Source organism: Collinsella sp. CLA-JM-H32, assembly GCF_040098165.1.
Taxonomy (GTDB): Bacteria; Actinomycetota; Coriobacteriia; order Coriobacteriales; family Coriobacteriaceae; genus Collinsella.
Genome location: NZ_JBBNMZ010000001.1, coordinates 230498 through 277951, shown reverse-complemented (window position 1 = coordinate 277951; position 47454 = coordinate 230498). Strand labels below are relative to the sequence as shown.

Sequence of the window (47454 nt, the reverse complement as noted above, 5' to 3'; positions counted from 1 at the left end):
CTTGCGAAAAACAAATCCAAGTTAGACCATTTCAAATGGTTCGATGTCTGCCCGGATGCGACACATCTGGTGTGTCCATCCTCGCAGTATCCGGTTCTCAAGGTGCACGCCCCGCGGCTGATCCGGTCCGACCGGGCCGCGCGGCAAGGAGATATATTGCCAGACCGGAGGGCCCCCGCGGGCGGGAATCGCGCACTCCATATTTTGTTCACAAATGAATAGAACCCTCAGTTGCTTCGCTGAGGCCGTATTCGAAGCAGCAGCTTCTGATATTGGCGATGACCAGCTGTTTTATGAGTATTGAGACATCGGTCATCTCTGGAGCGCTACTTTACTCCAAAGGCATCAGCTATTTGTTTCCCATCGGTAAAAGGCGGGTTTTGTTCGCCAAGCGTTCTTATATATAGATAGATACGGGTTCGAACCCATGAAAGGGCGACAAAAAAAGACAGCCAACCGAAGTTGACCGCTTTTCTGCAGCCCTCGTTGTCTATCCTCGCATCTCTCAGGTCTTCCGGAAATTCACAAGCAGTCTTAGGGTCAATTTGTTTCTGCTTTCAGAGACTTGTTTGAGAGTTTTTAAAGACAGTTCAAAACAATAAGCGAGACACCATAAAGCAGAGCAAGATGTGCCGGATAGAAAATGTAGAAGAAATATTTCAGCTTCAGCCCTCGCTTGCCATTATAAAGATTGATAAGCAACAACGAAATTATCGCGGCAGCAACATCAGGATTAAAAATATTAGCTGTAGTGAACTCAAATCCGCCGCCAATTATATGGCATGACGAAAGGAGCACTGCACATACTGCAGCAAAGAACATCTTAGCTTTGCTGTCGTGGAATAAATAGAATGCAGCCACAAGCAGAATGCCATACGCACCGCCATCCAGCTTAGTGTATTCAGCTGCCAGTGCTGTCAAAACAATCAGAGCAATTTCTGCAATGTGCCTCTTCCATTTTGAAAGACTTTGTATCTTTTCCAGAATAATCAAAAAGACCAAGGAAAGCAGGAGCTCATACATAACATTCTGTTGCCGAAGGTCAAATAGCTGCCCGGTTTGAACGAAATCGTATATGGGCTCCGCAATGATTGCGAAGACAAGCATATTTCGCAGGTACTTCTTTATGTCATGAGTATGCAAAAATCCCTCAACTATCAAAAAGCAAAATAAGGGAAATGCAATTCTGCCAAGAACATGAAGCACATCCGAAGCCTCGCTTAGAATCGCCCACTGCTCGTCTGATATCTGATTGTACGATGCGTGAGTCATGATTCCATTGGTCAGGACGATCCTGCTTACATGATCGAGAACCATCGAAATGGCCGCTATTATCTTTAATGTGCTGCCGCTAATTCCGTATCTATCTGTTTTCATTTTGTTTTCCTTTCGTTGGGTGGGCCGTCAGGGGTTCAGCCTGCTCCGCAGGCGGCCGCTGCGGCGCTTCGCGCCTTGCGCGCTGCGCTGGCAAACGCTCACGCGTTTACTCAGCTCCGCGCCCCGACGGGTTCGAACCCATGCCTTGGCAACAAAAAAGCGACCAACCGGAGTCGATCGCTTTCTATTCTATGGTGGGCCGTCAGGGGTTCGAACCCTGGACCTTGGGATTAAAAGTCCCCTGCTCTGCCAGCTGAGCTAACGGCCCGCGGGTGGCATTGTACCACGGTCTAGGACTATTCCCAACTCCATTGGCCGTTCTGGAAAATCACAACTTCACGTCCATCAGGCGTAATGCCCGTAATATCGATGTCGTCCGTGCCGATCATAAAATCGACGTGCGTGCTCGAGACGTTAACACCATGCTCCAGGAGCTCCTCTTTGGACATGTCGTACCCACCCTCGATGCATTCGGGGAAACCGACACCTAGCGCGAGATGGCAGCTAGCGTTCTCGTCATAGAGCGTATCGTAGAACAGAACACCACTTTCGCGGATCGGCGTGTTCTTGGAAATGAGCGCGACCTCTCCCAGGTGAGCAGCGCCCTCGTCAGTATCGATGATACTTGCGAGCGTTGCCTTGCCCACGCGGGCGTCGTAGCCCACCACGCGGCCGCCCTCGAACTTAATCCAAAAATCGTCGACTTTATTGCCGTGGTGGATGAGCGGCATGGCCGAGTACACGATACCGTCGGCGCGCATGCGATCGGGCGAAGTGAAGACTTCCTCGGTGGGAATGTTGGGGAAGAAGGGGTGCCCATCGGGCGTCTTGCCCTTGCCGCCGGCCCACTCGTGACCCTTCGTCATGCCAATCGTCAGATCGGTTCCATTTGCCGCGGTGTAATGCAGGCGGTCGAAACGATTGTCGTTCAGGAAACGCAGGTTCTTTTCGAATGCGGCGTCATGGAGTTCCCAGTCGCTCTCTGGGTCCTGGCCATCGGCGCGAGCGGTGTGCAGAATCGCATTCCACAGCTTATAGATTGCAACCTCATCGGCGTCTCCCGGGAACACCTCGCGCGCCCAAGCCACGACCGGAGCGCCGGCGATGCACCACGGATTGATGTTGTAATCCAGTCCACGGCGGAAAACTTTGCACTGCGTGTTCTTTGCCTTAGAAGCTGCAGCGGGCTTAGCGGGATCGATGCCCTTAAGGGCGGCGGGGTCCGCACCCTCGATAAAGATAAAGCAGGCACCGTCCTGGGCCAGGGAATCCAGCTGCAGGCGCTTCCACTCGGGCGTCTGCTCAAAATAGCTTTTCTCGACATGCTCGTACGTGAGCCTCGTCACGGCATCATCGGCCCAGATGACCGTCACGTGGCCGGCGCCGGCAGCATAGGCTTCCGCGACCACCACGCGCGCAAACGGCACGCACTCAACCGGAGACTGAACGACGACTTCCTGGCCGGGCTTAACGTTTACGCCCTTGCGGACGACCAGGCGCGCATAGTTTTTAATCTTGGGCTCCAGGGACTTCATACCCTCCAGGGCCTCTTCGACCGTCAGGGCAGCTCGAATCATGTGCCACTCCATCTATCTATAGAACAGTAAAAAGGCGCGCCGCAAAAACGACGCGCCTTATATCTTAGCGATAAGTATGTATGCAAACGCTACTTCTTCTTGGAGTCCTTCTTGTCCTCCTCGGCAGCTGCGCGCTCGATAAGAGCGTTGAGCTTGTTCTCGGACATGCCCTCGGCCTGCGCGCGGTACATGTTGCGCAAGGGACGAATACGAGCGAAGTCGTAGATAAAGTCACCCAGGATGATGACATAGGACAAAACGATGCCGACCATCTGGACAGGGCTGGACACCATGCCAGCGGGAGCGAAGTACAGCGAGGCCCAAATTGCCACGACGAGTACCATGCCAATGGCGAGCACAATCCACCAGATGCGACGGCGCTTGGTGTAGTCCTCGTCCTGCTTGAGGAGGATATTCGACACCGTATAGATGCGGTCCTCCTTGGCGCGCTGCTTAGCCTTGCGGGCGCGCTTCTCCTCTTTAGAGAGGCCCTCGAGGTTCTCGCCCTTCTCGAGCTCTTTGCGGCGTGCCTTAGACGAAGCCGGCACGACGCGAACGGAGCTCGCTGCTTGGCGGGCGGGCTTAGCAGATGCGGCAGACTTGCGCGCAACCCCGGTAACTTCGTGGGATTGCGTGCGCTTGTTCGTGGCGCTACGGGTACTCACTTATGCGTTCTCCTTCATGCTTGTGAACTGGGAGCCCGTGATGATCTGGAAGGCCTCGCGATAGCGCTCGGACGTGCCATCGATGACCTCGGCGGGCAGGTGCGGGGTCTCCCCCGTCATATCCCAGTTGGCCTTGAGCCAATTGCGGACGAATTGCTTGTCGTAGCTAGGCTGGATCTTGCCCTCCTCGTAGCTGGCAGCAGGCCAGAAACGGCTGGAGTCGGGCGTGAGGCACTCGTCGATCAGCGTGACCTTGCCATCGATGACACCAAACTCAAACTTGGTGTCGGCAATGATGATGCCACGGGTCGCGGCGTACTCGGCAGCGGCCTTGTAGATCTTGAGGGAAAGGTCACGAATCTGCGTGGCGATGTCCTCGCCCACGATCTCGCAGCAACGCTCGAACGAGATGTTCTCGTCGTGGTCACCGATCTCGGCCTTCGTGGACGGCGTGAACAACGGCTCGGGAAGCTTGGAAGCCTCGGTCAGGCCCTCAGGCAGCTGGATGCCGCAGACGGTGCCGTTCTCGTCGTAGGTCTTCTTGCCCGAACCGGTCAGATAGCCGCGGACGATACACTCGATAGGAATCGTCTGGGCCTTCTTAACCAGCATGGCGCGGCCAGCGAGGTAGTCACGATACTCAGCAAACTCCTCGGGGAAATCCGCCGGGTCGATGGAAACGAGATGGTTGGGGACGATGTCGGCAAACTTATCGAACCAGAATGCCGAGATGCGATTGAGCACCTCTCCCTTAAACGGAATCTCGTCGGGAAGAATGAAGTCGAACGCAGAAATGCGGTCGGTGGCGACCATCAGCAGGTTTTCACCGGCATCGTAAATATCACGAACCTTGCCACGGGAATCCGGACGACGCTCCATCGTTGTCACGTGAGTCACTCCTTACCTAAATACGACAGAAATGCGGGTTCTTTCCCGCATGTTTTCGCAAACTCGGAGCGGCAGGGACGCGGCCCCTCCTTCACCGAATAGCGAAAAGCTAGTGCTCCATTGTAGTAGATGCCGCGTCCGCCGTGTGCTCGCGGGGCAGATGAATTGTAAAAGTCGTACCCTTTCCAAGCTCCGACTCCACGGATATGTAGCCATGGTGACGCTCGACGATCTGCTTGGTCACGGCGAGGCCGACGCCCAGGCCGCCAGCTTCGCGGGCGCGGCTGGCATCGGCGCGCCAAAACCGCCCGAAAATGCGCGACAGATCGTCCTTGGCAATACCGATGCCGGTATCAGAAACGGCAATGCTGACGTGCCTGCGGTCACTGAGCACCGACACCACGACCCAACCGCCCTCGGGGGTGTAGCGCATGGCGTTGCTCATGAGGTTGATAACACATTGCGTGATCATGTCGGGATCGGCCTCGACGACATCGTCGTGCCCTTGGGTTTCATCTGCAAAGCGAAGACGAAGGTCACGGTCGGCAAACAGACGCTCCTGGCCGTTCACAATCGATCGCACGAACGGAACCATGTCCACCGGTTCTAGATTGAGCGGAGCCGTGCTGTTTTCCATACGCGATAGGTCGAGCATCTGCTGCACCAGACGAGCCAGGCGACGCGTCTCGGAAGCAACGGTCTCCAAATGCTCATCGTCGGTGGGATACACGCCATCCTGCATGGCCTCGACCGTTGCGAGCATGGCCATAAGCGGCGTGCGAAGCTCGTGTGCAACGTCTGAGGTCAGGCGCTTCTCGTGTTTCATATCCTTCTCGAGCGAGGTGGCCATCTCATCGAAGGTCTCACCCAGCTGATCGATCTCGTCATCACCGCGCAGCCCCGTGCGAGCCGACAGGTCGCCGTCACGGATTTGCTTTGCGGTACTGGTGATGCGATGAATCGGTTTGGTGAGCATGCGCGACACGAGCGATCCGATAACGACCGAAATGCAGATTGCAACAACCGCGGCGAGGGCCATGGCGTTAAAGGTCTTCTCCCTAAACGCAGAGTCCGCCTTGGTGAGCAGAGCGTCGGAGCCGATGGCCCACAGCTTTACCTGTCCGACATGCTCGCCGGAAGACGTTACAATCTCGACGTTAGCAACGCTATCGGAGTCGGTTGGAGCAGACGAGACCGGGCTATGCGATGCCCTCTTGCCGCTCGTGTCGTCGGTCGTAGCCTGGTTTTCGCGTACATCGGCGGTGGCGCTTGCCGAGGGCCAGGAATCGTCATAAACGATCACGCCCTTTTTATTGACGACCTGCATGCCCAGATCGTCGGAAACCAAACTCGACGTTGCGACCGTGCGCAGTTCTCCCGCGGTCCAAGAGCCGTTTTCCTCATATGAGGTCGCCAACTTCTCGGCAGCGGAATTTGCGATTTCGACGATATTGGAGCGTGTGTAATCCGAAAAGACCGTGCCCCACACAACAGAGACAACGCCCACCAGCACCAATACCGTCATGAGCGATGTCAGAGCAAAAGCAAGTGCCATGCGCGAGGGATAGCTCATCGTTGGCCGTGAATCGGAACGAGGCGTGTTCCAACTAGCCTTGGAACCCGCCTCGCTCTCCTGCTTGTGCTTTTGTCCGATTTCAAAGCGCGCAGGTGTCATATGTGATTTCCCTATTTCTCGTCCGACTTATCGGTCTTGGCCGGAGCCTCGAAGCGATAGCCGACACCATGGACGGTGTAGAGCCACTTGGGCTTCTTGGGATCATCGCCCAGCTTGGCGCGAAGATTCTTCACGTGGCTATCGATGGTGCGCTCATAGCCCTCAAAGTCATACCCGAGCACTTTCTCGACCAGCTCCATGCGGTTATACACACGGCCGGGATGGCGGGCAAGCGTGGTGAGCAGCTTGAACTCGGAAGCCGTCAGGTCGACTTCCTTGCCCTCGACCAAAATCTTGTGGCCCGAGATGTCAATGACCAGATCGCCGAAGTCGAGTACCTCGACGGCGGGCTCGTCGGCCTGATGGGCACGGCGGAACAGAGCGCGAACGCGGGCGACGAGCTCGCGCGGTGAGAACGGCTTAATCAGATAGTCGTCGGCGCCAAGCTCAAGACCGATAATACGGTCCTCGATCTCGCCCTTAGCCGTCAGCATGATGATGGGGACATCCGAGGTATCGCGAATGGTGCGGCAAACGCGCTCGCCGGGAATCTTGGGGAGCATAAGGTCAAGCACGACCAGGTCGAACTGATGCTTCTCGAACTCCTCGATCGCGGACTGGCCGTCGCCGACGCCCACAACCCAGTAGCCTTCGCGCTCGAGATAGGCAGCGACGGCGTCACGGATTGCCTTCTCATCCTCGACCAGCAGAATCTTTTTTGCATCTGAAGCCATAACACGGCCCCCCTGTCTCAATTAGCTAAGAACAAGCCCATTTTAACGCACCTGAGCCCGCCGGATGCCGCTATGACGCGGCAGCTCGGCGGGCGGTACTCACAATTACAACGCGTTTATTCCCCTGTTGGCGCCTTTTTAACCCCTCTAAGCTTAAAGAGAGAATAGGCGTGCAGTGACCGTCTCTGGTATACCCTGGCTGTTGCGCACCGTGGCGTACGTAAGGAATGAGTCCGATTTTCCCGCCGTAGCTGGATAATCGCCATACTCCAAAGCGCGGTCGGGCGACAGCAGCGAGCCATAGGTCTTGGCAGAGGTGTCGATCAGGAAATGCGATGCCTGTACCTTAACAAGGTATTTATTCTTCTTGCCAGCCGCACATGCGAGCGGCTCACGGGACAGGAAGAGATACGGCCCTCCCTCATTACCGATATACGTGCCCATGTTGCCCAGGCTGCCCACGCCACTATAGGCCGCCTCGATAGAAAACACGAAGGTATCGCCCATATATACGGCCTCGAAAGGCGAGACTGACGAGGGAAGGACTAGCTGGGCACGTTTGGTGTTGTTGCCGTCGGTCAAATCGATTGCCGTTATGCCGTAGTAGACGCCCTCGTCGTTGCGGACACGCGGCGAGATGGTCAAAATGCCGTCGCTCGCGCGCGGGGCCGATGCAAAGCGACCCGTCGATTTCCAAATTGTCTCGGCCTTGGATTCATCAAGCGAGCGACGATAGCAAAACGAATCGCTACTCGTTTTATTGCCACCTGCCGAGGGCATTTTATACCAGATGACTGATGACCCGAACGCCGTAAACAGCGGCGGATCATAGTCCTTGCCACCTCGATCGAGCTCAACCACGTCGCCAGAGAGCGAAGCGCCCGACAGATTTTGACCGTAGAGCTTCCACGATGAATTGGCAAAGTTCATCTCAACCCACGCGAATACGCTGTCGCCGGCACGGACATCGTAGAATGCATATCCCGTGCCCTCGATAGGATCCTCGATTAATGTGGTAAGCGAGCCATCGCCCAGGTTGAGCACACCGAGTGTGTTGGCGTGCAGTGCCGATGCGGGCGCCATCATTGCCGCGGCGTAATCGCCGTCGCAGTAGTACAGCAGCGTACCCAGAGGCAGCGTCCACGACGCCGCCGGCTCAAGATCGATGTCGACTGCCTCGTACTCATCCGTAATCGAGATGATTTTGGAATCGTCCTTGATAACCTGCGGCTCGCCGGCGGCATCATCGCTGGTACCCGTTTTTTTCGAGCATCCGGCAAGCACCGTGGCAGCGCCCGCGGCAGCCCCACCGAGTACAAAGCCGCGACGCGATATTCCGTTCTTGATGTGATCGGCGATACCCATTAGGCGATCTCGGCGCGAGCGGCCTCGATAGCGCGCGTAAGCTGGTCGGCGCAGGAGGTCTTTTTCATACCGCAGGTATTACCGGCGAGAACCTCGATTACGCGATCGGCGGGAGCGCCCTCGACCAGCTTGGAGATAGCCTTGAGATTGCCGTCGCAGCCGCCGGTAAACTCAACGCCCATCACCTTGTTGCCGTCATCGGAAAGGTCAAGGTGAATATTGCGAGCACACACGCCCTGAGGCTTGTAATCAAACGAAATCATGCGATCCCCTCTCAGAATGTTATTCGAGACGACTATTATCCCCGTCTTTCCCTAAATGCAACGAGGCGCTTTGCCGGCAACACACATTACCAGCAAAGCGCCCTAAAAAGCTAACGTTATGCCCGAACCTACTCGAAGCTCAGCTGCTCCAGACGATCAAAGACCGTGTCGATACGGGTGAGGAAGTCCCACGGATCAAAGATCTCGTCGAGCTTCTCCTGGCTGACGGTGCAGCGCGGGTCGGCCTCGAGACGCTCCTTAAAGGTGGGGCCGGAGACACAATCCTGTACCTCGTGCCAGGTTGCCATAGCGTTCTCCTGCACAATGGCGTACGCGTCCTCGCGGGTGATGCCCGTGTCGACGAGGGCGAGCAGTACCTTGGAAGAGAAGATGAGGCCGCGGGTCTTATTGAGGTTGGCCATCATGCGGGCGGGATACAGCTGCAGGCCGTCGATAACGCGGATGAGGCACTGGAACATGTGGTCGAGGGCGATGAAGCTATCGGCCTGGGCGACGCGCTCGGCAGAGGAGTGCGAAATGTCACGCTCGTGCCACAGGGCGACGTTATCGAAGGCGACCTGGGCGTTGGACTTCACGACGCGCGACAGACCGCAGACCTTCTCCATGGTGATGGGATTGCGCTTGTGCGGCATGGCGGAGCTACCCTTTTGGCCCTTACGGAACGGCTCCTCGGCCTCGAGCGTATCAGTCTTCTGCAGATTGCGGACCTCGGTAGCGATGCGCTCGCAGGTGGCTGCGGTGGTGGCGAGAACGCCGGCGAGATAGGCGTGATGGTCACGGCTGATAACCTGCGTGGACAGAGGATCGTGGACCAGGCCCAGGTGCTCGCAGACGTACTCCTCGACGAACGGCTCGATGGAGCTGTACGTGCCGACAGCGCCCGAGATAGCACCGAAGGCAACATTCTTGCGGGCGTCCTCAAGACGATCCAGATCGCGCTTGAGCTCCCAGGCCCAAGAGCCAAACTTCATGCCGAAGGTCATCGGCTCGGCGTGGATGCCATGAGTGCGGCCGGCACAGAGCGTGTTGCGCTCCTCAAAGGCGCGACGCTTGCAAATCTCGCCGAGCTTCTTGACGTCCTCGATGATTATGTCGCAGGCCTGGGTGAGCTGGTAGCACAGGGCCGTGTCGCCCAGATCGGAGCTGGTCATGCCATAGTGAACCCAGCGGCTGGGCTTGGGGTCGCCCTCGGGAACATCGGCATCGATGTATTCCTTCATGTTGGTCAGGAAGGCAATGACGTCGTGGCGCGTGACTTCCTCGATCTCATCGACCTTCGCCTTCTCAAAGTTGGCATGGTCGCGGATCCACTGGGCCTCGTCTTTGGAAATACCGATCTTGCCGAGCTCCGCCTGGGCCTCGCAGGCCAGAACCTCGATCTCCTGCCAAATGGCGTACTTGTTCTCGAGGGAGAAGATGTGTCCCATCTCCGGGCGGGTATAGCGATCGATCATAGCGGCTCCTTTTTGGTTATTGGCACGTTGGTCGTAACCCAACCATTGTACCGTGCGCAGATGTAAGTATGGGCAGCAGGCATTAACCTAACATTTTGGAATTGGAGCGGGCATGGGGACGTCCGCGCATTTGCTTCGCAAATCCGCACCGGCTGCGGCGACACGCCCGGACCTACACCCATGCGCGGGCAAAATGGGTTGAATCTGACGCCCCCGGCTGTCTCCCGTGCTCGATGGAGTGGGCAACGGGACGTCTGCGTATTTGCTTCGCAAATCCGCACCGGCTCCAGGCGCCTGTCGGCGCCTTCGCCTGCTCGCTACAAACGCTTCGCGTTTGCTTTACGCTCGCACCCTGTCGGGTTCGAGTCCTGGCGCTTTATTGAAAAAAGCACGGCACCGTAATGGTGCCGTGCTTGTGCTTCTAGCTGGAGCGGGCAACGGGACTCGAACCCGCGAGTGTCAGCTTGGGAAGCTGATGCCTTACCACTTGGCGATGCCCGCATATGTGGGGGATAGTATAACGCGGTTGTCTTGTTCGATACAAGGGTGGCGATGCTTGTTTTAGCTATGGAGATTCGTTTGAAAATCGCGTCAATTGTGGAGATGAGGACCTTTGACCTCCTGTTCTCCCTATCTTCTACCTGCACTTTTGCTTGATTGTTATATTTGAGCTCAATTTGTCAGGAATTGGGCAAGCTTTTGGTCAGCCTTTGGTACTTACCCGCATGAACCTCGGGGGTAGCCTCATCCTACGCGTCGCAACCTCCCCATGCGGCGCACGAGGGATAAGGAGCAGCCATGTCCAACGCACCCACGCACTCTGTCCACAGCGCAATCGCAACAGGTCCGCTGCTCCTGCTCCTCTTCCTGCTTTTCGGCTGCCTGGCACCGGGAGCCGCATTTGCCGTCGATGGCTACGACCAGCTCGGCTTCCGCACTATTAGTGATGATTGTGGGCCCTTCTTCATCGGCAAGTATGAAGCTCAAGACGCCTCGATTGCCTACTGCATGAACCAGGAGCGCCCCGGCCCCACCAAGCCGGGCGGCCCATGGCTCAACTTTGATCAAGGCTGGGTGTGGCTCGACGACGAGTTCGCGGCAATCGTTTGTCACGGATATCCTACCGCCACGTCGTTTGGCGGTTACCATCTTTCACCCGATCGCGCCCGCGCCGCAACCCAGCTTGCCGTATGGATGCTCAACGGCACTACCCATGTCGACGGTACCTACTCCTACACGACCGCTCAGGGCAAAACCAAGAGTGGGCACTTTACCGCTGACAATGAAGTCGTGGCGGCGGCGCGGTGGCTCCACGACAGCGCAAAATCAGGAAGCATCAAAGCCGCACCGCACCGCGCGCGGCGCTATCTAGGAACCGTATCGGGCGGCAGCAGACGTCAAGACATGCTCTATGTACTGCCGGCGGTCTCTGTTTCCTTCCAAAAGCAGTCTGCAAACGCTGCCATTACCAGCGGAAACAATACTTATCAGTTTGACGGGGCAACATTCGATATTTTTGAGAGCGCCAGCGGCGCGCGTGTCGGCACCATCCAGATGGACAGCAACGGTCGGGCGCAAGCAACTCTTCTGCCCAACACTGCATACTACCTAGTTGAAACGAAGGCGCCGGCCGGCTATGTCCCCCGTCGTAATCGCATCGCCTTTACCACGGGGAATGACGGTGGACAGGTCGCCATTGATGAACAGCCCGGCATCATCAACCTGCATATCGTAAAACTCGATGCCGCGACGAATGCCGGCCCCCAGGTGGGTTCTTCACTCGCAGGAGCAGAGTTCACGTGTGTGTCACAATCAACCCCTGGATGGGCGCAAATCCTCACGACCGACGAAAGCGGTCGGGCCACCCTCGCCGATGTCCCCTTAGGAACCTTTACCATCTACGAATCAAAAGCCCCCGAGGGCTACCTGCCATCCAACGACAGCTGGACCTATACCGTCGGAGCCGACCAGCTCGGCGATTCAGGCGTGGTCGAGATCGAATCTCGCATTTCCGATATCCCCATTGCGTTTGACCTTGAGATTTCCAAATTCAAGGATTACGGCAATAGCGACCAATCCGGCCTGGAGCAGCCGGCGGGTGGTATTGTCTTTGAGGTTGTCAGCAACAGCTCTCAGCAGGTTGTTGGCACACTGACCACAAACATCTATGGCTTTGCCTCCACCAAAGACCAGCCCGAAGCATGGTTCGGCACAGGTAAGCGACCCGCCGGTGTCCACGGAGCCGTCCCATACGACCGTGCCGGCTACACGGTTCGCGAGGTTCCGGAAACCGTCCCCGAGGGTTTTAAACGTGCAGGGGAATGGACCGTCGGGGCCAATCAGATTTCCAACGGCGCCGAGCTTCAATATATCGTGGACAACCACGCTCTGTCGACGCATCTCCAGATTGTAAAACGCGATGCCCAAACAGGCGCTTCCGTTCCACTAGCCGGATTCACCTTCCAACTCCTCGACAGCAATCACGAATCTGTCTCACAAACTTGCTGGTATCCAACACATAACGTAATGGACACCTTTACGACTGACGCGACCGGGACCGTCACACTGCCCGAATCGCTCGTGCCGGGCACCTATTATGTACGCGAAACCTCGGCCAAAGAGCCCTATCTTGTCGGCGAGGAGATCGAGGTAAACATACCCGCCGACATGAACCTAACGCCCGTTGCAATCGCCTCGTATTATGACCACGCCGCGACCGGAAACATCAGGATCGTTAAAACCGATGCCGTAGACGGCAGCAGCCTCGCGGGCGCCGTCTTTGAGATCCGTGCCTCGGGTGATATCGTGCGCCCCGACGGTAGCATTGCCGCGCTCGACGGTGAGACTGTCGCTACCGTCACGACGGATGAAACTGGAGAAGCACGCGCGGACGACCTCCCGCTGGGATCTGGCACCGCACGCTACGAGGTTGTCGAGACTCAAGCGCCGGCAGGCTTCTTACTTGATCGGACATCCCATATTGTCGACCTTACTTATGCCGACCAGAAAACACCCGTTGTAGAAGCACGGCTTAACGTATCCGACGATTACACCAAGGTTGATATCTCCAAGGTCGATGCAAGCGGTGAGCAGGAAGTGGAAGGCGCACAGCTCACCTTATATGGTCCCGATAAAACCGAAATAGACTCCTGGACCTCATCCGACAAGCCGCACCGCGTCGAACATCTTGCACCCGGCACCTACTCGTTGCGCGAAATGATGTCTCCGCGGACCTATGACCTTGCCGAGGAGATAACGTTTGAAATATAAGATACGGGAGAAGTCCAATCCGTCGCGATGAAGGATGCGCCCATCGAGATCAAGGGGCAGGTCGACAAGCGTCAGGAAGTTGTCCAACCTATCGAAAAGGGCCTGTTGGCTAACGGCGATGGTAAAAACCGCGCCAGGACGCAAACCAATAGTGATGGGCTTTTCTCCTATATCATCGATGCTCGAAACGATTCCGCTACTTGGGTTGATGAGTTTACGATTACCGATGATCTTGAGTGCGCCAAAGACGGCACGGCGAGATTCATCTCAATCGAAACCCCCGTCGCCATCGGCGACCTCAACGGTCTGTGCAACGTGTGGTATCGCACGACGCCGTTGGACTCGACAGACGTCGATGAACCGGCGAACGCGACACTTGACGATGGGCACGAAAATCCTTGGCTTGAGTCCGACGAAGTAAAAGAGCCTTGGTGAGGACTGTCGCCTCGTCGATTACGACGGCTGGCGCCTCTGGAAGGCGGATGTCTCGACCACGGAATCCACCACACTCGAGGCGGAAGAGCTCGACCTTGCATCCAATACCGTCGTAACGGGCATTCGAATTGAATACGGTGCGGTAGCCGCCGACTTTACGACTCGAAGCGATGCGGATTCTTGGACCCGCGATGATCTCAAAGATGAGCACGACGACCTTGACGATGCCAAAGCAATCCTTGACACAGACGCTCGGGGCGCAGTCGTGCACATGCAGGCAACGTCGGCTTATACGCCCCAAACCGCACTCACCAACAGCGCGCGCGTCGATCTTTGCCGCAACGGTGGCGGCGATAAACTTGAGTCACATGACGAGGACAGCGTCATTCAACGCTGTACCCTACCGCAGGACCTACCGGCAACAGGATCAGTTCCCATCGCCGCTTGCATCACCGCGCTCCTGACCTCGGGTGCCGCAGCCCTATGGTTCGCTCGCCTTAGGTCGATCCCAAAGAAGCGCTAGCGCGATGAAAAAGCGGGCGAGCCAGTCCCCTGGCTCGCCCGCTTTCAATCATTTAAATCGCCGCATCTACTCTGCAGACGAAGATCCACCATCAACGATTGCCTGCTCGGACTCAGGAATCCCATCGGCACCCGTACTCTGTTCTTGCTCCACCTCTTCGCTGATTGCGGAGGCGGGGGTCGAGCCCTTTGCACCCACGATGTAGGCAGCCCCAAATCCTAACGCAATGGCAATCAAGGTCAAAATCACGTAGACAGGCCAATGGCGCTTAATATACGAAAACACGTTGACTCCTTAGAGCTCCGTCTACGAACGGCGGATAACCTCGGTCACGACCTCGGATACCGTAGCAATGTTCGTCGGGTTGACATTGTGGGGCAGGTCGTCCTCGGTACGAGCGCAAGCCAGACGCGTGCCGTCCACGCCGGCGATGGTAAGGGCTCGGCGGCTCGCCTCGAGCGCAGCATAGGCATCGGTCTTGGCATAGGGCATCTCGAGCGCGCCACAATCGACATGGAACGACTTGCAGGCCTTGCTGACCAGGTTCATGATGCGGCGATCGCCCTTGAGCAGTTGTTGTTCGCCCTCGACCGTCACCACCGAAAGCCTACCGGCGCCGACGGATTCAAGATTGATAAAGAATACGCCGCGGAGCTTATCGCGATGCGAAGCCAAGAAGGCCTTCATGCCAGCGCCATCACAATCCGAGGCGCCCGTTGCCACAAACCAGATATCGTGACCGAGCAGCTCATCATCGCCCATAGAGGCGACAGCCGAGAGCATATCTTCGGAAGAAGCGCCATCGGAAGACGTAGCGCCACCCTTCCAGCCATCGTTATCGTCCTCGAAGTTATCCCACGAACCGATACCGCGACCGGACTTCTTGGCATCGTAATCGTCTTCGACGCCCAGCCAGTCACTCATGCTGTCCTGCTCGTTTTTCTTTTTACGGTCGAACAGACCACCCAGGCCGCGCTTACGAGACTTGGGTGCCGCCGGGGCGGGAGCCGAAATGGTCTCGATCGGCTGTGCGCCCGACGCAACGGGCATAGGAGGCGCAACGGGTGCCGATGTGGGTTCGGGGCCCTGGGCAGTAGCAAAGGGATCGTTGACCTGTGCGGAGGGGTCGGGAAGGTCGAACAGCGACGTGCGAGACGCAACGTTTGCCTGCTTCATAGACGGCAGCGACGGATCGGGGACCGAAGCCAGCGGAGACGAGGAAGGTGCAGGCGACGGTGCCGACGCCGGATCGGGAACATTCATCTGCGGGCGCGGCGATGCCTGGGAGGAAATCTGGGCCATAAGGGAATCGACCGTTTCGTCCTGGGTGGGAGCGACATTGGCAACCGTGGCACCGGAACCACTCGGGGTCGGCATGGTGAAAATCTGCGTGGAATAAGGCCTCGACTCATCCGTCTCGGGAGTCTCGGAAACCGCAGGCACTTCCTCCTGCTCGACCTCGGTCGAATCATCTTGCTCGGCTGCCGCGTATTGCTCTTCGTCAGAGTTGGCCTCGACGGGCTCGTCCTCGGCGGCATCTTGGATTTCGGCAGCATCAACAGGCTCGTCATCGCCTGCCGCGTCGCCCTGCTCATCGGAAACAGGAAGGGGCTCGGCAATCGCGGTGCCCTGTTTTTCAAACGTTATCGTGGAATCGAACTGCGCGGCATCAAACGACATGGTGCTATCGACGTGCTGCTGAGCCTCGAAAGACGTCGTCGCTTCAACAACATCCGCGGACGCCGGTTGCTGGGACTCAAAGGACGTTGTAGCTTCGGCGGCTTCGACGGGCGCGGACTGCATAGCCTCGTTCTGCTCGAACTCTTGCGCCGCGAGCTCACGTGCCGCCTCGGCTGCCTGCTGCTGAGCGATAGCCTCCTGCTCGGCAGCCTCGCGTGCGGCAGCGCGCTTCTCCTCGAAATCGTCGACAAATTTCTTGCCCTTTGCAAACGCACCCTTAAAGAAGTTGGAAGCGCTGGCGCCAATCGACGAGAACGCGGATGCAATGTCGGCATGCGGCGTTGCCGCGGGAATCTCGGCCGAGAAATCAGTATCGCTCTCGTAAGACACGCGCCTCGGCTGTTCAACGTAATCGTCGTCAGACTCGTCCGCAACGTCTTGCGCCGGCGCGGCGGGAGCCAAAATGTCCAGTCCTGCCGCGGGATCGAACGCGGACACTGCCTCGGGCTCGGCAACGGCAGCGGTAACCGCGGCAGACTCATCATCCGCAGTGACAACGGGCGCAGGCTCGGGCTCAAACGTCGGCTCCTCGCCCTCCTCGTAATCGAGCGTGCAGGACTCGGGAAGCATTCCGAGCGCACGGATGGCATCCGAACCAAAGCGGATGTTGCCGGCGGCGTTGCGATAGAGCTCGGGCTCGGCAGGCTCCTCCGCCGGCTCGGCAGCGGGAACCCCGTCATTGAACTCTTCGGCCTGGACAGCCTGATTCTGATCCTCGGGCACGATAGCGCCGATCAGCGTCTCGTCGGCAGACGCACCCTCAAAGCCCTCGATTTGCTCGTCGAAAGCCTCACCCTGTTCGGGCTCGGTCTGAGCGTCGGGAGCAATCGGCTGACCGAACTCGTCCTCGGCGTAGGTAGGCTCTTCATACTCGATGGTGTTACCGTAGTCGTTTTGCTGCTGGGCCGCGGCATACTCCGCCGCCGCGCGCGCCATTTCCTCGGCACGACGCTTCTGCTCCCCAAAATAGGTGTCGAACGGAACATCGTCGGGAAACTCGTTTTCGCCCTGGAAGGGAGCAACGTTGTCCATAACGCCGAGCATAGCGGCGACAGAGGACTTGTTGCACACCGCGCCGGACGTATAGGGAAGAATATGGCGGTTAGAGATGATGTTTGCCGCGTTGGCAAGTGCAACGAGGGAAGCGAGGATCGCGACAATCCACAGCAGAACCTTGAGCGCGCCGGGGAGCGGCAGGATACGCAGGATGGCAACGGCAGCGGGGGCAACCGTGGCAACGGGCAACAGCTTGGCGATGAGCGCACGATACGAAGCATAGGGCTCGCGGGCGAGCAGCTCAGCACGGGGAGAGTCGTAGTGTGCGACAACGACCACCGGGCGGTTGCGCGGAGACGCGAGCGGGCCCGAGGCCTTGTGGTAGGCGATGACATTTTGGCTCACGCCCGTCTTGCCCAGGCGCGAAACCACGGGGTGGCCCGTGCGTTCGAGCACGTAAAGAACGGCGCCGACAATGGCCAGCAAGGTGCCGACCAAGCCGATACCGCCGCCGATGCCCATCAGCAGGGCGCCGGCAAACGCAAGAATACCGGTAACGGCAAATGCCAACCTACTGGGCGCCGGGGCATTGAACTCCTGAACCTCGGGGTCAAAGCCGTGGTTGCGGAAGATCTGAGCGATATCCTCGGCAGCCAAGCGCTCTTCTTCGCTGCATGCCGGCGTAATGCCGGTGTTCTGCAGCAGGTGGTTAATATAGTTCTGGGTGTTCGCCATGTGCGCTCCACATCCATAATCCGACAAATAGGCCCAATGCATGCACATTAGAACCGTATATAGTCGAAAGTATACCCCGAGCGAGCGCAAACGACCGAATTCGGGCCATCTTAACGCCTCGAGCGGACAAGGATATAGCCTAATCTCCATATCGGACTAAAATCATGGCAGCAAACCACCTTCTCATGCGAGGATTCTATGACGGCAAGCGACGCGACCGCGACAATTAAAAAGGGAAGTTCGGAGCCCAGTTTCGATAAAACGGCTCAGCGCATCCTCAATCTTTTCTTTGTGCTCAATAGCTCCCCCGAACCGCTGACGACCGAGCAGATCGTCTTGGATTCCGACCTGGGATATGGCTCGGGCAATATCGACTCGGATAAGCGCAAGTTTCGACGCGATCGTGACAAGCTGCTCGAACGCGGCATCTTAATCAAGGAGGTTCGCCCCACCGGCGCGCAGGAGACCGAGGAAAGCTCGTGGACAATCGACCGCGAGCACACGTTTGCGGCAGGCGGCCTCATTACCGCAGACGACGCCGATATCCTGCTCAACGCCATCGACCAGACACTAGCGGCCGGCTCATCCACTTTTGCCGCACCGCTTGCCGATATTCGCTCCAAGATTGCCTATCTCACCGGCAGGACGACGGTAGACGAGGCGCCGATCAGCCGCTCTCCCACCGTCGATGCGGTTTGGAGCGCCTTTGCCGAGCGATGCGCGCTGCGATTTTTATATCAGAACGGACGCGGCGAGCAGAGAGAACGTACCGTCTACGTCTACGGCATGTTCGAGCGCGAGGGCGCGGCTTACTTCTGCGGCCTCGACAACGTCACCGACGACATCAGGACATTCCGCTGCGACCGTATCGTTCGCGCTTGGCGTCCTTCGAAGGCCTACGTCATCCCCGCGGACTTCAACCTCAGCGACTACCTGTTCTTTGAATTCGATTTTGCCGACCGACCGCCCGTTGCAGCCACGTTCTCATTCGCCCCTCAGACGCAGATCGATATGATCAACGGCCTCACGCGCGGGCGAGGTGAGCTCGCACACACCGATGCGGGATGGACCTGGACCGTTGACGTGCGTGACCTTGAAGCCGCCGCCTCATTTTGCATGGCCCACGCCGTGGACGGCATGAGGCCCGTGGCCCCCAAATCGCTCAAGCAGGCGTGGAACCGCCTCATTGAAAGGACGGTGCACGAGCATGCCCGTGCGTAAACTCACCAGCGAGCAGAGACTCTCGCGCGCCATCGACATCATGGAGGCCCTCTACGCCGCCGGCGAGAGCGGCATGACACGAGCCGAGATTTGCAGCCGCTTTGACATCACAGGGGTGTCGCTCGACGAGATTCTCGAGATCGTCTCGACGCTCGCGGACCGAGAATCGGGCGCGCGCATCATCTGCGAATGCCGCGGCGAGCGTGTGGTCCTCACCGGCGACGCCGGGCGTGTTCTACCGTTGCGCCTGAGTGCCGCCGAGGGCGCTGTGCTCAACCACGAACTTGAATCGTTGGGGATCGAGCCACAGACGGCAGCCCGGATTCGGCATGCTCTTCTACCCGAAGAGCTCGGCTATAACCAGCGCGTCTTTGACACCGTCAACCACGGGTCGCACTGGCAGCAGCTGAGCTGCGCCATTCAGGACGGCGTTCGCTGCCGCATCTCGTATCGCTCGATGGACGATGCACGGCCACGCGAGCGTCTGGTCGACCCCTTGCGCATTACGGCAAACGGCGACCAAACATACTTGATTGCCTGGGACATCGCAGCCGATGAGCAGCGCACCTATCGCATGGATAAAATCGAGGGACTCACCTTGACGGAAGACTCCGTCGTGTCTCACGCACCGGACGTCGCATCCCTCCACGATTCCCTTGCCCGGACGCAGCGTAGCGCAAAGCTCTTGATGCCATTCGATATGGCGGAACATCTGGACTGGGCCGGCATCACCCTAATCGAGCGCAGCGGGGCAGACATGGCAATGGTAACCGTGCATTACGGCTCCGAGCGTTGGCTACTGAGCCAGGTAATCGCAGCGGGCGGAGCCATCCGCATCTTGGATGACCCCGCCCTGTCAAAGCGTCTGTGCGATATGGCAAAAACCCTCGTTTGTCCGCTTTAGCGCCGCCGCTCGTGGCGTGCACGCCACAGTTGCAGATAGTGCCCGATCTGCGCCGATTCGATGCGCTGGTAGGAACTCGTGGGCAGCGACGTTAAGAACTTCTTTCCGTAGCCCTTCGTCACCAGGCGCGGGTCGGCCAGAATCAGCACGCCGCAATCGGTCGACGAGCGGATAAGGCGGCCAGCCGCCTGCTTGACCTCGAGCACCGCCTCGGGCAGCGAATAGCGCGCCCAAGCGCGGTCTTCGCGCAGGTTGCGCTCGCACGAGAGCGGGTCCGTGGGGCTCGAGAACGGCAGCTTGGGAATGATGACGCAGCGCAGTGTCTCGCCGCTGGCGTCGAATCCCTCCCAGAAGGCCTTAAGAGCAAAAAGCGACGAGGTCGGCTCGTTGATAAACCGGTCGCGCAGGCGACGAGGAGATGAGTTGCGCTGCTGGCAGTTGAGCTCCAGACCCGCACGGGCCATCTTGGGCTCAACGCGGGCGTACAGGTCTTCCATGTCGCGCCGATTGGTAAACAGTGTGAGCACCGATCCGCCCATGGCAAGATGGGCGTCGACCAGCACGCGCTCGAGCGCCGTAAGATAGCTTTCACGATCGCGCGGATCGGGTATATCGCCCGCAACGACTACAGCCATGTTCGAATCAAAGTCGTAGCTCGAGTCCAAGTGCAGCGATGAGGATGTCGAAGCACCGATGCGATCGAGGCCGACCGCGTGGTTAAAGTGTTCAAAGCTTTTGGACACCGTCATGGTCGCCGAGGCAAAGATAGCCGTGTGAACCTCGGGCAGCCACTCGGTTGCCAAGGCCTCGCCAATGTCGATGCGCTCTGCGGTCATTGACTCTCCGCCGGCACGCAACCTGCGATTGATCTGCAGCGAATACACGTAGTGTTCATCGGTGCCGTCAATGATGAGTTTGAGGTTCTCGGCCAGCTCGTGCAGGCGGCGCGAGATATCGCCCAGGTCGACAACAACCTCGGGCTTGTCGGCGGCGACAGCCTGCACCAGCGCGTCGACGCTCTTGTCAGCTTGTTCCAATGCATCGATGGCAGCGTAGGCCGACTGTAAGAAATCATGCCAGTCGTCAGATTCGCGCAGCTCGGGGCCAATCCATAGATTGGCATTGTCATAACCCCCACGGGCACGGCGGCCGAGCTCGCGAACGCCATCGAACACGTCGGCGATTGCCATGCTCGCGCGCGCAACCGTCGACGTCGCCTTGGCAGTAAGGCCCAGATAGAGCGTAGAGCCCTCGGAGGTTGCCAAATCACGGGAAACCTGGCTTAGCGCACCGGTGCTCGAGCCACCCAGGCGCTCAAACAGAACGCGTGATTCGTCCGCCGACACCACGCGCGCCCACTGACGGCGCGCCTCGCGCTCGATGGAATGGGCCTCGTCGATTACCCAATGACGAATCGGAGGTAAAATCCTGCCCTCGGCCGCGACATTGCGGAACAGCAGGGAATGGTTGGTGACCACCACGTCGGCATGCGCTGCACGACGGCGAGCGCCGTGGACCAAACATTTATCAGGGAAAAACGGGCAGAGGCGACGAGCACACTCGCGCGAGGCCGTCGTAAAGTCGGGGCGGTTGACGCTGCGCCACCGAATGCCGAGCGAGTCGAGGTCGCCATCGGCTGATTGGCAGACGTACGCCATAATGACCGCGACCGCCGTGAGCGTGTCCGCCGGATCGCGCTTGGTGGTAATCTCGACCTGGCCGCGGCTCATGCGCTCAAGCTTGCGCAGGCACGGATAGTGGTCATAGCCCTTGAGAGCGCAAAATGACAGGCCACCGTCCAGTTGCTCGGCAAGTTTTGGCAGCTCATGGTACATGAGCTGGTCGGCAAGATTGTTCGATTTGGTCGCAATACCAACCGTGATGTTGTTACGGCGTGCTGCCTCGGCAAAAGGCACCAGATAGGCCATCGATTTGCCGACGCCCGTGCCCGCCTCAATTACACGATGAGTGCCCGTGACCAGCGCATCGCAGACCTCGAGCGCCATCGCGATCTGCTCATCACGCGGCTCGTAGGTGGGATACATGCGATTGACCAGGCCACCTGGCGCATAGTCTGCCTCAATCTCCTCACGACTCGGCATCTTGAGTACCGGCAGTTCGTCGGCGTCCACCCGATCGTCGGCGCGATCGGCCTTGAGAACGTCAGCACGAGCGGCGCTGAGAGAGAAGATAGAACCAGGGTTCTGCCCCGCCAAGAATGAGAAGATTGGACGATAGGACCAAGGCACGTCCGGATGCATGTCGGCTAGGCGCGCCATGAGGCCCTGGGGCAAGTCGGTGAGTGCCACGAGCAACACGCGCCATACGCCACACAGGGCGTCGACGTCGGCATTGGCACGGTGTGATACCGAGTCACAGCCAAACAGATCGGCCATAAAAGACAGCTTGTGCGAGGCCAGGCGCGGAAGCGCGATGCGCGACAGCGCCAGCGAATCGATCCAAATATCGCTCACGTTGACGCCGCCTTTGACCGACTCGATAAACGAGCGGTCGAACGTGGCGTTATGTGCGATTACCGGGCAACCACCGACAAAATTGGCGAGAGCGGCGACGGCCTCAACGGCCGACGGGGCATCTGCCACATCGGCATTTGTAATGCTCGTGAGCTCGGTAATCTCGGCGGGAATCAGCTGCTTGGGATGCACGAAGGTATCGAAGCGGTCGACGATCTCGCGGCTCGAAAGACGGGCCGCCGAGATCTCGATCAGCTCATTGTCCTGCACCGAAAGACCCGTGGTCTCGGTATCGAGGACGATCACATCTTCCTCGATAAGGCCGAAGGACTGCGTTTTGGCGCGCTCGGCAAGCGTGGCATAGGAGTCGATGACAAACTGCGGCGTTCCTGACGAAACCGCGTCCTCGATTAGCATGCAATGCCCGCTCGACGAAGGCCCATACGGATCAGACTGTCACAGACCTGCGGGAACGTCATGTCATCTGTGTGGCGAATCTCATCCGGATACAGCGACGTATCGGTCATGCCGGGAATGGTATTGGTCTCGAGGATAACGGGGCCGTCCTCACTCACGATAAAGTCGCTGCGCGAGATACCCAGGCAACCAAGGGCCTTGTGAGCAGCACAGGCAAGCTCCTGGGCACGAGCGTAATTCTCGGGTGAAATCTGCGCCGGAATGCGATGGATGTCCGTAGGGTCGACATACTTCACGTCCAGATCGTAGAACTCGCAGTCCTCGGGCTTACGAATCTCGACAATCGGCAGAGCGCGCACGTCATCTTCGCCGTATACGCCGACGGTAATCTCGGTACCCTCGATGCACTTCTCGACCAGCACTTTGTCGCCGTACTCAAACGCCTTGGCGATTGCCGCGGGCAGCTCGGAGGGCTCATGGACCAGGGAAATGCCATAGCTGGAACCGTTGACGGCCGGCTTCACAAAGCAGCGCTCGCCACAAACCTCGACGATATGATCGATATCGACTTCATCGCCCACCTCGAGCGCAAGGCCGGGGGCAATGGGAATGCCCGCCTTGGCGTACAGGAGCTTAGAGACCTCCTTGTCGGCACCGCAGGCGCTGGCAAGCACGCCCGAAGCCGTGTAGGGGATACCCAGGGTCTCCATGGCGCCTTGCATGGCGCCATCCTCGCCGCCGGCACCGTGCATGGCGATAAACGCCACGTCAAAGCCGCCGGTCGCCATGGTTACCATAAAATCATCGGCAGCCGTGTCGAGCAGCTCCACCGAAGTGTAGCCGGCCTCCTTCAAGGCAACCACGACGTTCTTTCCCGAATTGAGCGAGATCTCGCGCTCAGCGGAATGACCGCCCGCTAAGACCGCTACGTGCATGTTCTCTAGGCTTTTACCCGGCATGGGCAGACTCCTCCTCTATAATTTCTTCAGCTGATACCATATTGTAGCGATACCCTCTACGTTTCCCCAAAATCGAAAGGCTTCCATGAATCCCAGGACTAAATCTCAGGACATTCGCGACTTGAGCCAAAACGATATTCGCGAGCTCGTGGCCGAGCTTGGCCAGCCCGCCTTCCGCGCAAAGCAGCTCATCGAATGGGTCTTTGAGAAGAACGTTTGTTCGTTTGACGATATGACCAACCTTCCCAAGGCTTTCCGCGAGCAGCTTAAAGAGGCTTTTGCCTTTGACACGCCGACTGAACTCACCAAGCAGGTTTCCAAAGATGGCTCTCGCAAGTATCTGCTCGAGTACCACGACGGCGTTTCCGTCGAGACCGTCGGCATGCCCCGTCGTAACAAGCTTTCCGTCTGCGTTTCCACCCAGGCAGGCTGTGGCATGGGCTGTGCCTTTTGCGCTACTGGTCTCAACGGCCTCAAGCGCTCTCTGACCGCTCAAGAGATCGTCGACCAGGTACTTCATGTATCCAACGACTTTGGCGAGCGCGCCACGAGCGTTGTCTTCATGGGCCAGGGCGAGCCGTTTGCCAACTACGACGAGGTTCTCAAGGCGCTGCGAATCCTCAACGACCCCGATGGCATCGGTATCGGCGCTCGTCACCTCACCGTCTCTACCAGCGGCGTTATTCCCGGTATTCGCAAATTTGCCGACATCCCCGAGCAGTTCACGCTTGCCGTTTCCCTGCATTCCGCCATCCAGTCGACGCGCAATAAGCTCATGCCCGGTGTTAAGAAGTACACGCTGCTTCGCCTTCACGAAGCGCTTCAGCTCTACACCGAGAAGACCGGCCGCCGCCCGACCTATGAGTATGCCATGATCGAAGGCGTCAACGATACGAATCCCGAAATGCAGGCGCTCTGCGACTTCTGCGAGGGAACGCTGTGCCACGTTAACCTCATTCAGCTTAACGACATCGAGGGTAGCCCGCTCAAGCCGTCGCCGATTCATAAGGTTGAGGATCTTCAGCGTCGTCTTGAGTCCCGTGGCATCGAGACCACGATTCGCAACTCCCGTGGTAACGATATTGACGCCGCTTGCGGACAGCTGAAGCAGCGCTTCAAAGTTCAGAAGAACGCATAGGGGAGTCGCATCCCAAAACGTTTCATGTGAAACATCGAACGACCCCGGTTACAGAATATGCAACCGGGGTCGTTTCATTTATTGACCTTAATTTTGAATCAGCTGCTACCAGTCCCATTTTTTACGGCCAAAATAAGGGGTCCTTGTCTCATGAATCAGACAAGGACCTCCTCAAAATATGCTGAGTAATTGTTAGGTACCTAATAGTCTACATTTTCCCATTGGTTGCTGACCCAACCTTGATTAATCTTGGGATTCTTCGTTACCTGAGCTATACGCATGGCAACATCTTCCGTCATAACATCCATTTTCTTTTTGGAAGTATCGACGATATCTTGCGCGCCACGAAGCAAACGACCTCGTAGTTCATCGTCTGTCGCGATCTTATAGCCAGCAAAGGCACCAGCCGCGACAGTCGTCACCAATACAATCGCTGTTAAAATCTTATTCCTCATCTTGGCCTCCTTGATCAAACTGAATCATTTCGCCAAGAATACGAGAGAGCTCTTCCTCGTCTTTAAACTCAATCTCAATCTTATTCTTTCCACGCGAGCTCTTCACACGCACGTTGGTATTAAATACCTGACGAAGCACACGGGCAGCCTTTTTAAAGGACTGAGGCGTTGCAGGCCTTGGCGTCTTAGGTGTCTCTCCGGCAGAAAACAACGGAGCAAGATTTTCTGTCGCTCTTACGGAAAGGCCCTCTGTAACAACTTTCTCTGCAAGTCGAATACGCGCGTCCTCATAGGGAACTGCAAGAATCGCACGTGCATGACCAGCAGTAAGTTTGCCCTCAAAAATCATCTGCTGAACTACTTCGGGGAGATCGAGAAGACGCAGCGAGTTTGTAATTGCAGAGCGTGACTTGCTTACTGCCTTCGACAATGCCTCCTGGGTCATCCCGCTGGCATCAATGAGTTGGCGATAGCCCTTAGCCTCTTCGACGGGATTCAGATCAGAACGCTGAAGGTTTTCGATAAGAGCAAGAGCCAGCATCTCTTCATCATTTACCTCTTTAATGATGACTGGCAATTCTTCAAGGCCAGCAAGCTTTGAAGCTTGGTAACGTCGCTCACCAGCAATGATCTCATAGCCGTTTCCATGCTTGCGAACCAAAAGCGGCTGCAAAACGCCGTGCTCTTGGATTGACTCGCTTAACTCGCGAAGTTCAGTTTCGTTAAAATGAATTCGTGGCTGATTAGCGTTGGGAACGATATCCTCAATAGGTAGTTTTGTTTCAGATGCGGCATTTGAAGCCGATGCAGCCGAACCGCCTGTCTCATACTCGGCCTCTGAGACCAAAGCATTGAGTCCACGTCCCAATCCGCCACGTTTCTTTACACTAGGCACGCTTGATCACCTCTTTTGCAAGGTTCATATATGCTTTTGCACCCTTATTTTGAGGTGCATAGGTAATTACCGGTTCTCCAAAAGACGGAGCTTCGGAGATTTTAACCGTACGGGGGATTAGCGTCTTAAACGCCTTATCACCAAAGTACGATTGAACCTCCTCAACAACCTGATTTGATAGTGAAGTACGCGAGTCATACATGGTCATAAGCACACCATAGGTGTCTAAGCCCTTGTTCAGCCGTGATTTGACCATCTTCATTGACTCAAGCAGCTTTGTAACACCCTCGAGTGCGTAATATTCGCACTGGATCGGAATCAAAACGCTGTCTGCTGCGGTCAAAGCGTTGATAGTAAGCAGGCCGAGCGAAGGAGGACAGTCAATGAAAATAAAGTCAAACTCGTCCTGAATCGGCTCAAGCAAATCTTTGAGGCGGGTTTCACGAGCAATTGCGCTTACGAGCTCAATTTCCGCGCCTGCAAGTTGAATTGTAGCCGGAATAACGAATACCTTTTTACAATTTGTATCAAGAACAAGCGATTCTGCTGGCACATCATTCAACAATGCATCATAGATGCAGTGATCAAGGTCTTCTTTTTCAATTCCGAATCCACTGGTGCTGTTTCCCTGCGGATCAAAATCAACAATCAGTGTCTTACGACCCTGCTCACCCAGTGCTGCTGCAAGGTTTACAGCCGTCGTTGACTTACCGACGCCGCCTTTTTGATTGATGATTGCAATGATACGCGTGTCTTTTGCGCTCTTAGAACGCTTAACGTCGCGAAATCCCACGGTCCCTCCTGGTGTGTATTAAAGCTGTCAAACGGAGGATGTTTCACGTGAAACATTCCGAATCGATATCAACCGCCATGTTTCACGTGAAACACTGCAAGTTGTTAGTATCCATTATGTTTCACGTGAAACATCTAGGCAAGCGGATTCTTCTTTGCCACGCCATTTGCACGAGGCAATGAGACAGATGCTGGATGACTCTTCTTAAGAACAATGAACTCCCTGTGACCCAAGCCTTCAGGCAAATCAATTGCGTCATTCAGAAGCAAAGTGAAGCCGCAAATCTTAGCTGCTGACATGCCGGAAGCAAGCTCCTCATCCGAAGGATTGCCCTTGGTTATAACAAATAGCCCTCCATCCTTCAGATACGGAGCCGCATACTCAACAAGAATCGGTAGAGGGGCCAGTGCGCGGGCGGTTACAACAGAGAACTGCTTCTTATGGCTTCGAGCATATTCTTCAAGACGATCATGAACGGCATGAGCATGTTTCAATCCAAGAGCATGGACAAAAGAATTGACAGCATCAACCTTCTTGCTAACAGAGTCAATATAAGTAGCTTTACGATGCGTGGTTATGGTTAACGGAATACCAGGGAAGCCCGCACCTGTTCCCATATCGAGCAAAGCTCCCTCAGGAGCCTTATTGATATAGGGGAGCAAAACAAGTGAGTCAAGGATATGAAGTACCGCAGCATCTTCTACGTTAAGAATACGGGTAAGATTCGTAGTCTTATTTGTTTCCAGAACCAAATCCAAATGCTGAATACATTTCCTCAGTTCAACATCAGTTACGCTCAAGGAATACTCTTTGCAATAGGAAGTTAGACGGCTCAACATCTCGTCAGCCTGCTGATCAGTAAGTACTAACAACGAAAGCTCCTTTCTGACAAAAATCAGTGTATCGAGAACTTTTGACAAAAAAAGGGGACGTGGAAACCACGTCCCCTAAGCATAAGCTCGAGTAGATTATCGAGCAACAATCACCACATGGCGATCAGGGTCAGAACCCTCAGAATGAGTATCGACAGCATCATTGCCACGAAGTGCAATGTGAACCAGTCGGCGCTCATAGGCATTCATGGGCGGAAGCGAAACACTCTTATGAGTGCGGATGGCACGCTCGGCAGCAGACTGAGCCATGGAGGCAACCTTGTCCTGACGGCGGCTCTTGTATCCCTCGACGTCAACTACAACCGGATATCTAAAGCCAAGCTTGCGGCTCACCAGCAAAGAGAACATAACCTGAAGGGCATCAAGAGTGCGACCATGACGGCCAATGAGAACAGCAAGGTCGGGAGCCGTTACATCCAAAATCAGCTCACCCTCGTCGCCCTCATACTCATCGATAGGAGAGTTGGCGGCATCGAAGTGCGAAAGGATGGAACGCAGGATGGAAATCGCAACATCGGCAATGGTGTCGAGCTCCTCATCGGTCAGCTCTTCACCAGCCTTGTAGCGCTGTGCAATCTCGGGATAATCGCCCGCGACCTGCGGGGCAACCTCCTCAAGCATATCCTCGATGATCTCTTCAGACATAACGTACTCCAAAAGTTAGGTACCTAAATAAGATTGATATCCCACTACTTCTTCTTGTGCGGGCGCGGCTTCTTCTCTCGACGAGTGACCTCAACCTGCAGCGGAGCGTTCTTAAGACGCTCCTCCTCATCGGCCTTCGCCTTGTCGATGACCTTCTGCGTCACAAAAATCTGCTGGATAACCTGCCAAGCAGACGAGACGTCGTAGTACAGCAGAACACCAACGGGAAGGCTCCAGCCCATCCAAAGCATCATGACCGTCATGACAACGGCCATCATACGCATGCTCTGAGCCTGCTGGCCGGTCTGGTTGCGCGACATATAGAGCTGCGGAATCAGGGTCAGGACGGCGAACAGGATCAGGCAAACCAGCGCAGGCAGTGCAACCATAAAGCCATCGGCAAAGGAAGCACTCGGCGTGGTGGTCAGGTCGGGCAGGATGTTGAAGAACGAGAACGTGCCGTCGTTAAAGTACTGCGGCAGGTTGCGCAGCAATGTAAACAGGGCGAACAGGATAGGCATCTGAATCAGCAGCGGCAGACAGCCAGCCATGGGGTTGAACTTGTTCTCGCTGTAGAACTTCTGCATCTCCTCGGCCTGACGCTGGGGATCGTCGGCATAGCGCTCCTGGATCTCGAGCATCTTGGGCTGCAGCACCTGCATGCGAGCCGTCGACTTGGTCGACTTGAGCATGAGCGGCGTCAGCAGCAGACGGATGATGACCACCAGGATGATGATGGACAGGCCCCAGTCGACCGCAAAGGTCTGGATGAGCTTGAGCAGCTCGAAAAGGATGTTAACGATCCAATCCCACATGTAAGTTTTCCTCCGATAGCGAGTGCCCGCTAGGGCACAGGGTCATAACCGCCGACGTGCAGGGGATTGCAACGAGCGATGCGCCTCACGGCAAGCCAGCAGCCTCTCAAAACACCGTACTTCTCAATCGCCTGGATGGCGTATTGCGAGCACGTTGGGTAATAAATGCAGGCGTCAGGCAATAAGGGCGAAATAACCTGTTGATATATGCGAATAGGAGCGATGGCAACACGTCGCAAAACGTGATTGCTCATCGCTCCTCCCCGGCAACTCCGGCGCGCTTCATAAGCGAACGCAACGCCTTGTCCATCTCCTGCGGCGAGGAAACCCTCGTCTTGGGAGTTGCAAACAAGATGATGTCATAACCCGCAACGGGAAATCCACAGCTGCGGGCGGCCTCGCGCATCACACGCTTAGATCGGTTGCGCACGACGGCACAACCGAGTCGCTTAGCACCAACGAAGGCGACCCTTCCGGAGTCGCCTTCGCCAACCGATTCACATATGGTCATTCGAATCAGAGGGTGATTGAAACGACGCCCCTGACTGAACACATGCTCGAAATCTTGCCGAGACTTAATAGTCTTCATGCGAGATGTGTGTATCGCTGCTAGACAGTGAGACGCTTGCGGCCCTTGGCGCGACGACGGGCGAGCACGGCACGACCACCCTTAGTGGCCATACGGGCACGGAAGCCATGGGTCTTGGCACGCTTACGCTTATTAGGCTGATACGTACGCTTCATCTTAAGTTCCTCCTGCTGCATTTCGAGTGTCCGCGGGGACGCGGACGCAGATATAGACACGTGAGCTTGAAGATTGTAGGGAAATCAATGTTCAAATGTCAAGAAATCAAAGGTAAAAGGTTGCGCAGTTCACACGGTTCCCCCATAAGCACAACCGAAATTTGCGCCTCATGGCAACCTTTCACGATATTTCATCGAGTTTTCAACAGGTCATGTTGGCAATGTTGAGAACTTTTCACCCGTTTTCCAAAGTTTTCAACAAGTTTTGAAAAGTTGTCGAAAGATGAGAAACGTTGCACGGTGAGCTACTATTTGTTCGAAACCTTTTGAAAGATTGCGAGCGGCATGTCTGACGACTTTTACACCATGGTCGATTCCGGAGACCCGGCACCCGACAACGAGCACATCACCGGCGTGCGCGAAGAGCGTGCGGAAGGCGAGCAGACGACCACGCAGGCGCCAAAAGCCATGTACGCCGCGCGCATCGCCGTCTATGACGACATGCTGTCGACACCGCGGGTGATCGTCATTGATCCGCAAGATGTCCGCACGTATTTGGAAGAGACGACCAACACCGTCTACCAGTGCATGAAAGAACAAGGTGGCCATATCTCGCTCATGGTCATCCGCGAGATTGTCGAAAACTTTATCCACGCACACTTTGCCGAGCCCATCATCTCGATTCTGGACGGCGGAGACACCATCCGCTTTGCTGACCAAGGACCCGGCATCGACGACAAGGAACGTGCTTTCGACTTTGGCGTTACCAGCGCAAACAGCAAGATGAAGCGCTATATCCGTGGAACCGGAGCAGGGTTTCCCATGGTGCAGGAGTATTTGGAAAACGCCGGCGGTGCCGTATCCATCGAGGACAACATGGGCAACGGCACCGTGGTTACGGTAAGCCTGAACCCTAAACGCGTGCAGGAAATCGAGCGTGCCGGCGGACGCGGCGCTGCCGTGCGGCCCGAGACGGAGCAGCCCACATATCCCCTGCCGGGAGCTTTTGCGCAGCAGCCCGTGGCAACGCAGCAGATGCAGCCCCCCGTGGGACAGATGCAGCAGCCCGGAATGCTTCCCACACAAGAACCCCAGGCGGCATCTATGTCGATGCCGCCAAACATGCCAGAGGCCATGCCGCTGGCTGATCAGGATGCAGCAGCAATGCAGCAGGCGACGGGGGCGCCGGGTGGCCAGCAAATGGGCTATCAGCCGTACCAACAGGGATATCCATATCAGCAGATGCCGCCACTGGGGTATGGCCAGCAGTTCCCGCAGCAGTACCAGCAGGGATATCAGCAGCCGTACCAGCAGATGCCGCAGCAGCAGTACAACCCCTGGGCCCAGCAGACGCCTCCGCAGCCTTACCAACAGTGGCCTCAAAGTTTTCAACAGCAAATGCCGCCGACGCAGAGTTCTCAACAACCAGCAGCTCAAATGATGTATCCTAATGCAGTAAATCAGTATGCACAGCCACAACCGGACGTGTTCGTAAGCGATCGCGGCAACGCCGCGCTGGGCTATCTGGCGCAAAATCAAGCGTGCGGCGCAACCGATCTTGCGAGGGCGTTTGGAAACTCGGCCCCCACTTGGTCACGCACGCTCAATGACTTGGCGCAGGCCGGCTTGGTCATCAAGCATGGCCAGAAATACCATCTGACCGAACTCGGCGCCGCTCGCGTGCGAGCTCAGAGCTAAAGAACGGGAGAGACAGTGGACGAGGAAGCAAGCATCATCCTGGGGGATGCCATCGCCTTTTGCCAGCGCGACGGCCAAGATGCACGCCTCATCAACATGCTGGGGCAATCGCGCGCCATAAGCCTGACCGAAGATACGCTCACGATCGAGGCCCCCTCGCGCTTTGCCATCGCGCAGCTCAAAAAGCATCAGCCGACTATTGAGGCCTATCTGGAAGAAATCGCCTTTGCACCGATTGCTCTCGACATCGTGGCACCGCAAGGCGCCGCGACGGAATCCGCTGCCGCCACGGCGCCCGCCACGGCTCCCGCTGCTTCCCCGGCGGTGCCGGCCTCCGCAGGCGATGTGCCGACAATCGAGCACCAGCACAGCGATGTTTCCCGTGAAACAATGGCACCGTTGACGAGCGCGGCGGCGACGTCAACGAACGCACCCGTCACGCACATGCCCATCGCTCACGACGCAGCGGCGGGCGCGGATTCGGGCATTGCAATCAAGAACACGCTCTCGGCCGACGATTTTCGTCGCATGATGAACCAGATGAAGGGCGGAGCGCCGACTAAATCCACGCAAGCTGCGGCCCCCGCTTCACCCATGCCAGCACCGACCGTGCCGGCCGAGCAGAATACGGATGGAGCCCCGCTCGCCGCGAACTCAAAATTTACCTTTGAGAACTTTGTCTACGGCCCCGAGAACAGCCATGCCTATCGCTCGGCACTCAAGTTTGCCGCCCTCGCGGACGAGCGCGGCACATGCACATCCCTGTTCATCTATGGCAAATCGGGGCTGGGCAAGACCCATCTGCTGCTCGCCATCAAAAACGAGCTCGCCGAGAAGTCGCCCGAGATCAAGGTCAAGTATGCCAACTCCCAGGCATATCTGGACGACCTGATGACCGAGTTCGACCGTCAAAAGAAGAGCAACGCCCCCATCATGCAGGCGTACCACGGCGTGGACGTGCTCATCATCGATGACATCCAAAACATCATCGGCAAGCGCGCGAGTGTGGACTACTTTTTCCAGCTCATGGACGAGTTCATCCGCAACAACAAGAAGGTCGTCATCGCGGCAGACCGCGCCCCCAAGGACCTGAGCATGGACGAGCGTCTGACCAGCCGCTTCAACGCCGGAATGCTCTGCCTGGTCGCAGAGCCCAGCTACGAGATGAAATACAAGATCTTGCAGCGCTATTACGAGAACACCATCGTCGCCGCTCCCGAGGCGGGCGACGACTCACTGCTGGCGGCCTATGGGGGCGACGGCGGACACCTGACCGACGAGCACTTTAAACACATGGCCGAGGTCTCGGGCACCAACATCCGCGAACTCGAGAGCTTTTGCGAGCGCTGCGCCGGCGAGGCGGGCGACCGTGAGCGCGAGGGCGGGGAGCTCACCTTTGACGATATCGACGCCATCGCCAGCCAGTACTTCGACACATCGGCCAAAAAGATCAACGTCCAGACGGTTCAGTCCGTCATCGAAGAGCAGTACGGCGTGACGCACGAGGAGCTCATCGGCCCGCGTCGCAACGCCAATATCGCCAAAGCACGCCATATCGCTATCTACCTGGCCATCGAGATGTGCGAGATGACGACCACGGCGGTGGGCGCCGAATTTGGCAACCGCAACCACTCGACCGTCAGCACGAGCTACAAAAAGGTCCAGAAGATGATCCAGGAAGACCGCACCGTCACCGAAGACCTCAAGTCGCTGCGCGATAAAATTACACTGCGCTCGTAGGGAAATAGAGACACCTGTTGAAAACTTGTCGAAACCACGGGCATAAGGTGTCTAAAACCCAACCCGCGGTGATGAAAAGTTTTGCGCAGGTTTTGAACGTGGAAAACCACCCCCGTTGCACACAGGTTGCTGTCGATTCTCTTTCTGGGTCTGACCTGCGTCTTTGGGAGTAATCAACAGTTTCGTCAGTGCTATTACTATTATTAAGATATTTATATCTATAGAAAGGTATTAAAAGATGAAGTTCACCGTCAGCCAGAGCTCGCTTACACAAGCCATCGGCGTCGTAATGAAGGGTGTCGCTTCGGCATCCACCCTTCCCATCCTGTCGGGCGTGCTCGTTAAGGCGCAAGACGGCATCTTGGAATTCCAGACCTCTAACTACACCATCTCGATCCGTCATCGCATCGCGGCGCATGTCGAAGAAGAGGGCGAGATGGTTATCCCCTGTAAGATGCTCTCCAATATCACCAAGACCCTCCCCGATGCCCCGGTCACCTTTGAGCTGTCCGAGCGTCAGGTGCTGATTGGTTGCGAGAAGAGCTCGTTCCGCCTGAACACGCTCGATGCCAATGACTTCCCCGAGTTTCCGGCCTATGCCATCGAGAGCGCCGTGGAACTGCCGACCGATATCTTGTCCGAGATGGTCGGCCGCGTGTGGCGCGTCACCTCGACCGACAAGGCCCGCCCCATCCTGGGTGGCGTGCACATGAAGGTCGAGAACAACACCGTGCGCCTGGTGGCGACCGATTCCTTCCGTTTGGCCGTGTGCGATACGCAGGTCGAGACCTCGACCCTCGAAGGCTCCTTTGAGCTCAACGTTCCGGCTGACGCCTTTAACGACGCACTGAACATCATGGACAGCCAGGCGACCATCATGATCGGGGCTACCGACACCCAAGTCGTCTTCGAGGCCGGCAACACCACCTACGTGTCGCGCCGCATCGAGGGCGTGTACCCCAACTACAAGCAGCTCATCCCCGATTCGTGCGTGACGAGCGTCAAGATCGACGTCGCCGCCTTTAACGCCGCCCTCAAGCGCGTGGCCGTTATCGCGAGCGCCAACCCCGCCGTCAAGTTCGAGATCGATGTCGAGAACGGGCAGATGGGCCTGTCCTCCATCTCCAATGACCAGGACCTTGCGCAGGAGACGATCGATGTCGAGGCCGAGGGCGAGTCGGGTACCATCGCCTTCAACTACCACTACATCTTCGGCTGCCTCAATGCCCTGTCCAAGGAGAAGGAGATCACGCTGGAGCTCAAGAGCTACTCGCAGGCGGGCATCTTCAAGTCCTACGACAAGATCAACTACCTGTACCTGGTCATGCCGGTTCGCATCTAGCGCTGCGCCATGACCATGTTCGCCCGCGATCTTTCCGTCGCGCACTACCGCAGTTTCGAGAGCTATCGTCTTGCCCTGGACGAGGGCGTGACGATACTTGCGGGACCCAACGCGGCGGGAAAGACCAATCTCATAGAGGCGCTGCAGCTGCTGACGAGCGGCGCCTCGTTTAGGCATCCGACCGCAGCCGAGCTCGTCCATGATGGCGTGGGCTCGTGCAAGATCGAGCTGAGGCTCGAGGGCGACGGCCGCGTACTTGATATGGGATTGAGCGCGGAGGACGGTAAACGCTCGTTTAGCCGCAACGGCAAGAGATGCTCTGCCGCCGGTGTGCGCGGGGTTCTGCCGAGCGTGCTGTTTTGCCCCGACCATCTGGACATGGTTAAGCGAGGCGCCAGTGTGCGCCGCGCCGCCCTCGACGACTTTGGCATGCAACTGAGCGCGCGCTATGCCGATCTTGCGAGCACCTATGGTCGCTGCGTGACCCAGCGTAATGCCTTGCTCAAGGAGGCCTGGTGCTGCCGCGAGATGCTCGGCGCGTGGAACGATTCGATTGCCCGCGCGGGCGCGGCTCTGCTCGTGCACCGGTTGGCCCTGCTCGACCGGCTGGCGGGCCATGTGCGTACTGCCTACGGGCAAGTGGCGTCCGGTGAAGCCGCCAACGTGTCCTATGCGTCCACGCTGGGGGATTTGCCCCAGGTCGATGATCGCGAAGAGCTGAAGGGCTGGGCGTACGAGCGCATGCTGGCTGCCCTTGATGAGCACGCCGACGAGGAAATTCGCCGCGGCGTGACGTTGGTGGGACCGCATCGCGACGAGATTGAGTTTGCTGTGGCGGGTCGCTCCGCCCGTTCATTTGCCAGCCAAGGTCAGCAGCGAACGTTGGTTCTGGCCTGGAAGGTGGCGGAGGTGGCCGTGGCTCGCGATGTCCTGGGCACCGCCCCACTGCTGCTTTTGGACGACGTGATGAGCGAACTCGACGGCGAACGCCGCGGTGCTTTCCTGCGGCTGATCGGCGATGATATCCAGACGGTCATAACCACGACCAACCTGGGGTACTTTACCGATGACCTGCTTGATCGAGCCAAGGTGGTGAGCATGGATGAGACGTGCTAATTACGAGCGCGAGAGCGAAACGGTCGCCTTCAGTGGCTTTTTGAACGCAGAGCGCCAGCGCATCCTGGCGGCTGCGACCCCTGAGCGCCGTGCGCAGATGGAGGCCGCCGAGGAGTCGCGCGCGGTCTATCGCGCGTGGAACGCGGTGTGCTCGGGCACGCGCGAGGGGCGGCATGTGACGGGCCTGCGCTACCTGCCCGAGTCCAATGAGCTGCTGGTATATCTCGACTCGCCCTCGTGGACGCAGGAAATGACGTTGTTGCGCGAGATCATCCGCGCGCGCATGGAGCGCGCCGGTGCGCATGTGGATGGCCTGGTGTTCAAAACCACCGCGCCCGGTCACACGCCGCCCGCCGCCAAGGAGCGCCTTCGCCCAGCGGCGACCGAGCGCCCGCCGGCCCCACACGCCGACCTCAGCGATGCCGAGCGCACCGAGATTGAGCGCCAAGTGGCGCCCATCGAAGACCAAAAACTGCGCGAGGCCCTCGAGAACGCCATGAGAGCCAGTGCCGAGTGGGCCAAGGGCGTGCAAAGCAAAAAAGAGCCTTAAATCGCATCTGGTGGCCTTGTAGAGCCAAATACCCTCGTTCCCGAGGGTATTTTTTTACGATAAACTAGTAAGGCTGTACACATTTTCTTGACTGAAGGAGGACGTGTGGCAAACGAAAACGATTACGATGGCGGCGAGATTAAGATTCTCGAAGGTCTCGAGGCCGTTCGTAAGCGCCCGGGCATGTATATCGGCTCGACGAGCGCCAGCGGTCTGCATCACCTGGTGTGGGAGATCGTTGACAACTCCGTCGACGAGGCCATGGCCGGTTTCTGCACCGAGATCCAGGTGACGGTCCACGCCGACAACTCCATCACGGTCGTCGACAACGGGCGCGGTATCCCCGTCGACGAGCACCCTGTTAAAAAGATCCCGACGCTCGAGGTCGTCATGACGATTTTGCACGCCGGCGGTAAGTTCGATAATTCGGCCTATAAGGTCTCGGGCGGCCTGCACGGCGTTGGCATCTCCGTCGTCAACGCACTGTCCAAGCGCGTGGTCGTTCAGGTTCGTCGCGACGGCAACACCTACGAGATGGAGTTCTCGCGCGGCAAGACCGTCAAGAAGATGGAGGTCGTGGGCACCTCGGATTCGACGGGCACCACCGTCACCTTCTGGCCCGACGACGAGATCTTCGAGACCTGCATTTACGATTTCGATACGCTGCACAACCGTCTGCAGGAGACGGCGTTCCTCAATAAGAACCTCAAAATCGTGCTGACTGACGAGCGCGAGTCTACTCCCCACGTGGAGGAGTTTTGCTACGAGGGCGGCATCATCGACTTCGTCAAGTTCCTTAACGAGGGCAAGGACGTCCCCGAGGCCTTTAAGGAGCCTATCTACATCGAGGGCAAATCGGACCCGGACGCACCTGTGGCCAAGATGGGTGAGGTTGAGGTTTCCCTGCAGTGGAATAGCGGCTACGGCGAGAACGTCATGTCGTTTGCCAACGACATCTACACCCCCGAGGGCGGCATGCACCTTGAGGGCTTCCGCACCGCGCTCACCCGCGTGATCAACGACTATGCGCGCAAGCAGAACCTGCTCAAGGAAAAAGACGCCAATCTGACCGGCGACGATGTGCGCGAGGGCCTTTCGGCCGTTATCTCGGTCAAGCTGCCCGATCCGCAGTTTGAGGGCCAGACCAAGGCCAAGCTCGGCAGCTCCTATATGCGCGCGCTGACGCTCAAGATCGTGACCGACGGCCTCGCCGATTACTTGGAGGAGCATCCCAAGCCCGCCCGCGAGATCGTCAAGAAGGCGCAACAGGCCTGCAAGGCGCGCAACGCCGCCCGCAAGGCGCGCGAAGCGACCCGTCGCAAGAGCCTGCTCGAGACGGCGTCCCTGCCCGGTAAGCTCGCTGACTGCTCGGTGCGCGATGCCGAGCTGACCGAGCTCTTCATCGTAGAGGGCGACTCGGCAGGCGGTTCGGCCAAGGATGGCCGTCGCCGAGACATCCAGGCGATTCTGCCCCTGCGCGGCAAGATTTTGAACGTCGAGCGCGTTGGTGACCATCGCGCGTTCTCGAGTGACACCATCCAGTCGCTGATTACCGCGATCGGCTGCGGCGTCACGACGAGTGCCGGCGACGGCGGCGATTTCGATATCACCAAGGCGCGCTACCACAAGATCATCATCATGACCGATGCAGACGTCGACGGCGCGCATATCCGCATCCTGCTGCTGACGTTCTTCTACAAGTACATGCGTCCGCTGATCGATGCCGGCTACGTCTATGTTGCCTGCCCGCCCATCTTTGGCATTAAGGTGCGCAACAAGATCCACTACGTGTATCCCAATGGACGCCAGCCCGAAGACGAGATCCTGCGCGACACCATCCAGAGTCTGGGCCTGAACCCCGACGATAACGACGAGGACGGCAAGGCCAAGGACGGCAAGATCACCAAAAAGCGCAAGGGCTATACCGTCCAGCGCTACAAGGGCCTGGGCGAGATGGACCCCAAGCAGCTTGCCTCGACGACGATGGATCCCAAGACCCGCATCCTGCAGCGTGTGTCGATCGAGGACGCCGTGGTGGCGGACCGAGCCGTGCGCGAGCTGATGGGTTCCGAGGTCGGCTATCGCCGCGAGTACATTGAAAAACATGCGCATGACGCGCGTTTCCTTGATGCTTAAGAGGAGGTAACGTGGCAGACGATATCAACAATAACGAGGGTATGGGCGAGGCCGGCGATGCCGGTATGCCCGATGATCTGAAGCGCCTGCTTGCCCGTGCTGAGCAGGGCGAGGACGGCGATCCGGACGCCTATAACCCCGATGCCGATGATGATGAGGAAGAGGACGACGACGGTGAGCTCGAGGAGAGCTTTGGCGAAGTCGATCGTGGCGCCTCGGCCGGCGAGGACATCAACGGCGGCCAGCTCCAGATTTCGGAGTTCGGTCGCGAGATGAAGCAGTCGTTCATCGAGTATTCGATGTCGGTTATCACAGCGCGTGCCCTGCCGGACGTGCGCGACGGCTTAAAGCCGGTACACCGCCGCATCCTGTACGCGATGAACGAGAGCGGCATCTACCCCAACCGCCCACACAAAAAGTCGGCCTGGACGGTCGGCGAAGTTATCGGTAAGTACCACCCGCACGGTGACTCTGCGGTCTACGAGGCCATGGTCCGCCTGGCGCAGTGGTTCTCCATGCGCACGCCGCTCATCGACGGTCACGGCAACTTCGGCAACATCGATGGCGACGGCGCGGCGGCCATGCGTTACACCGAGAGCCGCCTGGCCAAGCCCGCCATGGAACTGCTGCGTGACTTGCAGAAGGATACCGTCGACTGGCAGCCCAACTACGACGAATCGCTCGCCGAGCCCGTGGCACTGCCTGCGCGCTTCCCCAACCTGCTGGTCAACGGCAGCCAGGGCATCGCCGTCGGCATGGCCACCAACATCGCCCCGCATAACCTCACCGAGGCGATCGAGGCCACCTGCTACCTGATCGACAACCCCGACGCCACCGTCGACGAGCTCATGCAGATCATGCCCGGTCCGGACTTCCCCACCGGCGCCATCATCATGGGCAGCGCCGGCATTAAGCAGAGCTACGAGACCGGCCGCGGCTCCATTACCGTGCGTGCCAAGGCACATGTGGAGTCCACCAAGACCGGCCGCAGCCGCCTGGTCTTTACCGAGATTCCCTACATGGTCAACAAGGGCACCCTGCAGGAGAAGATCGCCCAACTCGTCAACGACAAGCGCATTGAGGGCATCTCGGATATGCGCGATGAGTCCAACCAGAAGGGCATCCGTCTGGTCATCGAGCTCAAGAAGGGCGTCATTCCGCAGGTCGTGCTCAACAACCTGTATAAGTACACCTCGCTGCAGACGACCTTTGGCGCCAACAACCTGGCACTCGTCAACGGCGTTCCCAAATGCCTGAGCCTGCGCGAGATGCTGCAGCACTACATCGACCACCAGGTCGACGTCGTCACCCGCCGCACCCGCTTCGACCTTAAGAAGGCCCAGGCCCGCGCGCATATCCTCGAGGGCTACCTGATGGCCCTTGACCATATCGACGAGGTCATCAGCATCATCCGCTCCTCGCAGACCGACTCCGAGGCCAGCAGCCGACTGATCGAACGCTTTGGCTTTACGCCCGAGCAGACCACGGCCATCCTCGAGATGAAGCTGCGCCGCCTGACCGGCCTGGAGCGCGACAAGATCCAAGAAGAGTTGGACGGCCTGCGCCGCGCCATCGCCTACTACGAGGACCTGCTGGCGCACGAGGAGAAGATTCTGGGCGTCATCAAGGAAGAGATGCGCGAGATCTCCAAGAAGTTTGGCGACAAGCGCCGTACCGAAATCAGCCAGGTTGAGAAGGACCTGGATGTCGAGGACCTCATCGCCGACGAGGATATGGTCGTGACCATCACCCACACCGGCTACGTTAAGCGTATCCCAGTGGCTGCCTACCGTGCCCAGAAGCGCGGTGGCAAGGGCGTGTCGGGCGTCAACCTCAAAGAGGACGACGTTATCGATGAGATGTTCATCGCGTCCACGCACGAGTACGTGCTGTTCTTCTCGAGCAAGGGCAAGGTCTATCGCCTGAAGGTGCACGAGCTGCCGGTGGGTACGCGCCAGGCGCGCGGTACCGCGATCGTCAACCTGCTGCCCTTCGAGGAAGGCGAGAAGATCGCGAGCGTCATCAGCTGCCGCGAGTTCCCGGCCGACGAGTACCTGATGTTTGCCACCAAGAGCGGCATGGTCAAGAAGACCGTGATGAGCGCATATGACCGCAGCCGTCGCGACGGCCTGATCGCTATCAACCTGCGTGACGACGACGCGCTGCTGAACGTGCGCCGCGTGCGCGAGGGCGACAAGATTATCCTGGCCACCACCGCGGGCAAGGCGATCATGTTCTCCGAGGAGCAGGTGCGCGCCACCGGCCGCGATACCAGCGGCGTTCGCGGTATCGGTATGAAGGACGGCGTGAGCGTTCTGGGCATGGAAGTCACTAACGGCAACGGCGATCTGTTCGTCATCACCGAGCGCGGCTACGGCAAGCGCACGCCGGTTGCGGACTACCCGGAGCAGAATCGCGGCGGCCAGGGCGTCTACACCATCCAAATGACCGAGCGTAAGGGTAACCTCGCGGCCATGAAGACGGTGGGCCCGCAGCACGAGCTGTTCATCGTGACGGAGGGTGCGACGGTCATTCGCGTCAAGACCGACGAAATCAGCCAGACTGGCCGCGCCACCCAGGGCGTCAAGATGATGACCGTCGACGACAACGACCGCATCTGCGCCGTAGCCCGCATGACAGCCGCCAAAGAGAGGCCCGAAGGCGAAGCCACAGAAAACGGCTCTGCTTCCGAAGAAACCCCTGTCGATCTAGGTGACGGCAACGACATGCCAGAAGATCTCCTCGACGAGTAAGAGGTCCTGGCTGGTAGAAAATATCAGACCCCATATATCGGCGGTCGGCGCACCTGCGCGCCGACCGCTTTTTTGAAAACCTTGGGACTCGTGTTCGCCCCGGTCGCGCGGCGGCATGTGAAGTCGATCGCGAGTTCCGCACGAGCCGGAGAGCACTTAATGTGCTCTCCGTGCGAGCAGGACTGTCCGAGCAGGCGACTTCGCATGCCGCCGCGCGACCGGGGCGAACACCTCCCCAAAGATTTTCAAAAAAGTTGTTGACGCGCGCGTAACGACTCGTCTAATATATCCCTTGCGCGATGGACCTGTAGCTCAGTTGGTTAGAGCGTCCGGCTGATAACCGGGAGGTCACAAGTTCGAATCTTGTCAGGTCCACCACTTTCTTTCGCAATAAACACCCCAGCGAGAGCCGAGTCGCCGCTGGGGTGTTTATTACTGTCTCCGTGGGGGTTTAGCTCAGCTGGGAGAGCGCGGGCTTTGCAAGCCTGAGGTCAGGGGTTCGATCCCCCTAACCTCCACCATGATGGACCTGTAGCTCAGTTGGTTAGAGCGTCCGGCTGATAACCGGGAGGTCACAAGTTCGAATCTTGTCAGGTCCACCATCAAAACTGTGAAGAGTCCTGGGGCATTGCCTCGGGGCTTTTTTCTTGTCTGCGATAAATCTCATTTTGGTTTTGTGTGCTGTGCGAAAGTTTGGGTAGTATAGCTATTCAATGCGGCGGACTGCCGCGTGTTAACCGCTACGTACCGGAGGTGTTCCATGGTTCGTGTCGACATAGAGACCATCGTCATGGCCGCCGGTCCCGTGCCATCGCTTATCGTGCTTCGCGAGCGCTGCAGCAAATCGGACTCGCCCGCGCCACTGCGTTCCCTTTCCATTCAGACTGGTTCGTTTGAAGCTGCTGCCATCAGCCGCGGCATCGATAGCGGTCGCGCCGAGCGCCCGATTACCCATGACCTGTTGCTCGATACTGTTGGTGCCCTGGGTGCCAAGCTCGAACGCATCGAAATCGTTCGCGCCGAGCCGCCCGTGTTTTACGCGACGGTTGTCGTGTTGGCCGATGGCAACGAGCATAAGATCGATGCGCGTCCCAGTGATGCCATTGCCCTTGCCGTGCGCAGCAATGCCCCCATGTTTGTGGAGGACGACATCATGAATCGCCTGGGCACCGTTTCTGCCCATGCCGAGGAAGTTGACGACGAGCGGGAGTTCGAGAAGTTCGACGAGTTCGTCCATACGCTCTCCCCTGATGATTTCTAAATGTTCGACAAACACGCGACGGAGTGCGCTCTCATGAGCGCCGGAGTTTCTGCCGAGGCGGCTGCGATCGCCCGCGAGGCCCAGATGCGCTCGGAGGCTTCTGAGGCGGCTCGCATTGCCTATGTGACGCAGGCCCGCACACTTTGCGAGCGCCGCGGCTCGTTTATCAAGATGGTTGTCGTCTCCGCCCTTGTCGCGGCAATCTGCTCGCGCCTTCGTGGTACAGTTGGTGCGCTTGGGTTTTCGATCTCTACGGGCCTCGTGATCTGGGGTGTGGTCGATGCGGTCATGCTGACCAGTCAGATCAAGGTACTCGACAAGCGCGCGATGGATATGATGCGCGCCCGCGACGCTGCCGCTAAGATCGCCGCCGAGGCACAAGAACTGTAACGACGCCAGACTCGATGGGAAGGTCTAAAGATGGCACAGGATATGCAGGACGCCGGTAACGTCTCCGCCGAGCTCGACGCCATGGTGTGCGATCTGATCGGCGCGTTCTTGGACGACCTTGCCGCCGGTGAAAACCCTGGCGTGGTCGTGGCAATTGAGGACGCCGCTTCCAACCGTTATCTGGCGGCGCTCGATGAGGATGGCGAAGAGGCGTGCCTCGAGGCGGCCACCAACTTTATCTCCGAGCACAAGATGGGTCTTAAGGACGAGGGCCTGGGCCGTATCGCTCGCTATGCCATCGGCTACACCGGCTGCGTCGAGATTGACGGCGGCTATCACGATGCTCTGCTCGTGAGCTTCTTCGAAACCACGCTCGAGAGCGGTTTTTCGGCATATGTGCTGTATGAGGGCATGGGCGCCGGCGATGGTTTTATGTGGAGCGACCCTGAACCTGCAGGTGAGGAAACCCCTCTCATCTAAAATCGCTAAAATAAACGAGTTTTCGGTAAAAGGCTCAATATTCCCGCTGAGCGTTGTATCGCTGGGCGGGCCGCATACGCGTGCCGGTTGTATATAGATAGAAGATAGGGGAACTACATGCGCGTAGACAATCTGAGGAACATCGCCATCATCGCTCACGTCGACCACGGCAAGACGACGATGGTCGACAAGCTCCTGCGTGCCACGGACGCCTTCCGTGCCAACCAGCAGGTCGAGGACCGCGTCCTGGATTCCAACGACCAGGAGCGCGAGCGCGGCATTACGATTCTCGCCAAGAACATCTCTATCGAGTACAAGGACGTCAAGATCAACGTCATCGACACCCCGGGCCACGCCGACTTTGGCGGCGAGGTCGAGCGCGTGCTGCGTATGGCCGACGGCGCCCTGCTGCTGGTCGACGCTTTTGAGGGCCCCATGCCCCAGACCCGCTTCGTGCTGCGTCACGCTATCGACACCGGCCTTAAGATCATGATCGTCATCAACAAGATCGACCGTCCGGGTGCCAACCCCGAGAAGGCCTACAACGACTGCCTCGACCTTATGGCCGACCTGGGCGCTACCGACGACCAGCTTGAGTTCGCCATGGAGCACGTGGTCTACGCCAGCGCCATGAATGGCTTTGCCCGCCTTGACCCCAACGACGGCAACATGGACATGTATCCGCTGCTCGATATGATCATCGACGACATGCCCGTGCCCGAGGTTGACGAGAACGCCCCGCTGGCCATGCAGTGCGTGACCATCGACCACTCCAACTTCGTTGGCCGTATCGGCATCGGTCGCGTGTACTCCGGCACCATCCACCAGGGCGACCAGATCCTGGTTGTCAAGAATGACGGTTCCAGCGCCACCGCTACCGTCAAGCAGCTCTTTACCTTCGACTACCTGGGCCGCACCGAGTGCCAGGAAGTCGGCGCCGGTGACATCGCCGCCGTCGTGGGCATCGATCGCACCGATATCGGCGATGTCTACACCGACCCCGAGAACCCCGTTGAACTCGAGCCCATCGAGATCGACCCGCCGACCCTGTCCATCGTCTTTGAGGCTTCGACCTCTCCGCTGGTCGGTCGCGACGGCGACATCGTGGGCGCCCGTCAGCTCAAGGAGCGCCTGTTCAACGAGGCCGAGAACAACGTGACCATGAAGATCGAGGAGCTCGAGGACAAGAGCGGCGTCGAGGTCTCGGGCCGCGGCATTCTGCACCTGTCCGTTCTGATGGAGTCCATGCGCCGCGAGGGCTTTGAGTTCCAGGTCGGCCGTCCCCGCGTTCTGTTTAAGAAGGATGAGAACGGCAACAAGATGGAGCCTGTCGAGCAGGCCGTCGTCGAGTGCCCGGACGAGTACTCGGGCAAGGTCGTTGAGGTCTTCGGTACCTCCGGTGGCATCATGACGAGCATGGACACCTCGGGCATCGTGACGCACCTCGAGTTTAAGATCCCGACCCGCGGCATCATGGGCCTTAAGAACCGCATCATGAACGTCACCCACGGCGAGGGCGTTTTCTACCACACCTTCCTGGAGTACGGTCCTTACGCCGGCGAGATCGGTAACCGTCAGAACGGCGCCATGATCTCCATGACCACCGAGAAGGCCGTTGCCTACGCTCTGGGCACGCTGCAGGAGCGCGGCCAGCTGTTTGTTGAGCCGGGCACCGAGTGCTACGAGGGCATGATCGTGGGCGAGCGCAGCAAGGCCGGCGACATGGTCGTCAACATCGCCCGTACCAAGAACCTGGGCAACCAGCGTTCCTCGACCTCCGATATCTCCGTTCAGCTGGTGCCGCCCCGCACCTTCTCGCTGGAGGAGGCGCTGGAGTACATCGCCGACGACGAGCTGGTCGAGATTACCCCCAAGAACATCCGCCTGCGCAAGCGCCTGCTCAACGCCACCGACCGCAAGAAGGCCGCCGTCCGCGCCGGCCAGGTCAACAAATAAGCGCTGGACTTTATAGCGTCTAACAAGAAAGGGCGTCGACCGTAATGGTCGGCGCCCTTTTTGTGCATAGGGACTGAGCTGGTCTGCACCACCACAAAGGTGCCTGGTCCCTTTGTGGTGGTTGGCGGCTAAGCGGTGGGGAGTCCTGGCGTGTTAGCCGGCTGCTGCGGCTTGACGCGGGCGTTGCGCCAGATGATTTGGATGATGTAACCGAGCATAAAGACAAAGGCCACGCCGCTGATGAAGTCACCTACGAGGGGAAGCCCCGTGAGGGCGCCTGCGATTACGCCGCCCACGGCTGCCATGGCGTAGCGGTTTTGGTTGTGTCCAACCATGCGGGCGATCGCGCACCCCGCAAAGGCACTCGACATCAACGCGATGCCGATAACGCCGCACAAGAGGGTTCCGGCAAGCGACAGACCAGCGATAGAGATAATCAGCAGTAGGACGGCGGGGACGATAGCAATCGTGCCCAGAAGACCGCTCACCCACAGGGGCATGGAGCGCTGGTGGAGCATGCCGGCGGCGCTGGCGGTCGCGCGCGGAAAGATGAGCTCGAGCAGCAGAGCGACAAAGCAGGTCGAGAGTGCCGCGGCGACGATACCGCCGATGACATCGTTAACGGTGGAAGTATCCTCGTTCTCGGTGCGGTCGATCTTGAGCGCACCGACCTCGGCTCCCGCGGCGCGCTCGGGGTCCTCGGAGACGTGCGCGTTCACGGTGCCGGTGATGTGGGCGTTCTTGCCCAGAATGAGCTTGTCGGCCCAAACCTCGACATCGCCCTTGACGGTGCCATCGATGGTCACCGTGTCGCCCGCAAGCGCTGCCGACTTGGTAGAGCCGCGCAGGGCAACCGTCTCGCCTATCGCATAGAAACAGTTGGCGGTGCTGTCGGAATTGAGCACGACATGCTGACCGACGACCGTGACGCTGCCATCAACCGTGGTCTTGGCAACATCGATGGTGCGCGCCGCAAGACGAATGGCGCCGCCCACTGTGCAGTCGCGAATCGAGAGGGTATCGCCCGCGGCGATGATATCGCGGTCGATGGACGTATCGTCCAAGTTGAGGGCCTGACCGGCCCAGTACAGGTCGCCTTCGACGCCGGACGGATTGGCGTCATTGTCGGTCGCAAGTACGTTTCCAGCGGTGTCCGTGCCGGCGAACGACGCCGTGGGAAGTGCGGTGAGCGCGAGCGCGATGAGCGCGAATGCCATAAGCAGGCAGCGACGCATCTTGTGTGACGGTGCCGTCACGGTTTGATTGAAAGCCATGGTTGATCCTTTTGTTAGGTGTTCGGCATATACCTAACAGGGTACCCAACGCGTGGGCGCTCTAAAAGAGCCTCTCGGTTGCATTTCGAAGGGTCGTGCCATGCTGTCTACTTTTTACGGTGCAAGAAGCGCGCGATATCTTCTTCGGTGGGGCTTTTGATATCAAAGCGCAGCGAGAGCCAGCGCAGACCCATGGTCACGACAACGCATACGACCAGCGCGGCGACATTGCTCATGATGCCGCTCATAACGAGGCACACATAGCTTGTCGATCCGGCGATGGCGGCGATGGCATAAAAGTTAGTACGTTGGAAAATGCCCGGAACCACGCCCATAAAGCCGTCGCGCAACATGCCGCCGCCCACCGCGGTGAAAAAGCCCATCATGATGCACACCGCCGGCGCAAAGCCGTAGACCAGCGCCTTGTCTGCTCCAGTGGCGGCGTAGATGCCGACCGAGATGATGTCGAGCAGGGGAATGAGTTTTTCGGGTTTGTCGACGATTGCCGGGAAAATATAGATGATGGCTGCCGTGGCAATGGAAAGCGGGAGTGCCATCGGCTGGTTGAGGATGTAGACGTTGCCCACCTGTAGCGTCATGTCGCGCAAGAGACCGCCGCCCAGACCGCAGACTACCGCGAGCGCGACGGCGCCCACCAGGTCGAGCTTGTGCTCGCGCGCAACCAGT

General features: G+C 58.1%; 41 protein-coding genes and 5 tRNA genes (1 of these 46 running past the window's edge). 20 read left to right on the top strand and 26 right to left on the bottom strand.

Features of this window, described 5'->3' with window-relative positions; genetic code table 11:
* The coding region (locus AAA021_RS01155) for a hypothetical protein (protein ID WP_349087616.1) at nucleotides 1-222 on the top strand (222 nt) is incomplete at its 5' end.
* A gap of 357 nt (nucleotides 223-579) precedes the next feature.
* Here AAA021_RS01155 and AAA021_RS01150 read toward each other — a convergent pair.
* The 11 genes from AAA021_RS01150 to AAA021_RS01100 all read right to left on the bottom strand — a co-directional run bounded on the left by AAA021_RS01150 (nucleotide 580) and on the right by AAA021_RS01100 (nucleotide 10520).
* Nucleotides 580-1377, bottom strand: a complete 798-nt coding sequence (locus tag AAA021_RS01150; RefSeq protein WP_148331780.1) for a TraX family protein — start codon at nucleotides 1375-1377, stop codon at nucleotides 580-582.
* Nucleotides 1378-1569: 192 nt separating this feature from the next.
* A tRNA-Lys gene (locus AAA021_RS01145) sits at nucleotides 1570-1645 on the bottom strand.
* A 28-nt stretch (nucleotides 1646-1673) separates the two neighbouring features.
* Nucleotides 1674-2954: an aminopeptidase gene (locus AAA021_RS01140; protein ID WP_349087615.1), complete on the bottom strand. Its 1281-nt coding sequence runs from the start codon at nucleotides 2952-2954 to the stop codon at nucleotides 1674-1676.
* 89 nt (nucleotides 2955-3043) lie between these two features.
* Nucleotides 3044-3619 carry a hypothetical protein gene (locus tag AAA021_RS01135; protein WP_022093792.1) on the bottom strand — a complete coding sequence of 192 codons (576 nt, stop codon included), beginning with the start codon at nucleotides 3617-3619 and terminating at the stop codon, nucleotides 3044-3046.
* Complete coding sequence (locus AAA021_RS01130) at nucleotides 3620-4498, bottom strand: phosphoribosylaminoimidazolesuccinocarboxamide synthase (protein ID WP_035136481.1); 879 nt, start codon at nucleotides 4496-4498, stop codon at nucleotides 3620-3622.
* A gap of 118 nt (nucleotides 4499-4616) precedes the next feature.
* On the bottom strand, nucleotides 4617-6182 hold the full coding sequence (locus AAA021_RS01125) for an ATP-binding protein (RefSeq protein WP_035136482.1): 1566 nt from the start codon (nucleotides 6180-6182) through the stop codon (nucleotides 4617-4619).
* An 11-nt stretch (nucleotides 6183-6193) separates the two neighbouring features.
* Nucleotides 6194-6916 (bottom strand): response regulator transcription factor, encoded by a 723-nt coding sequence (locus AAA021_RS01120; protein ID WP_006236208.1) that lies wholly within the window; start codon nucleotides 6914-6916, stop codon nucleotides 6194-6196.
* A gap of 153 nt (nucleotides 6917-7069) precedes the next feature.
* Complete coding sequence (locus AAA021_RS01115) at nucleotides 7070-8281, bottom strand: twin-arginine translocation signal domain-containing protein (protein ID WP_138374268.1); 1212 nt, start codon at nucleotides 8279-8281, stop codon at nucleotides 7070-7072.
* Entirely contained in the window at nucleotides 8281-8544 is a 264-nt protein-coding gene (locus AAA021_RS01110) for a TIGR03905 family TSCPD domain-containing protein (protein WP_117848466.1), read from the bottom strand. Before AAA021_RS01110 ends, AAA021_RS01115 begins: the two co-directional genes overlap by 1 nt.
* Nucleotides 8545-8672: 128 nt before the next feature.
* Nucleotides 8673-10019, bottom strand: coding sequence for an adenylosuccinate lyase (gene purB, locus AAA021_RS01105; protein WP_349087614.1), 1347 nt, complete (start codon nucleotides 10017-10019; stop codon nucleotides 8673-8675).
* Between the two features lie 426 nt (nucleotides 10020-10445).
* Nucleotides 10446-10520 (bottom strand) — tRNA-Gly (locus AAA021_RS01100).
* Nucleotides 10521-10817: 297 nt separating this feature from the next.
* Between AAA021_RS01100 and AAA021_RS01095 the strand changes: the two genes are divergently transcribed.
* Together AAA021_RS01095 and AAA021_RS01090 are read left to right on the top strand one after the other, a co-directional pair.
* Nucleotides 10818-13289 (top strand): SpaA isopeptide-forming pilin-related protein, encoded by a 2472-nt coding sequence (locus AAA021_RS01095; protein WP_349087613.1) that lies wholly within the window; start codon nucleotides 10818-10820, stop codon nucleotides 13287-13289.
* A gap of 27 nt (nucleotides 13290-13316) precedes the next feature.
* The gene (locus AAA021_RS01090; RefSeq protein WP_349087612.1) at nucleotides 13317-13724 is read left to right on the top strand and encodes a hypothetical protein; all 408 of its coding nucleotides are present in this window, start codon (nucleotides 13317-13319) and stop codon (nucleotides 13722-13724) included.
* Nucleotides 13725-14313: 589 nt separating this feature from the next.
* On the opposite strand, the gene AAA021_RS01085 is transcribed toward AAA021_RS01090, so the two are convergent.
* A complete protein-coding gene (locus tag AAA021_RS01085) occupies nucleotides 14314-14532 on the bottom strand; it encodes a hypothetical protein (RefSeq protein WP_022094153.1) in 219 nt (72 codons plus the stop codon).
* A 21-nt stretch (nucleotides 14533-14553) separates the two neighbouring features.
* Nucleotides 14554-17718, bottom strand: a complete 3165-nt coding sequence (locus tag AAA021_RS01080) for a hypothetical protein (RefSeq protein WP_349087611.1) — start codon at nucleotides 17716-17718, stop codon at nucleotides 14554-14556.
* Between the two features lie 198 nt (nucleotides 17719-17916).
* On the opposite strand from AAA021_RS01080, the gene AAA021_RS01075 reads away from it, so the two are divergent.
* Nucleotides 17917-18939 carry a WYL domain-containing protein gene (locus AAA021_RS01075; protein ID WP_349087610.1) on the top strand — a complete coding sequence of 341 codons (1023 nt, stop codon included), beginning with the start codon at nucleotides 17917-17919 and terminating at the stop codon, nucleotides 18937-18939.
* A complete protein-coding gene (locus tag AAA021_RS01070; RefSeq protein WP_349087608.1) occupies nucleotides 18926-19843 on the top strand; it encodes a WYL domain-containing protein in 918 nt (305 codons plus the stop codon). Before AAA021_RS01075 ends, AAA021_RS01070 begins: the two co-directional genes overlap by 14 nt.
* On the opposite strand, the gene AAA021_RS01065 is transcribed toward AAA021_RS01070, so the two are convergent.
* Both AAA021_RS01065 and AAA021_RS01060 read right to left on the bottom strand, forming a co-directional pair.
* On the bottom strand, nucleotides 19840-22734 hold the full coding sequence (locus tag AAA021_RS01065; protein ID WP_349087607.1) for a helicase C-terminal domain-containing protein: 2895 nt from the start codon (nucleotides 22732-22734) through the stop codon (nucleotides 19840-19842). The two genes, AAA021_RS01070 and AAA021_RS01065, sit on opposite strands and share 4 nt — an antisense overlap.
* Nucleotides 22728-23693, bottom strand: a complete 966-nt coding sequence (locus AAA021_RS01060; protein ID WP_035136496.1) for a D-alanine--D-alanine ligase — start codon at nucleotides 23691-23693, stop codon at nucleotides 22728-22730. Before AAA021_RS01060 ends, AAA021_RS01065 begins: the two co-directional genes overlap by 7 nt.
* 85 nt (nucleotides 23694-23778) lie before the next feature.
* Here AAA021_RS01060 and rlmN point away from each other — a divergent pair, with 85 nt between their 5' ends.
* Nucleotides 23779-24831, top strand: coding sequence for a 23S rRNA (adenine(2503)-C(2))-methyltransferase RlmN (gene rlmN, locus AAA021_RS01055; RefSeq protein WP_055287295.1), 1053 nt, complete (start codon nucleotides 23779-23781; stop codon nucleotides 24829-24831).
* A 200-nt stretch (nucleotides 24832-25031) separates the two neighbouring features.
* Here the strand turns inward: rlmN and AAA021_RS01050 are convergent, their stop codons facing one another.
* The 9 genes from AAA021_RS01050 to rpmH all read right to left on the bottom strand — a co-directional run bounded on the left by AAA021_RS01050 (nucleotide 25032) and on the right by rpmH (nucleotide 30071).
* The gene (locus AAA021_RS01050) at nucleotides 25032-25286 is read right to left on the bottom strand and encodes a hypothetical protein (protein ID WP_349087606.1); all 255 of its coding nucleotides are present in this window, start codon (nucleotides 25284-25286) and stop codon (nucleotides 25032-25034) included.
* Nucleotides 25276-26181 (bottom strand): ParB/RepB/Spo0J family partition protein, encoded by a 906-nt coding sequence (locus tag AAA021_RS01045; RefSeq protein ID WP_349087605.1) that lies wholly within the window; start codon nucleotides 26179-26181, stop codon nucleotides 25276-25278. The genes AAA021_RS01050 and AAA021_RS01045 overlap by 11 nt, the downstream gene beginning before the upstream one ends.
* Entirely contained in the window at nucleotides 26174-26974 is an 801-nt protein-coding gene (locus tag AAA021_RS01040; protein ID WP_022093800.1) for a ParA family protein, read from the bottom strand. The genes AAA021_RS01045 and AAA021_RS01040 overlap by 8 nt, the downstream gene beginning before the upstream one ends.
* Before the next feature lie 134 nt (nucleotides 26975-27108).
* Nucleotides 27109-27774 (bottom strand): 16S rRNA (guanine(527)-N(7))-methyltransferase RsmG, encoded by a 666-nt coding sequence (rsmG, locus tag AAA021_RS01035; protein ID WP_349087604.1) that lies wholly within the window; start codon nucleotides 27772-27774, stop codon nucleotides 27109-27111.
* Between the two features lie 168 nt (nucleotides 27775-27942).
* Nucleotides 27943-28512 (bottom strand): R3H domain-containing nucleic acid-binding protein, encoded by a 570-nt coding sequence (locus AAA021_RS01030; RefSeq protein WP_022093802.1) that lies wholly within the window; start codon nucleotides 28510-28512, stop codon nucleotides 27943-27945.
* A gap of 44 nt (nucleotides 28513-28556) precedes the next feature.
* Entirely contained in the window at nucleotides 28557-29327 is a 771-nt protein-coding gene (locus tag AAA021_RS01025) for a YidC/Oxa1 family membrane protein insertase (protein WP_006236192.1), read from the bottom strand.
* Nucleotides 29328-29356: 29 nt separating this feature from the next.
* Nucleotides 29357-29581, bottom strand: coding sequence for a membrane protein insertion efficiency factor YidD (gene yidD, locus AAA021_RS01020; RefSeq protein WP_117584026.1), 225 nt, complete (start codon nucleotides 29579-29581; stop codon nucleotides 29357-29359).
* Nucleotides 29578-29916, bottom strand: a complete 339-nt coding sequence (gene rnpA, locus AAA021_RS01015) for a ribonuclease P protein component (RefSeq protein ID WP_006236191.1) — start codon at nucleotides 29914-29916, stop codon at nucleotides 29578-29580. Before rnpA ends, yidD begins: the two co-directional genes overlap by 4 nt.
* 20 nt (nucleotides 29917-29936) lie before the next feature.
* Nucleotides 29937-30071, bottom strand: coding sequence for a 50S ribosomal protein L34 (rpmH, locus tag AAA021_RS01010; RefSeq protein WP_019127408.1), 135 nt, complete (start codon nucleotides 30069-30071; stop codon nucleotides 29937-29939).
* Between the two features lie 345 nt (nucleotides 30072-30416).
* Here rpmH and AAA021_RS01005 point away from each other — a divergent pair, with 345 nt between their 5' ends.
* The 14 genes from AAA021_RS01005 (at nucleotide 30417) to typA (ending at nucleotide 45493) form a co-directional block, all read left to right on the top strand.
* Nucleotides 30417-31769: an ATP-binding protein gene (locus AAA021_RS01005; RefSeq protein WP_118080023.1), complete on the top strand. Its 1353-nt coding sequence runs from the start codon at nucleotides 30417-30419 to the stop codon at nucleotides 31767-31769.
* 15 nt (nucleotides 31770-31784) lie between these two features.
* Nucleotides 31785-33509, top strand: coding sequence for a DnaA/Hda family protein (locus AAA021_RS01000; protein ID WP_117848455.1), 1725 nt, complete (start codon nucleotides 31785-31787; stop codon nucleotides 33507-33509).
* 238 nt (nucleotides 33510-33747) lie between these two features.
* A complete protein-coding gene (gene dnaN / locus AAA021_RS00995; RefSeq protein ID WP_346979426.1) occupies nucleotides 33748-34851 on the top strand; it encodes a DNA polymerase III subunit beta in 1104 nt (367 codons plus the stop codon).
* 9 nt (nucleotides 34852-34860) lie between these two features.
* Nucleotides 34861-35967 (top strand): DNA replication and repair protein RecF, encoded by a 1107-nt coding sequence (gene recF / locus AAA021_RS00990; protein ID WP_349087602.1) that lies wholly within the window; start codon nucleotides 34861-34863, stop codon nucleotides 35965-35967.
* A complete protein-coding gene (locus tag AAA021_RS00985) occupies nucleotides 35954-36517 on the top strand; it encodes a DciA family protein (protein WP_328517343.1) in 564 nt (187 codons plus the stop codon). Before recF ends, AAA021_RS00985 begins: the two co-directional genes overlap by 14 nt.
* A 105-nt stretch (nucleotides 36518-36622) precedes the next feature.
* On the top strand, nucleotides 36623-38653 hold the full coding sequence (gene gyrB, locus AAA021_RS00980; RefSeq protein WP_022094340.1) for a DNA topoisomerase (ATP-hydrolyzing) subunit B: 2031 nt from the start codon (nucleotides 36623-36625) through the stop codon (nucleotides 38651-38653).
* Between the two features lie 41 nt (nucleotides 38654-38694).
* On the top strand, nucleotides 38695-41406 hold the full coding sequence (gyrA, locus tag AAA021_RS00975) for a DNA gyrase subunit A (protein WP_349087619.1): 2712 nt from the start codon (nucleotides 38695-38697) through the stop codon (nucleotides 41404-41406).
* A 301-nt stretch (nucleotides 41407-41707) separates the two neighbouring features.
* Nucleotides 41708-41784: transfer RNA gene (locus AAA021_RS00970), tRNA-Ile, on the top strand.
* Between the two features lie 67 nt (nucleotides 41785-41851).
* Nucleotides 41852-41927, top strand: a tRNA-Ala gene (locus AAA021_RS00965).
* 4 nt (nucleotides 41928-41931) lie between these two features.
* Nucleotides 41932-42008 (top strand) — tRNA-Ile (locus tag AAA021_RS00960).
* 158 nt (nucleotides 42009-42166) lie between these two features.
* Nucleotides 42167-42667 carry a bifunctional nuclease family protein gene (locus tag AAA021_RS00955; protein WP_138374279.1) on the top strand — a complete coding sequence of 167 codons (501 nt, stop codon included), beginning with the start codon at nucleotides 42167-42169 and terminating at the stop codon, nucleotides 42665-42667.
* Between the two features lie 33 nt (nucleotides 42668-42700).
* Nucleotides 42701-43057: a hypothetical protein gene (locus AAA021_RS00950; protein WP_349087601.1), complete on the top strand. Its 357-nt coding sequence runs from the start codon at nucleotides 42701-42703 to the stop codon at nucleotides 43055-43057.
* Nucleotides 43058-43087: 30 nt separating this feature from the next.
* A complete protein-coding gene (locus tag AAA021_RS00945; protein WP_089572580.1) occupies nucleotides 43088-43537 on the top strand; it encodes a hypothetical protein in 450 nt (149 codons plus the stop codon).
* A 117-nt stretch (nucleotides 43538-43654) separates the two neighbouring features.
* Nucleotides 43655-45493, top strand: coding sequence for a translational GTPase TypA (typA, locus tag AAA021_RS00940; protein WP_349087599.1), 1839 nt, complete (start codon nucleotides 43655-43657; stop codon nucleotides 45491-45493).
* Nucleotides 45494-45621: 128 nt separating this feature from the next.
* On the opposite strand, the gene AAA021_RS00935 is transcribed toward typA, so the two are convergent.
* Nucleotides 45622-46767, bottom strand: coding sequence for a polymer-forming cytoskeletal protein (locus tag AAA021_RS00935; RefSeq protein WP_349087597.1), 1146 nt, complete (start codon nucleotides 46765-46767; stop codon nucleotides 45622-45624).
* Nucleotides 46768-46874: 107 nt separating this feature from the next.
* Nucleotides 46875-47454 carry the 3' portion of a TRIC cation channel family protein gene (locus AAA021_RS00930; RefSeq protein WP_226812580.1) on the bottom strand. It continues 110 nt past the right edge of the window, so the window shows 580 of its 690 coding nt (coding positions 111-690); its start codon lies beyond the right edge, outside the window — the gene reads right to left on this strand; its stop codon occupies nucleotides 46875-46877.

Excerpts from the sequence above, each read along its gene's own strand:
- AAA021_RS01150 (WP_148331780.1), bottom strand. The coding sequence starts at position 1,377 with ATGAAAACAGATAGATACGGAATTAGCGGCAGCACATTAAAGATAATA.
- AAA021_RS01140 (WP_349087615.1), bottom strand. The coding sequence starts at position 2,954 with ATGATTCGAGCTGCCCTGACGGTCGAAGAGGCCCTGGAGGGTATGAAG.
- AAA021_RS01130 (WP_035136481.1), bottom strand. The coding sequence starts at position 4,498 with ATGGAGCGTCGTCCGGATTCCCGTGGCAAGGTTCGTGATATTTACGAT.
- AAA021_RS01125 (WP_035136482.1), bottom strand. The coding sequence starts at position 6,182 with ATGACACCTGCGCGCTTTGAAATCGGACAAAAGCACAAGCAGGAGAGC.
- AAA021_RS01120 (WP_006236208.1), bottom strand. The coding sequence starts at position 6,916 with ATGGCTTCAGATGCAAAAAAGATTCTGCTGGTCGAGGATGAGAAGGCA.
- AAA021_RS01115 (WP_138374268.1), bottom strand. The coding sequence starts at position 8,281 with ATGGGTATCGCCGATCACATCAAGAACGGAATATCGCGTCGCGGCTTT.
- AAA021_RS01110 (WP_117848466.1), bottom strand. The coding sequence starts at position 8,544 with ATGATTTCGTTTGATTACAAGCCTCAGGGCGTGTGTGCTCGCAATATT.
- purB (WP_349087614.1), bottom strand. The coding sequence starts at position 10,019 with ATGATCGATCGCTATACCCGCCCGGAGATGGGACACATCTTCTCCCTC.
- AAA021_RS01095 (WP_349087613.1), top strand. The coding sequence starts at position 10,818 with ATGTCCAACGCACCCACGCACTCTGTCCACAGCGCAATCGCAACAGGT.
- AAA021_RS01090 (WP_349087612.1), top strand. The coding sequence starts at position 13,317 with ATGAAGGATGCGCCCATCGAGATCAAGGGGCAGGTCGACAAGCGTCAG.
- AAA021_RS01080 (WP_349087611.1), bottom strand. The coding sequence starts at position 17,718 with ATGGCGAACACCCAGAACTATATTAACCACCTGCTGCAGAACACCGGC.
- AAA021_RS01075 (WP_349087610.1), top strand. The coding sequence starts at position 17,917 with ATGACGGCAAGCGACGCGACCGCGACAATTAAAAAGGGAAGTTCGGAG.
- AAA021_RS01070 (WP_349087608.1), top strand. The coding sequence starts at position 18,926 with ATGCCCGTGCGTAAACTCACCAGCGAGCAGAGACTCTCGCGCGCCATC.
- AAA021_RS01065 (WP_349087607.1), bottom strand. The coding sequence starts at position 22,734 with ATGCTAATCGAGGACGCGGTTTCGTCAGGAACGCCGCAGTTTGTCATC.
- AAA021_RS01060 (WP_035136496.1), bottom strand. The coding sequence starts at position 23,693 with ATGCCGGGTAAAAGCCTAGAGAACATGCACGTAGCGGTCTTAGCGGGC.
- rlmN (WP_055287295.1), top strand. The coding sequence starts at position 23,779 with ATGAATCCCAGGACTAAATCTCAGGACATTCGCGACTTGAGCCAAAAC.
- AAA021_RS01050 (WP_349087606.1), bottom strand. The coding sequence starts at position 25,286 with ATGAGGAATAAGATTTTAACAGCGATTGTATTGGTGACGACTGTCGCG.
- AAA021_RS01030 (WP_022093802.1), bottom strand. The coding sequence starts at position 28,512 with ATGTCTGAAGAGATCATCGAGGATATGCTTGAGGAGGTTGCCCCGCAG.
- AAA021_RS01025 (WP_006236192.1), bottom strand. The coding sequence starts at position 29,327 with ATGTGGGATTGGATCGTTAACATCCTTTTCGAGCTGCTCAAGCTCATC.
- yidD (WP_117584026.1), bottom strand. The coding sequence starts at position 29,581 with ATGAGCAATCACGTTTTGCGACGTGTTGCCATCGCTCCTATTCGCATA.
- rnpA (WP_006236191.1), bottom strand. The coding sequence starts at position 29,916 with ATGAAGACTATTAAGTCTCGGCAAGATTTCGAGCATGTGTTCAGTCAG.
- rpmH (WP_019127408.1), bottom strand. The coding sequence starts at position 30,071 with ATGAAGCGTACGTATCAGCCTAATAAGCGTAAGCGTGCCAAGACCCAT.
- AAA021_RS01005 (WP_118080023.1), top strand. The coding sequence starts at position 30,417 with ATGTCTGACGACTTTTACACCATGGTCGATTCCGGAGACCCGGCACCC.
- dnaN (WP_346979426.1), top strand. The coding sequence starts at position 33,748 with ATGAAGTTCACCGTCAGCCAGAGCTCGCTTACACAAGCCATCGGCGTC.
- recF (WP_349087602.1), top strand. The coding sequence starts at position 34,861 with ATGACCATGTTCGCCCGCGATCTTTCCGTCGCGCACTACCGCAGTTTC.
- AAA021_RS00985 (WP_328517343.1), top strand. The coding sequence starts at position 35,954 with ATGAGACGTGCTAATTACGAGCGCGAGAGCGAAACGGTCGCCTTCAGT.
- gyrA (WP_349087619.1), top strand. The coding sequence starts at position 38,695 with ATGGGCGAGGCCGGCGATGCCGGTATGCCCGATGATCTGAAGCGCCTG.
- AAA021_RS00955 (WP_138374279.1), top strand. The coding sequence starts at position 42,167 with ATGGTTCGTGTCGACATAGAGACCATCGTCATGGCCGCCGGTCCCGTG.
- AAA021_RS00950 (WP_349087601.1), top strand. The coding sequence starts at position 42,701 with ATGAGCGCCGGAGTTTCTGCCGAGGCGGCTGCGATCGCCCGCGAGGCC.
- AAA021_RS00945 (WP_089572580.1), top strand. The coding sequence starts at position 43,088 with ATGGCACAGGATATGCAGGACGCCGGTAACGTCTCCGCCGAGCTCGAC.
- typA (WP_349087599.1), top strand. The coding sequence starts at position 43,655 with ATGCGCGTAGACAATCTGAGGAACATCGCCATCATCGCTCACGTCGAC.
- AAA021_RS00935 (WP_349087597.1), bottom strand. The coding sequence starts at position 46,767 with ATGGCTTTCAATCAAACCGTGACGGCACCGTCACACAAGATGCGTCGC.